The organism is Streptomyces sp. NPDC049040, from assembly GCF_043197715.1.
Lineage (GTDB): Bacteria > Actinomycetota > Actinomycetes > Streptomycetales > Streptomycetaceae > Actinacidiphila.
Genome location: NZ_JBICTO010000004.1, coordinates 63954 through 121005, shown reverse-complemented (window position 1 = coordinate 121005; position 57052 = coordinate 63954). Strand labels below are relative to the sequence as shown.

Genomic DNA, 57052 nt, shown 5'->3' with positions numbered 1-57052 from the left:
CTCCCGAAGTGCTCGCGGAGCGGGTGATCTCCACGGCGACGCGGCGTGTCGCGGAGAGCGGTTCCACGGTGGAGGTGTCCACCCTGAAGGTGTCAGGAGACCCGGTCCAGGCACTCCGCCACGAGGGTGAATCCGCGTTCGCGATCGTCGTCGGGACCAGGGGCCGGGGCGGCGTCACCGGAATGCTGCTCGGGTCGACCAGCCTGGGTGTCACCGCACATGCGAAGTGCCCGGTCATCGTGGTCCGCGGCGGAGCGCAGAACATCCGCGGCGAGTTCTCGCGGGTCACGCTGGGGGTCGGCGTGGGCGGCGAGTCCTCGGCGGCGACCGCGTTCGCCCTGCGCGAGGCCGACGTCCGCGGGGCCGAGCTGTACGCCCTCCACGCCTGGCACCGTCCGGCACGTGACCTTCCCGGCGTCCAGCGCATGAACGGGGACTCCTCCGACCCCGAAGAGCAGTCCGCCGAGCGGACGCTCGGCGACGCACTGGCCGGCGCCTCCCGGAATCATCCAGGAGTCCTGGTACGGCAGGAGACCGCGGAAGGGCACACGCGCAGCGCCCTGCTCGACGCGTCCGCCGCGAGCGACCTGCTCGTGGTCGGCGCCCACCGACGCCACGGGGCCGTGGGACTGCAGCTCGGGCTTGTCAGCCATGCTCTCGTGCACCACTCCACGTGCCCTGTCGCGGTCGTTCCCGAGGGCTGACGCCGTGCGTGGTCCTGTGTGCCGGCGTCTCGGCCAGGCCGGTTGCCGTCGCCGGGATTCGCGGCGGTACCGGTCCGCCGTACGCCTGTCGGCTGGATTTCAATAACAGGCCCCGAGCACATCGGTTCGCGAGGAAGGGCGAACCATGCAGCAGCGGCGGGACAGGATCCGGCGCAGCTTGTCCACCGACGAGTCTCCTCCGACCTCGGATCGACGTCGCCGGGTGAAGCCTGTGCTCCGCGGGCCCGGACCGGTGTGGCCCGGGCCTGCCGGATCGGCTCAGCGGCGGCGCGTCAGGACCAGCGGTACGGAATCGTCCGCGCCGACCGGCACGCTGCCTCCGACCAGGGTGATCGTGCCCGGCGCGGCGGACAGCCCCACCACGTACGCCGAGGAGTCGGACGGCTGCGGCAGCTCCAGGTCGCGCCAGCGGGTACCGGTGAGCCGCAGTACCGCGGATGTGTCGTCGTCCGGGGCTGTGGCGCCCACCACGGTGACCCCCTGCGGGGTGACGGCCAGTGCGCTCAGCCGCCCGGTGCCCTCCGGCGCGGCGGCCTGCTGCCAGGCGCCGCCGGGTGCGGCGCGCAGGACGAGGGCATGGCCGCGGTCCTTCTCGTCCAGCAGGGTTCGGCCGACTGCCCACAAGGTGCCGTCGGGCGCTGCGGCGATCTGGTTCACCTCGCCGTACAGGCCGGTGGTCGGCAGCGGGGCCGTCTTCCAGGTCCGGCCGTCGAAGTGCCGCAGCTCGGGCTGGTCCTGGTCGGTGTAGCCGCCTGCCCAGACGTCGTGCGGGCCGCGGGCAAGCACAGTGTTCGGATCGAAGGCGGCGGGGTCCGCAAGCGGCACCTTGTGCCAGGCACGCCCGTCCCAGTGCTCGATCAGCCCCTCGAAGCGTGTGTCGGTGACGGTGCCGCCGCCGGGCTGCTGCACCGTCGTGTCGACCTGGTACCAGCCCGCGGCCCATACGTCGCGCGGCGAGTCCTCTGACACCGACAGCAGCCCGCCGTCCACCGCGTCGCCGGGCAGGGGGACGGTGACCAGGTGCCAGGCCGTGCCGTCCCAGTGCTCGGTGAGCACTCCGCCCAGGGACGCGTCGTGGTCGCCGACCAGCCAGGCGTCCCGCACGTCGCCGTGAGCGGCGGGTGCCGCCGCGGCCGCGTTGATCCGGCTGCTGCCGGCGAAGGCCGCCAGCGGGACCTGACGCCACGAACCCGGCACGGAATCGTCCCTGCTGAACAGCAGCGGGGTGATGGTCGGGCCCTGTCCCGGGGGAGCGAAATGCATTCCGAAAGCCCAGGTCGTGTGCCCGTCGGGCCGTATCGAGCCGATCAGGGATCCGTTGCCGGGCGGCAGCGGATCGGCGGTGAAGCCGCTGTCCGCGGCTCCCGCGGCCCCGCCCGTCAGGCCGGTCAGCAGCAGCGCGCAGGCGGCCGCCGTCACGGTGGTCGATACCCGCATGAGTCCTCCGTCGCGTCGAAAGTCCCCGCCGCCAGGCACTCCGGCGGCAGTCTCGCAGCGGAACCGAGTCCCCCCCGGCCCATGAGGTCATCCTTCTCGACCGGCGCGGACGTGTCGTGAGTACCCGTACTCAGACGGCGAGTTGCCCGACAGAAGGCCTCGGCGCCGATCGCGGCGGCCGCGCGGCGCCGGCAGCCGGATCCGGCGGCCGTGAGGGAGAAGGCCGGCCAAGCCGCCGACCGGGCCGCGGACCGGAGGAGGGTGGGCCGCCGCGGTGGACGGCCGGTCTCTCATGAGTCCTAGAGCGCCAGCTTGAACCCTTCGTGGCTGCACGCGAAGCCCAGCGCGGCATAGAAGCGGTGCGCCGCCTCACGCTGCTTGTTGCTGGTCAGCTGCACCAGCGCGCAGCCACGCGCGCGTGCCCTCGTGATCGCGTGCGCCATCAGGGTCCGGCCGAGCCCATCGCCACGCCGGTCCGCGCGGATCCGTACCGCCTCGATCAGGGCACGCTCGGCACCGCCCTTGCCGAGTCCCGGAATGTACGTCGCCTGCAGGCACCCCAGCACCGTGCCGTCGCCGTCCACCAGAATCAGGATCTCGTTTCGCGGGTCGGTGTCGATCGCCGCGAAGGCGCGCTCGTACGCCGGCGTCACCACGACGGTCGCCGGGTCCACCACCTGATCCTCGTCGGCGAGCAGGGCCAGTACCGCGGGCAGGTCGGCACGGGACGCGGGACGCAGGGTATGAGCGGGCGAAGGATCAGTGACGGTAGACATGACACAGACCCTAACCGGCCCCTCTCGGGTGGTCCGCCAGCGCCGGCCACCGGTTCTTCCGCGGGAGGGCAGTTCGATCAGGCGCCCGGGACGGCCAGGGTGAGGGCGTGGTCGCGGGCCGGGCCCTGACGCCCAAGGGTCCCGCGGCCGGTGGACGCGCCGGCTTGCGGGCGGTGGTCAGAGGGGCCGGGGGCGGTAGGCGTCGACGAGCCTGTCCATGAGCGCGTCCATGCGTGCGTCGACGACCTTGTACTCGGGGTGCGCGTCGTACCAGGCCACGATTTCCCGGGCGCCGCGTTCGAAGGGGATGAAGGTGTCGAAGTCCGGGACGAGGCGGCGGATCTTCGCGTTGTCGAAGACCATGGAATGGGCCTTGTCGCCGAGGAGTCCTGACCCCCAGTCCTCGTCCAGGGCCATGACGGCGTCGGACGGGACGTGGACGAGGTCGGCGGTCACCCCGGCGGCCTGGGCCATGGCGGTGTAGATGCGGTTCCAGGTCGGGGACTCGTCGGAGGTGATGTGGTACGCCTCCCCGATCGCCTCGTGCCTGCCCAGAAGGCCGACGAAGCCGCGGGCGAAGTCCTCGTGGTGCGTGATCGTCCACAGCGAGGTGCCGTCGCCGTGCACGACGACGCCCTTGCCCTCGATCATCCGGTTCATGACGGTCCAGCCGCCGTCGAAGGGCACCGTCGCCGGGTCGTAGGTGTGCGAGGGGCGCACGATGGTGACAGGGAAGTCGCTGTCCCGGTAGGCCGCGAGCAGCAGGTTTTCACAGGCGATCTTGTGCCGTGAGTAGGACCAGTAGGGGTTGCGCAGCGGCGTCGACTCGGTGACCGGCAGGTGGCTCGGCGGGGTCTGGTAGGCGGATGCGGAGCTGATGAACACGTACTGGCCGGTGCGGCCGGCGAACAGGTCCACGTCGGTCGACACGTGCTCGCGGGTGAAGGCGACCCAGTCCACGACCGCGTCGAATTCTAGGTCCCCCAGGGCTTCGCGCACTGTCTCGGGCCTGCGGATGTCGGCGAGGTGGCGCGTCACCCCCGGTGGGAGGGGCCGGATCGAGGAATCGGTGCGCGTCAGCGCGTGCAGGTCGAGACCGCGCTCCAGCGCCAGTCGCGAACATGCCGAACTGATGATGCCGGTTCCGCCGATGAACAGTACTTTGAGGCCGCCCATGAACTTCACCCCTTCCGCGGTCGGACCCGCTGACGATGCGTCGCTGGAAGATCAGGACCAGGACGATCAATGGTAGAGAGACGGTGAGGCCTGCCGCCGTCCGGGTGCCGTAGGGCTGGTCGCCAGCACGTCGGCCGCCGGCCCGAGCCCGCTCCGCGGCTGAACCAGCCGGTGTGGGTGGGGACGTTCGGGACTCCCTGGTTCACCTCAGCTCCAGGTAGGTGGACTCACCGTCGGCTCGGGCTTGCATGACGGCGTCCCACGCGGGTCGTAGAGGTGCCGGGATGTCCTCCACGGGGAGCTCGGCAATGAACCGGTATTCGGCCAACTCCTCCTCCTGCAGCACGATCGACCCCTGCTGCTCGGAGGTGAGCGCGCCACCCTCGAAGACGTAGTAGACGTGCGAGCGCCCGTGACCCGCCATGAAGGCGTGCACCAGCAGGCGACCGGGCTCCACGTCGAGTGCCAGCTCCTCCCGCAGCTCACGCCGGCATGCGTCGCGTGGCGTCTCCCCCTCGTCGACGTGTCCTCCGGGTAGGTTCCACCCCGATTTGTAGGTCGGCTTCACCACCAGCAGCCGGCCCTCGCCGTCGGTGAGCAGGGCGGCGGCCGACGCCGTCAGCTTTTCAGGGGTGTTCATCGTGCTGGACTCCTCAGGAGGTCAGGACGCGACGGATCCGGTGTGCCCCGCGCCGGGCGAGCCGAAGATCTCATTCTCGGGCCTCGCACCGGACAGGGAATGCTGCTTCCGGCTCGGCTGAACTGCCTAGGGTGCCGCCGAGGAGGTGATCCGGCAGGGGTGCCGGGAGCCGCGGTCTCGCGCGGTTCCGGTGCCGCCTGCCGGATCACCCCGCCCGGGGCGATGACGTCCATGGGTCGAAGGGGGCGTCACCAGTCCGAGTTGGTCGCTCCCAGACTCATCAGGACCTGGTCGAAGGAATTGCCGTCGTTGTCGTCGGTGTACGACATCGCGAGGGTGCCGAAGGGGGAGGAAGCCACCGAGAGCTGCTCCTGCCGGCCGGTCGTGACCTGGCTGACGGACTGGGCGGGCAGTCGGCCGGTGAAGGTGCCGTCGGGGTTGAGGCCGCGGGCCCAGACCGCCGGATCGGTGCCGGTGACGCTCCAGCCGACCACGGCGTCGCGCTGGTCGTCGATGCCGACGGTGGGGTTGCCGGCACCGGCTCCGCCGGAGACCTCGACCTCGGCTGAGCCTGCGGTGCCGGTCGCGGTGAACGACCGGGCCCAGACGCCGCGGGTGCCGGTGTGGTCGGACTCCCATGCCACGGCGAAGTCGCCGTTGAAGTCGGCGGCCACGGCAGGGTGTTGCTGCTGTCCGCCGCTGATGCTGTTGGCGCTGCGGCGGGTGAGCGTCACGGCCCCGTTCGCCTTGGCCAGCTTCACCAGACCGACCTGGTAGAGGCCGTTGTCGTCGGTGTCCTCGTCCCACACGACGACGGCGTCACCCGAGGCGGAGGTCGCGATGTCGGGGTTGTGGTGCGCGCCGCCGGCCGCGTTGACCGTCACCTCGTAGGCCTTGGTGGTGGTTCCGGTGAACCCGGCAGCCTTCACCGTCGCCGCCGCGGTGCCCTGGATGTCCTCCCACACCACGGAGAACGCGACCGCGGTGGTGCTGTTGGGCGCGCCGTCCGGGTCGACCGCGACCCGCGGATGGATCTGCTGGCCGTCGGCGCTCGCGTTCGCCTGGCCTGAGCCCAGGATCGCACCTGCCGGGGAGAGCACACGGTAGGTGATGTTGTAGAACCCGTTGCCGTCCGGGTCCTCGGCCCACACCACGACGGTGTTGCCCCGGTCGTCGAGTCCCACGTCGGGCTGGAGGTGCCGCCAGGACGTGCCCGACGTCCCGCCCGCCGAGAGCTTCTTCTCGTAGGCGGAGGTGCCGTTGCGGTACATCCGCACCCACACGTCGCTGTGCGCGTCGTCGCCCGGGTCGGTCGCGTCGCGGTCGTCCTCCCAGACCACCGCTACGTCGCCGAGGCGGTTGGCGGCGACCGAGGCGGAGTCCTGGTCGCCGGTGGCGGTGCTGTTCGCGGTCACCCAGGACGAGGGTCCGGCCGCAGAGGCCGGTGAGATCATGGCGAGGACCGCGGCGAAGCCCGCGATCGTCGCGCCGAGTACTGAGATTTTACGCATCGGCCAACCCCGGCTGTCCGTCGTGGATGACAAAGGTCCTGGCGGTGGTCGCTGCCGCCCCGTGCTCGGTCACCGTCGCCACCGACCGGAAGTCGGCGGTGAGTTGGGACGGTGTTATGTGCGTGCGGACGTAGCCGCGCCGGTTGGAGTAGAAGCGCAGATGCGGGTTGAGCGATCCGTCGGGGATCGTCGTGGTGGCGCTTCCGTTGCCGCCGCTGGTGACGGAGGTGCAGACGAGCTCGGAGCCGATCGTCGCCGATGACGGGTTGGCGTAGTCGGCCTTGAGGTTGCTGCCCCACGAGGCGTGCACGTCACCGGTGAGGACGACGGGATTGCGTACGGCCCGGTCGATGATGCCCTGCTGGATCCGCGCCCTGCTGGCCCGGTACCCGTCCCAGGCATCCATGTTCATCGCGCCGGACGCGTTCACGTCGCGGGCGAAGAAGACCTGCTGGCCGATGAGGTCCCAGGTGCCCAGGTGCTGGCCGAGTCCGTCGAGCAGCCATGCCTCCTGCGCCGCGCCGGTGATCGAACGGGTCGCCAGATCGGCGTCCGCACAGACCTTCATGCCGTCGCCGCAGGCCTGGTCGTCGCGGAACTGGCGGGTGTCGAGCATGTGGAAGGTGGCGAGGGTGCCCCAGCGGACCCGGCGGTAGAGCGGGATGCTGTTGCCCGAGGGCGTGGCGGCGGCCCGCAGCGGCATGTTCTCGAAGTAGGCCTGGTACGCGGCGGTGCGTCGCGCGGTCCACTGTGCCGTGGTCAACACGGGGCTGCTGTCGGCGCGGACCATGTCGGCGTAGTTGTTCTCCACCTCGTGGTCGTCCGGCACCACCAGCCACGGCGCGATCGCGTGCGCGGCCTGCAGGTCCGGGTCGCTGCGGTAGAGCGCGTAGCGGCGGCGGTAGTCGGCAAGGGACACGATCTCGCTGCCGAGGTGCTGGCGCAGCGCGCCGGCGGTGGCGGCGCCCTCGTAGATGTAGTCGCCCAGGTGCAGGATCAGGTCGGGGCGGTCGTCGGCCATGCGGCGGTAGGCGGTGAAGTAGCCCTGTTCGTAGTGGGCGCACGAGGCGAAGGCCATCGTGAAGTCACGCCCGACCGTGTTCGGCGCCGGTGCGGTGCGGGTCCTGCCCACAGGGGAGATGAACCCCTGGGCCCGGAAGCGGTAGTAGTACTCCGAGTCCGGGGTGAGTCCTCCGGCCAGCGCGTGCACCGAGTGGGCCTGTGCGTAGCGGGCGGTGACCGTACCGGAACTGACGAGGGACGTGAAGTTCTGGTTGGCCGACACCTGCCAGTCGACGGCGACGTCGGCGTTGGGCATGCCGCCCTGACCGTCCGCGTTGGTCGGTGCGGGCGCGAGACGCGTCCAGAGGACCACGCTGCTGTCGTCCGGTTCCCCGGAAGCGACGCCGAGCGTGAACGGGAAGGGAGTGGTGGCGGCGGCCGACGGCTGCGCCATCGCCCCGATTTGGAGGGCAGCGGAGCCCGCGGTGGTGAGCCCGCCAAGGATGAAGATGCGGCGACTGAGGTTGCTCATGGCCGCCGATGGTCGCGGACGCAGATGAACTTCCCTCCCTGCGCCGGGGGCCGTCAAATGACGCTGTAGCGGCGCGAGTTGGTGGGTGTCCGTAGGGCGACCGCCCCCCGTCCCGGTGGCGTCGGGAAGGTCGACGGGAGACGGTGGAAGCCTGCCCGCTGCCCGCTGCCCGCTGCCCGCTGCCCGCTGCCCGCCAGCCCGGCACCGCCCCCCCCGCGATGCCCCCGGCTCCGCACCCCGTGGACGGCCGCGCAACCGGGCCGTGCGCGGGTGCCGTACTCCATGGCGCCCGCACCCGGCCCGCGCGGGCTACCTGCGGGTGCGGACCAGCAGGTGGAGGAAGTACGGCGCTCCGACCACCGCGGTCATCAGCCCGGCGCCGAGCTGGGCGGGGGCGATGACGGAACGGCCCAGCAGGTCCGCCGCGCACACCAGGATCGCCCCGAGCATGATCGCGACCGGAATGACCCGTACGTGCCGCCGGCCGACGAGCGCGCGTGCCGCGTGCGGTGCGACGAGCCCGACGAAGCCGATGGTGCCGGCGGCGGCGACCGCCGTCGCGCTGAGCAGCACGCTCGTCGCCAGCAGGCCCAGGCATGCAGGGGCCAGGCGCAGGCCGAGCAGCCGCGGGGTGTCGTCGTCGAGGGAGAGCAGGTCCAGCTCCCGCCGCCGTACGACCGCCACGACGATGCCGAAGGCGAGCACCGCCGCGACCGGCAGCACATCGGGCAGGCTGCGCCCGTACGTCGAACCCGACAGCCAGGTCAGCGCCTTGGTCGCGTTGAACGGGTCGGTCAGCACGATCAGCAGGCTGATCAGCGCCGTCGTGCCGGCCGCCGCGCCGACGCCGACGAGGACCAGCCGGTTCTGCCGGAAGCCGCCCCGCGCGGCGAGCCCGAAGACCAGGGCCGCGGTGGCCGCGGCGCCGCCGAGCGCCGCGCCTGCCACGCTCCACGAACCCGCCGCGGGCACGGTGGTGACGAGCAGGACGGCGCCCAGTCCCGCACCACCGGAGACGCCGAGGATGCCCGGGTCGGCGAGCGGATTGCGGGTGACCGCCTGCACCAGCGTGCCCGACAGTGCGAGCGCCGCCCCCGCGAGCAGCGCGGCCAGCACCCGCGGCACCCGGGTGTCCAGGACGAACGTGACGATGTGGTCGCCCCGCCCCTGCGCCCAGTTCACGACGTCGCCGAGCAGCAGCCGGGTGTCCCCGAGGAGCACCCCTGCGACGACCACGCCGACGAGCACCACCGCCAGCACCGCCACGGTGACGGCGAACGCCGCCCGGCTCGGGATACGCAGCCGGTCGGGTGCGGCGGCTGCGCCGCCGTCCTGCGTGCGCAGGGCCATCAGGATGAGGAACACCGCGCCGACCGCACTGGTGATCACCCCGGTGGGCACCGCGACCGCGGAATCGGGCCCCACCGACGCGCGCAGCGCCACATCGGAGCCGAGCACGAGCACCGCCCCCACCAGGCCGGCGACGGGCATCGCCGCGCGTGCCCGCGTGAACACCCGGAACCTGCCCGCCAGCGGCCGCACCAGCGCCGGTGAGCACAGGCCCACGAAGCCGATCGGGCCGGCCAGCGTCACCGCGGTCGCCGAGAGCAGCGCGGCCAGCACGACGACCGTGACCCGGGTGCGCCGGACCGGGACGCCGAGGCCGCGTGCCGCGTCGTCGCCGAGGGACAGCGCGTCGATGCGGCGGCCTGCCAGCAGCAGCGCGGCCAGTGCGGCAAGGGCGATCGGCGCCATCCGGACGACACCGCCGAACCCGTTCTGGCTGACGCTGCCCTGGCTCCACTGGTAGAGGCCGTTGGTCTGCTCGGGGAAGAGCAGCAGCAGCGCGTCGGCGACAGAGCCGAGTCCGAGCGCGAGTGCGCTGCCGGCCAGGACCAGCCTGACCGTGCCCGCGCCCAGCCCCGACAGCCCGAGCACGACGGCCGCCGCCGCCAGGGCGCCGGCGAAGGCGACACCTGAGGAGGCGACCAGCGGGATCGAGGCGCCGGTCACGGTGAGCACGCCGAGCGCCAGATACGAACCGGCGTTCACCGCAAGGGTGTCAGGGGCGGCCAGGACGTTCCGGCTCACCGCCTGCAGTGCGGCGCCCGCCGCGCCGAGGGCGACGCCGACCAGGACGGCGGCGACGGCCCTCGGCAGCCGCGAGGCGACCACGACGGAGGCGTCGCCGGGGTCGGCGTCGCCGGTGATCGCCTTCCACACCTGGCTCGCACCGACGGCGGCCGTTCCCTGGGTGATGTCGACCACGGCGAGTACGGCGACCAGCAGGACGAGCGCCGCCGTCACCGCGGTCGCGCCCGTCGTGGACGTGGCCGGGCGCGGCGCCGCGGCCGCGACCGGTGTGCTGACGGCCATGGCGCTACGTCGTCAGCGCGGCGACGACGGCGTCGGCGTACGCCTCCATCGAGGCGGGACCGCCGAACATCCACACGCCGTCGGGCAGCCGGTCGACATGGCCCGCCTTGACGAAGGGCAGCGACTTCCACACGGCGTTCTTCGACAGGGTGTCGGCGAACGGGTCGCCGTCGACGGCGTTGGCGAGGTAGGTGAACCTGGCGTCACCGAGGCCGGTGAGGCCCTCCACGTCGGTGGTCGCGAGGCCGTAGTCCTTGTCGCCCTTGACCGTCCAGGCGTTCTCGAGACCGAGCCGCTCGTTGACGGCGCCGATCAGCGAGCCGCCGGTGTAGGGGCGGATCGACACCTGGTTGGACTGGACGTAGGCGTCGGCGAAGGCGTACCTGGCCCCGGCGAGGCCCGCGGCCTTCAGGGCGTCCCGGCCGGCGGCCATCTTCGTGTCGAAGGCCCGCTCGGCGGCGGCCGCCCTCTGCTCCGTCCCGGTGGCCCTGGCGATCAGGTCCAGGTTCCTGGTCATGAGGCCGATCTGGTCGGCGGCGTCGGCCGACCGCACTTCGAGCACCGGCGCGATCTTGCGCAGCTGCGCCACCGCCGACTGCGTCAGGTCGGTGGTCGCGACGATGAGATCGGGGTCGAGTGTCGCGATGGTGTCCATGCTGGGCTCGCCGCGGGTGCCGATGTCCCTGGGGGAGTTCTTCAACGGGACGGCGGAGTCCCACGCCTGGTAGCCCTTCACATCGGCGACGCCCACCGGGTCCACGCCGAGGGTGACGAGGTCCTCCACGACGTTCCACTCGGTGCCCACGACCTTGGTGGCGGGAGCGTCGAGCTTCACCGTGGTACCCGTCGCGTCGGTGAGGGTGATCGGGCCCGCCGCGGTGGCCGGGGCGGGCCCGGCGGCGGAGGTGGGCGCGGCGTCGGCGGCCGGGTGGGTCGTACCGCAGCCGGTCAGGGCGAGCGCGGCAACGACGGCCGCCGCGGCGGCGGTCGGGGTGAGGCGGGGGCGTCTCATGAGGAGGGGCGGAGCCTTTCGTTCCGTGTGTGGTGGCGGCCGACGGCGCGGGTGCGCAGCCTGCCGGTGGAGGGGTCGGTGTCGACGTCGATCCGGATTCCGTAGACCTCCGACAGCCGCTCGGGCGTCAGTACGTCCTCGGGCCGGCCGTCGGCGATGATCCGTCCGGCGTCGAGCAGTGCCACCCGGTCGGCGACGGCGGCCGCCTGGTCCAGGTCGTGCAGGACGACTCCGACGGCGATGGAGTGCTCGTCGGCGAGATCGCGGATCAGGTCGAGGAGTTCGATCTGGTACCGCAGGTCGAGATAGGTGGTGGGCTCGTCGAGCAGCAGCACGCCGGTCTCCTGCGCGAGGCAGCCGGCCAGCCACACCCGCTGCAGCTGTCCGCCGGACAGGTGCTCGACACCGCGGGCGGACAGGTGCTCCACGCCGGTCAGGCCGAGCGCGCGCTCCACCGCTGCGGAGCCCCCGGGGTCCGGCCGGCCCCAGCGGCCGCGGTGCGGGTAGCGGCCGAACTCGACCACGTCCCGGACGCTGAGCCCGCCGGGCGTGGGCCGTCCCTGCGTCAGCAGGGCGACCCGCTGGGCGAACTCGCGCGGGTCGAGGCCGAAGCCGTCGGTGGTGTCGTCGGCGCCTGCCCGCAGCGTGAGCGTGCCGCTGCGGGCACGCTGGAGACGGGCGAGCGTGCGCAGCAGCGTCGACTTCCCGCTGCCGTTCGGACCCACGAGCGCGGTCACCTCGCCGGGCCGGATCGCGATCGCGGCGCCATGTACGACGTCGACGCGGTCGTACGCCACCGTCATTCCCGTGGCCGACAGTTCCTGGGCACGCGGACGCGCCCGGCTGTCGGCTCCCTCACCAGCCGTCATGCAGATTAGGTTAGCCTAACCTTAGTGATGCGTTCTGTTGGGCCCCACGCGCCGCGGGGGGAGCCGCCGCGCGGGTTTCAGGGGAAGTCGTCGGGCCTCCTGGAGGGTGCCGGACAGCCGAGCGGCCATGAGCGGGGCGGCCGCCGGTAGGTTGAGGGCGTCAGGGACCGGGGGAGACGAGGGTGAACGCGTGAACAGCGGTCTGCGGCGTGCGGCGGTCGAGGCGCTCGCGGAGCTCGGGCGGAGCGACGACCACCGTGACCGGGCGGACGCCGGTCAAGGTCTCGCGGGATTCGCCGACATGGAGGCGGCGCTCGCACCGCTGCTGGACCTCGTGCTCGACCCGCGCGACACCTTCGTCACCCGCAGGACCGCCGAGGCCCTGCTCCGGCGCAAGGACAGGAGCGGGCTGGCGGCAGTGGCGTCCGCGCTGGCGGTCGCCGGCGGGAATCACGGCGACTGGATCCACACCGCGATCCTCGATGTGTTCGGCGTCTTCTCCGACGAGCGTGACATCGCGGTGCTGCTGTGCGAGGACATGTCGCGGGACACCGACCGCAGGGTCGCTCACGGCGCACGTCTGATGCTGGAGATCCTGGCGGAGATCGATCCCGCCCTGCGGACCCTTTAGGGCCTGGCCCGCGAACCCTGCCGGGCCCGCCCCCGGGCAGGCCTCGGCCGCCGTCTTCCCTGTTGCCGACGCCTGGTGGCGGGTGGTCAGGCGGTCCAGTCCGGTGGCCGTTTCTGGCAGAAGGCGAGGGCGCCTTCCGCTGCCGCGGTGGAGTGCGCGAGCGGTTCGCTGAGGGGGTCCTGGACGGCGAATGCGGCGTGGTCGTCGAGACCGCGGGTCGCCTCGACGATCCGCCGGGTGACTCGGACGGCGTCAGGGGAGTTGGCGCGGACGCGGTCGGCGAGCGCGAGGGCTGCCCGCACGGCTTTGCCTTCGCCGGTGAGCTGGTTGACCAGGCCGTGCCGGGCAGCGTCGGCGGCGGACAGCGGGGCTCCGGTGAGGAGCATCTCCATGGCCAGGTGATGGGGCAGCCGGGACGGGAGCCGGATCGCGCCCCCTTCGGAGGCGATGAGTCCGCGGCTCACCTCGGGCAGGGCGAAGAAAGCGGTGTCGGCCGCCGTGATCAGGTCGCAGGCGAGGGCGAGTTCGAGTCCGCCGGCGACCGCGGCTCCTTCGACGGCGGCGATCAGCGGCTTGGCGCGGCGGACGCGGGTCAGCCCCGCGAGTCCGCGGTCCGCGACGGTGGGCACGCCGTCGGTGGGAAAGGCCTTGAGGTCCATGCCGGAGCAGAAGTGGCCGCCGGCGCCCGTCAGGAGGCCGACGTGCAGCTCCGGGTCGGTTTCCAGCCGGGTGAGGGCCGCATCCAGGGCATCGGCCAGGGACCGGTCGAGGGCGTTGCGCACGCCGGGCCGGTTGAGGGTGATGACCAGCGTGCCGTCGTGGCGCGCGGTCAGTACCACCGGTTCGGGGACCTGGGAGGTCACGAGGTCCTCTTCCTGCGGTGTGTGGTGGTGGTGCGGGAGCCGGGTTGTCACTGCCGTACGAGAGGCAGCGCGGTGAGCCCGCGCATCACCCGGGCCGGGCGCCAGGGCAGTTCGTCGAGGGGTTTGGCCAGGGCCACGGTGCCGAGGCGTTCCAGAAGCAGCGGGAAGGCGATGGCACCTTCGAGGCGGGCCAGGGCAGCGCCGATGCAGAAGTGGGGGCCGTACCCGAAGGCGAGGTGCTCGTTCGGGGTGCGGGCCAGGTCCAGGGTGTCGGGTTCCGCGAAGCGCCGCCGGTCCCGGTTGGCGGACCCGATGAGGAGGCTGACGATCTCCCCCTCGCCGATGGTCCGCCCGTGCAGTGGGACCGGCTCGGCCGCGCAGCGGAAGGTCGCGTCCCGCACGGGGGAGTCGTAGCGCAGCAACTCCTCGACCGCCGTGCCCAGGAGCCGGGGTCCGGCGTCGCGGCCGGTCAGGCGGGCGGCCTGGTCGGGGTGGCGGAGCAGGGCGAGCATGCCGTTGCCGATGAGGTTCATGCTGGTGTCATGGCCCACCAGCAGGAGCAGGTAGGCGGTGGAGCGCAGTTCCTCCTCGCTCATGGCCCCGCTCTCGTCGCCGGCCCTGACGAGTGCGCCCAGCAGGTCGGTTCCGTCCTCGACCCGGCCGGACCGCTTTCCTGCGATCAGGACGTCCAGCAGCGCGTGCAGGTCCTTCTCGGACTGCCGGGTGTCCACGGCGGGGTCAGGGGCGATGGTGGACATGAGCGTGTCGCGGGTGGCGGGGGTGTCGAGCGCTTCCGGTACTCCCAGGACCGCGCAGATCATCCGGAACGTCAGCGGCGCTGCGAAGTCCGCGATGACGTCGATGTGTGCGTGTTGCTCGACCCGGTCCAGCAGGCGGTTCGCCACGTCGCGGATGACCGGTTCCAGCAGCGCGATGCGGCGGGGGACGAACGCCGAATTGACCAGGGTGCGCAGCCGGGTGTGGTCCGGCGGGTCGGCGTGGACCAGGTGGCGGTTGAGCCCTGCAGGGCCCGGCACGTAACCCGGGACTCTGCCCGGTTCCTTGCTCAGGCGCGGGTCGCTGAGCAGTGCGCGGACATCCTCGTGGCGGGAGATCTGCCACACCGCCGGCCTGCCGGGCCGGTGTTCCACCCGGGCGGGATCGTGCTCACGGAGCCAGGCGAAGTACGGGTAGGGATCCCGCACCCGGGCTGCCACGAGTTCGGCGGGCGGGCACACAACAGCATCAGCTGGCACGGCTTCTCCGGCTCGGCGTCGATCGTCGGACACCACGCCAACGACGACCTGCCCCGGGGGATACGCCGGCGTGAGCCGGACGGGGTGTCGGCGCCCACCACCGTCGACGGCAGGTCGTGACCGCGGTCAGCTCCGGCCGTAGCAGCTCTTGAGCTCGTCGAGATCGTAGAAGTTGCTGCCCCTGGCGATCGGCTTGCAGGAGGGCTTGAACGCCGTCTCCTTCTCGTTGCGGAGCATCCGCACCAGGTACTTCGTGCCCTTGCCGTTGTGCGGGGTGCCGGCGTAGAGGTCCCACTGGATGTTCGCCGCCATGGGGGCGACGTCGGCGCCGCGCCACGGGTTGTTCCGGTACGTGTACGGGTGGTCGGGGTCCGCGTCGGCGGCCTCGGCACTGCCGGGCAGCCGGAGCAGTACGGCGAGCGGCTCGACCTCCTCCGCGTGGGTGAATCGCAGGACTGCGCCCTTGTCGCTGCTGCCGTCGGCCTTCGCCTCGGCCTGCGCGAACAGGTCGTCGAGCAGCACGCCTGCCATGTCGTAGGTGATGGTCCGGCCGCTGAAGGCGGGGCCCTTCTGGTAGAACTCCTCGGCGTCGTCGAGGTAGGCGAACCAGCGGGCGTCGGCCGCAGGCAGGAAGGAGTCGAGGTCCACGGCCGGAGCCTCGGCCCGCAGGTCGGCCGCGGCGCTGTAGAGCTCGTAGAGCGAGCGGGAGAAGGAGATCTTGTCGTCGTCGGAGATCGTGGCGGCGAAGTGCTCGGCGAACAGCCCGGAGACCACGTGCCCGGCGGCCTTGGCGGTGTTCGGCCGGCCGTCGATCCTCGCGATCACCGCGGCCAGGTCGGGGTCGTCGGCGAGGTACGCCTGATAGTCGGCGTTCTGCGGCTGCTTGTGGAAGTACAGCAGGTCCTTGTCGGTGACCGGGGACTGGATCAGCGGGGCCAGGGCGGGGTCGCCGGCCTTCAGTCCGTCGGTGAACGCGTCGGCGCTGGCCACGGCACGTGCCACGCCGGAGGTCTCGACCTCGATGGGCTCGCCCTTCGCCTTCACGGCGGCGAACAGGGAGGGAAGGCGCCGCTCCATGCGCAGGGCGGTGTCCCGCTGCTCCTGCACGCCACGGCCGGCGAGGCTGCCGTAGCCGATGCTCTCGGCTCCGGCCAGCAGGGCCTGCACCTGCGGCGCCAGCCGGGCACCGAGGCGGGTGAGTCCGCCCTGCGCACCGGCGCTTGCCAGCACCGCGAGGACGGCGTCACCGTCGCTGCTGTCGGTCATGGCCCGCGAGCCGTGCCGGGCGACGTTCTCGGTGAAGACCGGGGCGAAGCCCTTCGGCGCCGCCTCGTAGTCCCGGAGCCGTTCCTGCGGCGTGTACGGGGTCTTCGTCGTGTAGTAGTGCGGCGCGCCGTGCGGGAGTTCCCTTGCGGAGGCGCTGGGAATCGTGACGGCGGCAGCGGTCAGCACGGCGACCAGTGCGGCGCCGGCGGCAGCACTACGCTTCATGGAGGTGCCCTTTCAGGGACGGAGCTCTCGCGCCCGGCGGGCCCGACGCCCGCACCATCACCCTCCGGGTGAACGTCCCACCGACGGCCGGACGTCCGGCAGATGTGCCGCGGACGAACGTCCGGGAGCGAGCGGGCCCTCACGCGGTCATCGAAGGTTCGGCCGCCCCGGAGACGGGCACCCGGCGCGTCACTTCCGCGGCCAAGGCGGAAGGGGGTGTCCCGCGGATGCCCCGGTCCTTCCATGCTAAGGAAATGCGTTGACGTCGGCGACAGGCGGCCGCAGGGTGGACGGGTGAGCACCGACGACGAAGCCCGGCAGACGGCGCACGGCGTGACCGATCTGTTCTCACGCGGGCGGCTGACCGCCATCCCGCGTCGCCCCGCCCGTCGCGAGCAACTGCTCGGTTATCTGGCCGCCCGCCTGTTCACCGGCGGCCGCGTCTACACCGAGCGCGAGGTGAACGAGGCCCTCTCCACCGTGCACGAGGACACCTCCGCGCTGCGGCGCTACCTGATCGAGGAGGGCTTCCTCGGGCGCACCAGGGACGGCGCGGTCTACCAGCGCCTGCGCTGAGCCGGCCGCGGTGGCGGCCTCCGCCTCATCGCTGCCGATCCTCCGCCCGTCAGGCGTCCAGGGCGTCGGCGAGGGTGGTGAGCGTCGGTCCGAGCGGCAGGTCGAGCCGTAGCGCCGCGAAGCTGTCCCCGCGGGTGGGGCCCTGGTTGACTATCGCCACCGGCGTGCCCAGGCGCGCCGCCCGCCGGACGAAGCGCAGCCCGGACATCACGGTGAGGGACGAACCGAGGACCAGCAGGGCGAACGACGCGTCCACCAGGTCGTAGCACCGGTGGACACGCTCGGCCGGCACGTTCTCCCCGAAGAAGACCACGTCGGGCTTGAGCGTCCCGGTGCCGCAGGCCTCGCAGGCCACGACGCGGAATTCCGCGGCACGGGCCGCCGGGAGCTCGGCGTCGCCGTCCGCGTTGGCCTCGGCGGCGACGGCCCGGAAGCCGGGGTTGACCAGGGCCAGGCGTTCGTCCAGGCGCTCGCGGTCGCTGCGGTCGCCGCAGTCGAGACACACGACGCGGTCGAGCCTTCCGTGCAGGTCGATCGCCTCAGCGGTACCGGCGGCCGCGTGCAGGCCGTCGACGTTCTGGGTGACCACCCCTGAGACGAGCCCCGACCGCACCAGACGCGTCACGGCCAGGTGACCGGCGTTGGGCCGGGCACGTGCGATGGCCTGCCATCCCAGGTGGCTGCGGGCCCAGTACCTGCGCCGGCCGGCCTCGTCCGCGATGAACTCCTGGAAGGTCATCGGTGCCGATCGCCGCCGGCGGCCGGTGACCCCGCGGTAGTCCGGGATACCCGATTCCGTGGACAGGCCCGCCCCGCTGAGGACGACCACGGAGCGCCGCCCGGCCAGGAACCGGACCAGTGCCCCGGCGCCCTCTCCCGGCGCGTCCCCGGTCCTGCCGGCGCCGCCTGCCGCCGCCGGACCGGCCACGGTACGGATCTCCATGACAGCAGCCTACGCGCGCCGGCCCCGGCCGCGCGGACCGCCCATGCCCACCGGCCGGTGCCGGCACCGGCTCCACGTCGACGCACAGCACGCTGCTGTACGACACGCTGACGATGGCCAAGCCGTATCTGGTCAACCCGGGGCGGTTCCCCAGCACCGTCATGAACAGCACCTCGGGGCAGATCGCGATCCGCAACGGGCTGCGCGGCCGGGCGTCCTGCGACCGGCACCGGCCGCCGCCGGGTGCCTCGGCGGCGCGCGCGCCGGCAGGTCAGGCGGCAGCGCCGGCGGAGGCCCCGGAGATCACGGCCTCGGCGATCGACCGGGCGGTGAGTCCGGCCTCGGCCAGCAGCTCTGCCCGGGTGCCCTGCTCGGGAAAACCGTCGGACACTCCGAGCACGTGGACGTCGGCGGTGCTGCCCGCGTCGCTCAGCTCCTGGAGGAGACAGGTCCCGACACCTCCGGTGCGCAGCCCGTCCTCGACGGTCACGACGCGCCGGTGGCGGGCCGCCATCCGCAGCAGCTCCCGCGGCAGGGGCTTGACCCACCGGGGATCCACGACCGTGGTCTCCACACCCTGCGCGGCGCACAGGTCCGCCGCTTCGAGCGCCGCGCGCGCCATGGTGCCCACGGCGACCACCAGGACTCCGGTGTGCGACTCCCGCAGCACGTCGACACCGCCCGAGCGGCGTACCGCGGGCAGGGCAGGGCCCACGGCGCCGCGCGGGAAGCGGATGGCCGTGGGCGCGTCCCCGATCCGCAGCGACTCGCCCAACTCCTCGTGCAGCGAGGGGAGGTCGCGGGGCGCCGCCATGCGCAGGCCCGGTACGGCCTGGAGCAGCGCCAGGTCCCACATGCCGTTGTGGCTCGGGCCGTCGTCCCCGGTCACGCCGGCCCGGTCGATCGCGATCGTGACCCCGAGCCGGTGCAGCGCGAGGTCCATCAGCACCTGGTCGATGGCCCGGTTGAGGAAGGTCCCGTAGAGCGCCACCACCGGATGCAGGCCGCTCATGGCCAGTCCCGCGGCCGAGCCCACCGCGTGCTGCTCGGCGATGCCGACGTCGAAGAAGCGCGAGGGGTACTTTTCCGCGAAGCCGGTCAGGCCGACCGATCCCGGCATGGCCGCGGTGATCGCGACCACGTCCTCGCGCCCGGCGGCGGCCGCGACCAGCTCCTGTCCGAACGCGGCGGACCAGGTCAGCCCGCTGGGCCGCAACTGCGTGCCCGTGGCCGGGTCGATGGTCCCGATGCCGTGGAAGTGGTCCGCCTGGTCCTCCTCCGCGGGCCGGTATCCCTCTCCCTTGCGGGTGACGCAGTGGACGATCACCGGGGCCCGGCACGCCTTGGCGCGTTCCAGCGCCTCCTCCAGGGCGGCGATGTCGTGGCCGTCGACCGGGCCGAGGTACTTCAGGCCGAGGTCCTCGAAGAGGGCCTGCGGCGCGAGCGCGTCCTTGATCCCCTTCTTGGCGGCGTGCAGCGCGCGGTAGACGGTGTGTCCCGTCGGGCCGGCGCCGTCAAGAGCCTGCTTGCCCCAGCCCAGCAGGCGTTCGTACCCCGCGTGGGTGCGGAGCGCCGACAGGTTGCGGGCCAGTCCGCCGACCGTCGGCGCGTACGACCGGCCGTTGTCGTTCACGACGATCACCACCGGGCGTTCCGGCGCTGCCGCGATGTTGTTGAGGGCTTCCCAGGCGGCCCCGCCGGTCAGGGCGCCGTCACCGACGACGGCCACGATGTGGCGGCCGGGATCGCCCTTCAGCCCGCGGGCCTTGGCCATGCCGTCGGCGTAGGACAGTGCCATGGAGGCGTGCGAGTGCTCGATGTGGTCGTGGACGGACTCGCCTCTGCTGGGGTAGCCGGACAGGCCGCCGCGGCGGCGGAGGCCGGAGAAGTCCGCCGCCCTGCCGGTGACCAGCTTGTGGACGTAGGCCTGGTGGCCGACGTCCCACAGCAGCGTGTCGCGGGGCGAGTCGAAGGTGCGGTGCAGGGCAAGGGTCAGCTCGACGACGCCCAGGTTCGGTCCGAGGTGGCCGCCGGTCTCCGCCACATGCCGCACGAGGAAGTCGCGGATCTCCCGGGCGAGGGTGTCGAGTTGCGCGGGGCCCAGGTCGCGCAGGTCCGCGGGCTCGGTGATGTCTTCCAGCAGGGGCATTCGGTTCTTCTCCTTGCCGGGATGGTGTCCCGCGGGCCTTCGGTGTCCGCCGGCGCCGGAGGGCGCAGCCCTCGTCCCGCACCGGCGGGAGAATACTCATTCTCACTGCCGGCTGTAGTCTAGAGAACGGTCATTCTCGCCAGCAAGAGGGGTCCCGTGGCATCGACGACAGCCGCCCATGAGGTCTTGCGCAGCCGGCTGCTCGACGCTGCCGAGCAGGTCTTCTACGCGCGCGGCATCCAGGCGGTGACCATGGGGGACGTCCGCGCCGCCGCGGACCTCCCGATGCGGCGCGTCTACCAGCTGTTCCCGAGCAAGGACGACCTGGTCGTCGCCTTCCTCCGGCGACGCCACGACCGCATGATGGCGGCCATCGAGGACTACGTCTCGGACGTCGAAGCGCCGCGGCGGCGGGTGCTGGCGATCTTCGACTACCTCGACGAGTGGTTTCGCCAGCCCGACTTCCGCGGCTGTCCGTGGATGAACGTGTACGGGGAGCTCGGGCCCACCAACCCTGCCGTGGCGGCCGAGGTGCACCACCACCAGCGGGCGTTCCGCGCCCTGGTCACCGGCATCGTCGCCGCGTCGGGCTACACCCCCGCGGTGGCGAACGCCGTCTACCTCCTGGTGGAGGGCTCGGTGGCGACGGCGGCCGTGCAGCACGCCGCCGATCCGGCCGGTGAGGCCCGCAGCGGCGCGGAGATGCTGCTGGTGCACGAGGGGTCCCGCGCCCTCGCCAGGTGAGCGGCGGGTCCGCCGGTCACCGCCCGGCGGACCCGCCGGGAGCCGCGGCGTGACGCTCCCCTTGCGCGCGGTCGCGTGCCCGCAGCGCCTTGAGGAAGGCGACGTCCTCGCGGTGCGACGGTGTCTCGACCAGCATCGGTATTCCCTCCAGGGCCGGTGCGAGGAACAGCCCGGCGAAGGCGTCCGCTCCCAACCGCCCCTTCCCCAGGGACTCGTGCCGATCGCGGTGGGAGCCGGCGGCGTCCCGGCTGTCGTTGACGTGGACCAGCCCGACGCGCCCCGCGCCGAGGCCCGCCGCGACCCTGCCCACCGTGCGGACGACCTCCGCCGGGGTGGTCATGGGTTCACCGGCCGCGTGCAGGTGGCAGGTGTCCAGGCACACCCCCACGCGGTCGTCGTCCAGCGCCGCGAAGTACTCGATCGTGCTGTCAGCGGTCGAGGCGAGGGCCTCCCCGCCGCCCGCGGTCGGCTCGATCAGCAGCCGGACGCCGTGCCGCTCCTGGTCGAGGAGGCTCCCCACCAGCGCGTGCAGTCCGGCCAGCGCCGCCTGACGGTGCCCGCGGACGACCGATGTGCCGGCGTGGACGACGACACCGCGGGCGCCGAGCGCCGCCGCTCGCCCCAGCGTGTGCCGGAGCAGGGCGACGGAGTTGTCCCGCGTCCCGGCGGAAGGCGATCCCAGGTTGATGAGGTGCGAGGCGTGGACGAAGACCGGGATCGAGAGCTCCGAGCAGCGCTCGCGGAAGGCTTCGTCCGCGCCGGGGTCGGCCGCGGACGTCCGCCACGAGCGAGGGCTCCCGGTGAAGATCTGGATGACCTCGGCCGCCACCTCCACCGCCTCGCGCAGCCCCACACGAAGGAGGCCGCCGCCCACGGCCACATGCGAGCCGATCCGCGGCCCGGCGGGGCCGGCCGTTGCCGAAGGGTTCGCCGTGCTCACTCGCGTACTCCGATCGTGTGCCCGATCCGCGATATGGCCGCGGGCGGGGCCGGGTGCGCCGGCGGCCGCCGACCGGAGGAGCCGGCCGGGGCGGCTGTGCGGTGCGCCGGCGATCGAGCGTACGCGACCGCGGGCCACGGACCAGGGGCGCCCTCCCGCCGCCCCACCTGCACGCGGTCCGCCCGGCAGCCGGCGGGTGGCCCCACCGGCTGCCGGGACGGCGTCAGCCGTCCGTGGGCCAGTCGACCAGCGGCGAGCGGTGGAAGTCGATGCCCAGCGCCGTCATCCTCGGCCCCTGGGCCGCCAGACGCACCCGGTAGGTGTCCCAGTCGTGCGTGGCCTCGGGCGACCAGCCGAGCTCCGCTATGCCCGGCAGCCGGGGGAAGGCCATGGCCTCGATGTCGTCGTTCGTGACGATCGTCTCCGTCCACAGCGGCGCCTCGACACCCAGCACCGCACTCGACGGCACCCCGGCGTCCGCGAGATACGTACCCGGGTCCCAGTCGTAGGAGCGGTCCACCTCCACCGTGCCCGCCCAGTCCTGGCCCAGCACCGTGTCCTCGTCGTACTTCATGTCCAGATACGAGCGGTCGGCCGGCGCGAGCACGATCCTGGTGCCGTTCTTCGCCGCCGCGGCGACCTGGGCGCGCTCCGCCGCGCCGGTGTCGTCGTAGCCCCAGTACTCGGCCACCCTTCCGTCGACCGGCGCCGCCGAGGTGATCTGGTGCCAGCCCATGACCGTCTTGCCGTACTTCTGCACGACGGCCTCCGCGCGGTTCATGAACGACACGTAGTCCGCCTGGCTGGTGGAGTGCGCCTCGTCGCCGCCGATGTGCAGGTAGCGGCCGGGCGTGATCGCGGCGAGTTCACGGATGACGTCGTCCACGAAGGTGTACGTCACGTCCTTGGGCACGCACAGCGAGCTGAAGCCGACCTCCGTGCCGGTGTAGAGGGGCGGCGCCACACCGTCGCAGTTGAGCTGCGGGTACGAGGCGAGCGCCGCGTTGGTGTGGGAGGGCATGTCGATCTCCGGCACGACCTCCAGATGGCGGGAAGCGGCGTAGGCGACGATCTGCTCGTACTGCGCCTTGGTGTAGGAGCCGCCGGTGCCGCCGCCCACCGCGGTGGACCCTCCGTAAGCGGCCAGCCGGGGCCACGACGTGATGGCGATGCGCCAGCCCTGGTCGTCGGAGAGATGCAGATGCAGCTCGTTGATCTTGTAGAGCGCCAGCTGGTCGATGTACTTCTCGACCTGGGGGACGGTGAAGAAGTGCCGCGACACGTCGAGCATCGCACCGCGGTAGGCGTAGCGCGGCACATCCGTGATGATGCCGCCCGCGACCTGCCACGGACCGTGCTGCGTGGTGCGTTCCTCGACCGAGGCCGGCAGCAGCTGGCGCAGCGTCTGGACCCCGTGGAAGAGGCCAGCCGAGGTGCGGGCGGTGACGGTGACGCCGTCCCGGCCCGAGTCGAGGCGGTAGCCCTCGGCGCCGAGGCCCGCGCTTCCCGAGGTGAGGGAGAGCCGGATGTCGTGCCCGCCCGGCGAGCCTCGGCCGCTGTCGTCGACCACCGGCAGGGCGTAGCCGGTGGACGGCCGCAGCAGGCCGGCGAGGTAGGTGCCGACCTGGTGTACGTCGCCTGCGTGTCCCTCGACGCGGATGCGCGCGGAAGGCGTCAGCGTGTACGGCGCGCCTGCCGGGTGCACCTGGGCGGGCGCGGGCACGATCTGGCCGAGCGGCCGCACCTGCGCGGCCGGGGACCCCGGCCGCGCCTGGGCGGAACCGGCGACCCCGAGAGCGGAGGCGCCGGCCGCGAGGACCAGCAGCAGCGATCCGGCGAGCCGGGGAACCGTACCGGACAGGGCGCGGCTGCGGGGCGAGTGGGGAGAGGCGGCGGCGTACGGAGCGGATCTGTGCTGTCTCACAGATGTCCCTTCGACGTGAGAGATGGAACCCGTGGCACCGAGAGGTCGAACTCTGCCCTCCCATGGGACTCGTAGGTCCCACGCGCGTCAAGGTGTAGACCAATTTTCCCGTCGTACCCGTCGCCTGGGCCTGCCGGGTGGTCGGGTGTTGCGGGCCAGGCCGCGCCTGGCAGGCATTTGTGACCTTTTGTGTTTCAGTGTCGTCCAGGTGGCATTCGTGAAGGCCGGCCGTGCCGAGGCGGCCCGAGCCCGTCGGCCGGCGGGCGCTGTCTGTGATCGTGCCGGGGTGGGTCGTGTTCCATCGGTGAAAGGGATGTGCGGGATGTCGAATCACTTCACGGGTTTGAGCCTGGGCCCGCCGCTGGGAGACCAGCGGCTGGACCTCTGTGATCTGTACGCGTTTCAGGCGCCTGCCGACCCGGCGCGGACGGTGATCATCCTCAATGCCAACCCGAACGCGGACGCCCTGCACCCGGACGCGATCTACCGGGTGAACATCGACAACGACGGGGACGGCCTCACCGATATCGCGGTGAGCTACGTCTTCGCCCCTCCGCAGGGCGACCGGCAGACGTTCAGCGTGTTCCTTGCCAGGGGCGAGGAGGCCCGTTCGCCCGAGGCCGTCGGCGAGAAGGTCGTCTCTGATGAGGAGGTGTCGTTCGGGACCCGGGCCCGGATGGTGCGTGCGGGTGACATCACGTTCTTCGCCGGCAGTCGCAGTGACGCCTTCTTCTTCGACTTCGACGGTGTGGAGAAGCTGTTCGACACCAGTGGCGGCCGGAACTTCACCGCGCCGCACCTGGGCGGCAAGTCGCCGTGGACCGGCGTGGACTCCAACGCGTCGGCGAACGTGTTCTCGACGGTGATGGAATTGCCGACCGCGGACTTGGGCGCCGACCCCGACATCCGCATCTGGGGCCGCTGCAGCCTGCGCAAGGACGGCCGCCTGGAGCACGTCGACCGCGCCGGTCACCCCTCCGTCAGCAGTTTCTTCAACACCGACGAGACGAAGGTGGAGTACAACGCCGCCGAGCCGGTGAACGACCGTGCCCGGTGGACCGACCAGTTCGTCCACCTCATGGGGCACACCGGCAACTACTCGCGGGAAGAGGCCATCGCGGCGATCGACGCGGAAGGCCTGCTGCCGGACATGCTGACGTACGACCCCTCGAAGCCGGCCCGCTATCCGAACGGCCGGATCTTCACCGACGACGTCATCAACCACCGCCTGGCGTTCCTGTCCAAGGGCGACATCCCGCCCACCGGACTCTCGCCCCACACCGACGTCCTCGACGAGTTCCCCTACCTGGGCAACCCCCACCCGGCGGCGGGCTGACCGCGGTTTCCGCTTCCACGTCCTCTGACGCGAACGCGGTCGTACCGCCGGGAATCGGTCTGGTCCTCATCCGGCCATGACCGTTGACACGGTTCGGCGCCGACGTATATCCCCTTCCTGCTCCCCGTCCCCTCCGGGACTCCCCCCACAGCAGGAGGCGCCGTCGTGCCGACATCCCCCACCCGGCCCCGCCGGATTCCCCGCATACCTGCGGCGGCCATCGCCGCCGCATCCGCGTCCGTCCTCGCGGCCGTCTCGTGCCTCGCGGTCCTGCCGGGCGCCGCGTCCGCCGACAGCGCCCCCGGCCTGCTGGCGAACGGGGGCTTCGAGAGCGGCACCACCGGCAACTGGGTCTGCGCCGGCCGCTCGGCGGTCAGCACCGCGGCCCCGCACTCCGGTGCGTACGCGCTGCTGTCCTCGCCCGGCAGCAGCGACACCGCTCCGTGCTCCCAGACCGTCCCCGTCCAGCCGGGCGGCCGGTACGCGCTCAGCGCGTGGGTGAAGGGCGCGTACGTACGACTCGCGGCATCAGGTGACGCGGTCCAGCAGTCCTCCTGGACGGGATCCTCGGCCTGGACCCAGCTCACCGTGAACGTCGTGGCGGGGCCGGCCACGACCGCGCTCACCGTCACCGTCAGCGGCTGGTACGCCTCGGGTGACGTGTCCGCCGACGACATCGCGCTCACCGGACCGGCGGCCGGCGCGACCCCCACCACCACCGCGACCCTCACCACCACCGCGACGCCCACGCCCACGTCCTCGGCCACGGCCACAGCCACATCCACGCCCACCGCTCCGGGTGGCGGCCAGGTCGTCGACGTCGCCGACAGCAAGGGGCTCAAGGCGGCGCTGGCCGCGGCCGCCCCGGGGCAGACCATCCAGCTGGCCGACGGCACCTACACCGGCAACTTCAAGATCACCGCCGCCGGCACCGCGGCAGCGCCCATCACCCTGACCGGCTCGGCGAAGGCGGTGCTGACCACGTCCAGCGGGGGCGGAAACGTCATCCAGCTCACCGGTTCGCCCTACTGGACGATCAAAGGCCTGACGCTGACGGGCGCCCAGAAGGGCATCATGATCGACGCCTCCGACCATGTCGCCGTCGATTCGGTCGAGGTGCACCACATGACGATGGAGGGCATCCACTTCCGCACCTCAAGCAGCTACGGCGTGGTCCGGAACTCGTACATCCACGACACCGGCACCTCGCGCAACGGCATGGGCGAGGGCATCTACGTCGGAAGCGCCAACACCCTCGGCGACACCAGCGACCACGTCCTGATCACCGGCAACACCATCGGCCCCGACGTCGGAGGGGAGAACATCGACATCAAGGAGGGGACCACCGGTGGCGTGATCTCCGGCAACACCTTCGACGGCAGCGGGCTGACCGGCGCCAACTACGACGACTCATGGGTCGACATCAAGGGCAACGGCTACACCGTCTCCGGCAACCGCGGCACCCGCACCACCGATGACGGATTCCAGACCCACAGCCAGTACCCGGGCTGGGGATGCGGCACGGTCTTCCGCGCGAACTCCTCCGACCTCACCGGCGCCACGGGACCGGACCGCTACGCCGTCCACGTCACCAACTACGACCCCGCCACCTGCCCGGTCACCGTCGCCGCGGACAACACCGTCACGGGCGGCAACGGCCTGGTCAACCCCGGTATCCCCGTGAGCTGACCGGCCGGGTCCCGGCGTAGGCGCCAGGACCCGCCCCCGCACGGCGCCGCGCACGCCGCCTTCCGCGTGGTGCCGTGCACCCGGGCAGGACCGTCCCGGTATCACGCGCGGCAAGGCCGCCGTCGACGTGGTCCGCACCGGCTGAAGGCCCCGCCGCCTCCGGGCGGGACGGGGCGAGGGCACCGAGCGGTGCCACCTCCTCGCCGCGCCGTGCGACTTGTAGTCTGATCCGCATGACGGACCCCCGCGCCGGCCGCCGCTGCCACACTCCCCTCAACGCACTGCACTCCACCGTGTACTTCTCGCCGGAGTTCGACGCGGAAATGGAGACCCTCGGTCTCGCGGGGGCCCCCGGCGCCTACTTCAGCGCCGGGGGTTACTTCGCGGCACGTTCCGCCGCGATGGGCGCGGTCGGCCCCGGCGCGGTGACGGCGACCTTCTTCAACTTCAGTCACACGCTGATCGCCCAGCACCTTCCCGGCGCCTGGACCGTCGCCACCCCCGGGCAACTGCTGGCCGCGCGCCTGCGCGTTGTCGACAGGCTGCTGCGGCGGTTGCTGGGCGACGAGGCGCTGGCTTCCAAGGAGATGGCCGAGGCTGCCGAACTGGCCCTGCGCGCGGCCGGCGGCTGCCACCGTGCGGGCCGCCCGCTGTCCGCCGCCGAGGCGGACCAGCCCGTGGCGCAGGAGCCGCACGTGGCGTTCTGGCAGGCGGCGACCGTCCTGCGGGAGCACCGCGGCGACGGCCACATCGCCTTGCTGACGCATGCGGGCCTGGACGGGCTGGAAGCCCTTGTCTCCCATACGTCCTCCGGCCGCGGCTTCACCCCCGCCTTCGCCCGCTCGACCCGCGGCTGGAGCGAGGAGGAGTGGTCAGCGGCCGAGGAGCGCCTGCGGGGCAAGGGCCTCCTGGACGCGGACGGCGAACTGACCGAGGCGGGGACGACCCTGCGGGTGGATCTGGAACACGAGACGGACCGCTTGGCCGCCGCCCCCTACGACCACCTGGGAGCAGCCGGGGTCGAACGCCTCACGGAGCTCGCGGGCGGCTTCGCCGCGATGGCACTGGGCAACGGGGCGTACCCGAACGGCATCTTCGGCAGGAAGTGAGCCGGCATAGACGGCCCCGGGGCTCGGGGCAGACCCACCCCGGCCCGGGTGGGCGGGGCACACCGCGTACCGAACATCCCACGAACCCGGACCGCGGGCCGTCTCACAGGCCGCGGGGTGCCGTGGGGAGTTCAGGCCGCAGGGGCGGAACGGCGCGCCTTCGCCCACCGGGTGAACGCGGTCGCCCGGACCCGCGCGAACTCCATGCGGGGGTCGGGGCGGTAGGTCCACGGGACGGCACCGGCGTAGCCGCCTATCGCGCGGAACTGCTCGGTCGCCTCCGCGTACCGGTCCGTCTGCGTCAGCGCGTACGCCAGCACGTGACGGGCGACGGGAAGCCGGTGGTGGGTGGCCGGCGCCGCGGCGACGGCGTCCAGGGCGGCGCCGATCGCGGCCGCCACGTCGGGGCGGACCCAGACGTCCTCGGCACCCATGGATTCCTCCTCGCAGCGGGCGAGCAGAGGCAGTACGGGCAGCAGACTGCCGCGCGGGGCCGACGCGGCGGCCTCGTCGGCGAAGCCGGTCATCAACCGGTGCGAACCGCGCCACTTGGCGGACCAGTACTGAAGTGCCCGGTCGTGTGCGCCGTAGTGGTGCGGATCGCGTGCGGTGATCTCGGACCACAGCTCGGCGAACCGGTCGTGTGGCCAGCCAAGGCCGTAGGCGACGGAGATCCGGGCGACCCAGGGGGTGGGATCGTCGGCCGCCAGCCGGGCGGCCTCCGTGCAAGCGGGCAACGCCCGTTCGAGCCCCCGCCGGAAGCCTGCCAGCCGGTCGCCCGAGGTACTGTCCGCGAATCGGCCGCCCCGGACGATGAAGGCGTGCCGCACCATCCCGGCGCCGTACACCAGCGCCGCGCCGGGATCGTCAGGGCGCGCTGCGCGCCATGCGGCGAGCCACGAGGCGTCGCGTGCGGCGGTGTCACCCAGCCGCTGCGCGCGGTACCAGCGCACATCCCAGTCCTCTGCGCCGGTCTGCGCGAGGTAGTCTGCGGCGCGCTGCCAGTCGCCGCCGGCTGCGGCGTCCAGCACCGCGTCGGCCTCGGGGTCGGGTCCCGGGCGCCGGATGTCGAGCCGCGACGGCGGGACGAGTCCGTGGGCGGCGGCCAGCCGACGCCCCGTCAGGGACCGCCGGATGGAACGCCCCAGGATGGTACCGACGGCGACGGGGACGGGAATCACGACAGGGACCGCGGCCTTCCGGGCGGGAAGCGGGCGATGGGAACACCCGCTCGAAGAAGCTGCATCATACCGACGGCCGGCCGGGGCGCCGCACCGGCCGTCGCCCGGCCCGGGAGCCGGTTCAGGCGTGCCGGCCGCCTGGCGTGGCAGGGTGGGAGGTATGTGCGGTCGATATGTCTCCACCCGTAGCCCGGCCGAGCTCGCCGGGCTGTTCGATGTCACCTCGGAGCCGGAACCTGACCAGCTGCTCGAGCCGAGCTGGAACGTGGCGCCGACCGATGGGGTGTGGGCGGTGCTGGAGCGCGCCGACCGCGACACCGGTGAGGTGTCGCGGCAGCTGAGGGCGCTGCGGTGGGGGCTCGTGCCGTCCTGGGCGAAGAGCCTCGACATCGGCGCGAAGATGATCAACGCCAGGGTGGAGACGGTGCACGAGAAACCCGCCTACCGGCGCGCCTTCGCCAAACGGCGGTGCCTCCTGCCGGCGGACGGGTTCTACGAGTGGCAGACCGTGCCCGCCTCGGGGGGCCGCAAGGCCCGCAAGCAGCCGTACTTCATCGCACCCGAGGACGGCGGCGTGATGGCGCTGGCCGGGCTGTACGAGTTCTGGCACGACCCCAAGGCCGCCGAGGACGACCCGGGCGCCTGGTGGGTGACCTGCACGATCATCACCACCGACGCCACCGACGCCGCGGGCCGCGTCCACCCCCGGATGCCCTTGGCCGTCAAGGCGCACGACTACGAGGCGTGGCTCGATCCCGCACACCAGGACACCGACGACCTGCGGGCCCTCCTGACCTCTCCCGCCGAAGGGCACCTGGACGCCCGCGCGGTGAACACCGCGGTCAACAGCGTCCGCAACAACGGCCCCCACCTCCTGGACGACGGGGAGTAGCGGCACGGGCCGGCCTGCGCACGCGGACCCTCCGCCTCCTCCGGCGCGCAGTGGGCCTGCTTGTACTGTGCAAACCTGAACATTCGAAAGGGAAAACCTTCGTGAAGACCTTCACCATGCCCGGCACCGACATCCTCGCCCCGAATGTCGTGCTCGGCCTGATGCGTATCGCCGACAAGTCCGACGACGACGTCCGCGAACTCGTCCGCACCGCTCGCGACGCGGGCATCGACTTCGTCGACCACGCCGACATCTACGGCGGCGAGCTGCACGCCTGTGAACGCCGTTTCGCCGAGGCGATGGAGCTCAGCCCGTCGCAGCGCGACGAGATCACGATCCAGACCAAGGCGGGGATCGTCACCGACGGGCCGTACTACGACTTCTCCTACGAGCACATCGTCAAGTCGGTGGAGGGTTCGCTCGCGGCCCTGCGGACCGACCGCATCGACATCCTGCTGCTGCACCGCCCCGACGCGCTTGTCGAGCCGGAAGAGGTGGCCCGCGCCTTCGACGAGCTCGAGTCCTCCGGCAAGGTGCGCGCCTTCGGTGTCTCGAACCAGACCCCGGGCCAGATCGATCTGCTGCGCAAATACGTGCGTCAGCCCATCGTGGCCAACCAGCTTCAGCTCTCGATCACGCACGCGCCGATCATCGCCCAGGGGGTGGCAGCGAACATGCTCGGGGAGCAGCAGGCGGCCACTCTCGACGGCGGCGGGATCGTCGACTACTGCCGCCTGAACGACATCACCATCCAGGCGTGGTCGCCCTTCCAGGCCGGCTTCTTCACCGGTGTCTTCCTCGGCTCGCCGGAATACCCCGAGCTCAACGCCGTCATCGACCGCCTGGCCGGCCAGTACGGTGTTCCCCCCATCGCGATCGCGACCGCCTGGATCACCCGCCACCCCGCCCGGATGCAGGTCGTACTGGGCACCACAAGCCCGGAGCGCGTCGCGGGCGCCGCGCAGGGTTCCGACCTTCGGCTCACCCGGGCGGAGTGGTACGAGCTGTTCCGCGCCGCCGGCCACCGCGTCCCCTGAGCCCGGGTGCGGGGCACCACCTGCTCCTGCGGAACCGCCGGAAGCGTCGGGTCCCGGAGGCAGCGTGGCGCCCCTCGCCGGGCGTGACCGCGGGCCGCACCCGTCGCACCGGCGGCGGGTGCGGCGGCTCCGCGGCGCCGATCAACCGTCCTGCCCGGTCAGGGCCTGGTGCCGGGAGTGGAGGCCGCTGCCATGTGCAGGAGTTCCTGGAGGCGCAGGCCCCGTGCCGCGTCGATGGGTGAGGGGACGCCCGTGCGGACCGCTTCCGCGAACTCGCGGCGGAGCACCGGCCAGCACTCCTCGTGGTCGAGTTCCGCGGTGTCGTAGACGACTTCCTCGCCGGGCCCGTACAGCTCGATCCGGGTACGGGCCCGGGGGAGCAGGACCGAGCCGGACAGGGACGCCTGGCTGACGGCGCCGTTGGTGTGCTCGCACGTCAGCTCGATCCAGCGCGTGGAGTCCCCCGTGCTCCGGATGGCGGCGATGGGGCCGACGGCAAGGTCGAGGAGGTCCAGCAGATGCGGGCCCAGGTCGTGGAGGGCCCCCTGGGCCAGCCGCCAGGGCGTCGCGAACTCCCCGCCGAGGAAGGCGCCGTGCAGGTAGCACGAGCGCGCGCCGCTCACCTGCGTGTTCTCCGCCTGCCGCAGGAAGGCGCGGGTCGCGGGGTGGTAGCGCTTGGTCAGGACGAGCTGCGAGACCACGCCGTGTTCTGCCACGGCCTCGGCGACGCGGCGGGCCGAGGCCAGATCGGCGCCCAGGGGCTTCTCCAGCAGCAAGGGCTTGCCCGCCCGGGCCGCGCGGACGGCCAGTTCGGCCTGGACAGCCGGGGGCACGGCGAAGGCGATCGCGTCGCTGCGGTCGAGCAGTTCGTCGAAGGAGGCCGCGACGGCGGCGCCGTAGGGCGCCGCCGTCTCTCGGGCGGCTTCGGACCGCCGGGCCCAGACCGCGGTCAGGACGGTCTCGGGTCCGGCGGCCAGCATGCGGGCGTGCATCGTCCGCGCCCAGGGACCCGCGCCTGCCAGGCCCACCCTCAGCGGGGGCGGGGGCGCCTCGGCGGACCCGGGGTTCCCCGGGGAGGGGGCAGGTCCTGAGGGACGGGTGTCGGACGGGTGGACGTGGGGCACGGGAACTCCGGCGTGGGCAAGGGGGGACAGGGGGAAGCGGGATCAGCCGCCGTTGAGCGCGGCCAGCCGGATGTCGGCTGTGGCGGGCGCGAAGAGGTGCTCGACCACCATGGCTGCCGCGCCCACGAGCGCGGCCTGGTCGCCGAGCCGTGAGGTCACCACGTTGAGGTGAGCGGTCGTGCGGGGCATGGCCCGCTGGTAGAGCAACTCGCGCACCCCGGTCAGGAACGGGGTGCCTGCCAGGTCGCCGGCGAGCACGAGCACTCCCGGGTTGAGTAGGGTGACGACCGTGACGAGGACCTCCCCGACCCGGCGGCCGGCCTCGCGCGCCATCCGCACCGCGTCCGGGTGGCCGGCCGCGAGATACTCCCGTACGTCGGAGCCTGACGTCGTGGGGATCCCCGCCGCGGCCAGCTGTTCTGCGATCGCCCGCCCGCTGGCCACGGCGGCGAGGCAGCCGTAGGACCCGCACATGCACAACGCCTCGGTCCTGTCGTGCAGGCGGATGTGCCCGATGTCGCCGGCCCCGCCGTCGATGCCGCGGTAGGGCTCGCCGTCGACGACGACGCCCGCCCCGATGCCGGTCGAGACCTTCACCAGTACGAAGGCCGAGCAGTCGGGGTAGTACCGCCGCTGCTCCGCGTACGCCATCAAGTTGGCGTCGTTGTCGACCAGTACGGGAACGGGCGGGCCCGCCGGGTCGACATGCCGGGCGTAGGCCTCCTGCATCCGGCTCGGGATGGGGTACTCGTCCCAGCCCGGCATGATCGGCGGCTGGACGACCTGGCCGATCGCCCAGTCCACGGGGCCCGGTACGGACAGCCCGATCCCGCAGACGCCGGAGGCCTCGACGCCCGCCTTCTCCAGGAGCCCGGGGAACCAGCCCGCGAGGGTGTCGAGCACCCGGTCAGGACCGTCCGCGATGAGCAGTTCCTCGGTGTGCTCGGCGAGGACGGCGCCGTCGAGGTCGAGCACGGCGGCCCTGCTGTGCCGGGTCTCCAGGTCGACGGCGAGCACGACGGCGTGCGAGGTGTCGAACTCCAGCCTGGTGGAGGGCCGTCCGCCCGTGGAGGCGCCGGCCGAGGTGTCCCGCAGCCACCCGGCGCCGAAGAGCTGGTCCAGCCGGTGGCCGATGGTGGAGCGGGAGAGCCCGGTCGCGTGCTGGAGCTCGCCGCGGGTGGTGGCCTGCCCGCTGCGGATCAGCAGCAGCAGATGGCCCGCGCTCGCCTGGTTGGCCGGCATGGTCGTGTGCACTCCCGCTCTCATGGGTCAGCTCTTGTCGGCGCCGCTGGTCAGACCCTCGGTCAGCAGTCGCTCCGCAGCGTAGAACAGCACAATGACAGGAATCGTCAGTACCACGGAACCGGCCATCAGCACGGTCTTGGGAACCTCGATGCCGTTGGAGAGCTGCTGAAGGCCCAGCGAGACGGTCCATTTGTCGGGATCCGCGGCGAGGAAGAGCAGCGCGAAGAGGAATTCGTTCCAGGCGATCATGAAGACGTACAGCCCGGTGGCCATCAGGGACGGCATCGCGAGCGGGAGCACCACCCTGCGTACGGTCTGCCAGCGGGTGGCGCCGTCGAGGGCGGCCGCCTCCTCGATGCTCAGCGGGATCGTGATGAAGTAGTTCTTCAGCATGTAGATCGACACCGGCACGGTCTGGGCGACGTAGACGATCGCCAGGCCGACGAGATTCCCCGACAGCCCGAGCTTGGCGAACATCACGAACAGCGGTACCGCGAGAAGGGTGGAGGGGAAGAGGTAGACCGCCAGGAACAGGGCGCTCACCTGTCGGCCGCCGAAGAACCTCAGCCGGCTGATCGCGTAGGCGCCGGGCACCGAGGCTGCGAGGGTCAGGACGACCGTAGCCAGCGACACCAGCGCCGAGTTGAGCATCATGCGGAGGAAGCCCTGGCCGCCGTCGGCACTGGACTTCAGGACTTGTCGATACGTGTCGAGGGTGAAGTCCTTGCCGGAGACCCAGAGCGATCCCGGGTCGAGCAGCAGGGAGTCGATCGGCTTCACCGACAGCAGCAGCATGTAGTAGAAGGGCAGGATCGTGATCACTGCCAGGAAGGCGATGGTGACCCACCGCAGCACGCCGAACAGGCGCTCCTCGAACTGTGTGCGGGTCATCACGCCTCCTCCTGCACCTTCTTGGCGAAGAACTTGAAATAGACACCGAGCAGGACCATCAGTACGGCGGCCAGGACGAGGGCCTGCGCGGCCGCGGCGCCGACGTCGAAGTTGGCGGTGAGGAAGTCGTACACCCGCACGGCGACGACGTCGGTGCCCGAGCCGCCTCCGGTCAGCAGGTAGACGTCGTCGAACTTGTTGAAGGTCAGGATGAAGCGGAGGACGCTGAGCAGGGCGATGACGGGCATCAGCTGCGGCAGCAGGATGTAGCGGAACCGCTGGGTGGGGGTGGCGCCGTCGACCCTGGCGGCCTCCTCCAGCCCGTCCGGAACCGCCTGGAGCCGGGCCAGCAGGAAGAGGAAGGCGAACGGGAAGTAGCGCCACGTCTCGAAGGCGATGACCGTCAGCAGCGCCAGCGGCACTCCGAAGTGGGCGCCGAACACGTCGACCTGGTAGTCGCGGGTCGACAGGAAGGCGATGGGGTTGTCCCAGCCGAAGACCTTGCCGCCCCACTGGTTGACGATGCCGTACTGCGGGCTGAGGGCGACCTGCCAGACGAACGCGACCGCGACCACGGGCGCCACGTACGGCAGCAGCATGCTGCTGCGCAGCAGCCCGCGTCCGCGGAAGGGCTTGCGCAGGGCGAGCGCGGCTATCAGGCCGAGCAGCACCGAGCCGGCGGTGCCGCCGACGGTGTAGGCGAGGGTGGTGAACAGGCTCGGCCAGAAGCCGGGCGAGGTGAAGACCTGGGTGAAGTTGTGCAGCGACCAGTTGCCGAACACCCCCATGCCCTGGATGTCGACCAGCTTGGCGTTCTGGAAGGCCAGCAGGATGGTCCAGAGGATCGGGATGATCACCACGACCAGGACCACCACGAGGGTGGGGGTGACGAAGGCCAGTCCCGCGCGGTTCTCCCGCTGGGCGGTGGTGAGTTGGCGGCGCTTCTTCGTGACGCCGGGATGTGCGCTCATGTGTCTTCCTGACGGGGGCGGCCTGCGCGTGGGCGGCAGAGGGACTTTCGGGGCCGACGGCCCGCTACTGGAGGGACTTCTGGAGGGCGGCGACATCGGCGCCGGACTCCTCGGCGGCCTTGCCCGGTGAGATCTGGCCCCCGGTCATCGCGCTGATGGCCTTGGGTACCGGGAGCTGGCCGTTGGTGGCGCCGACCAGGGCACCCTGGCCCTGCTTGAAGCCCCACCGCTGCATGTTGCCGACGCCTGCGACGAGCTGGTCGAGCAGCGCCTTGGGATAGACCTCGTCCAGCGGCTTGCGGGTGTCCACGCCGATCTCGCTGTGGCGCCACGCGTCGAGGTATTTGTCCGGCTCCGCGGGCGTGCCGTGGCGCACCGGGATCTGGCCCTCGGGGGCCATGCCCAGCCAGTCCTGGAAGCCGGCGTCCATCATGTAGCCGATGAACCGCTTGGAGGCAGCGGTCTCGCCGGTCTTGGTCACCACCCAGGAGGCCACCTCGCCGAACTGCGCCGGCTTGGCGCCGTCCGCGCCGGCCATCGCCGTGACGACGCCGCTGTTCTTGGCGAGGAACTGCTTGTCGTCCTTGCACTGGGGGCAGCTCGGCAGCGCGTCGTCGCGCAGTCCCGCGAGCTCGTCCAGCAGGAAGGTCGACCACAGCACCATGCCGGACTTGCCGGCGAAGTAGGTGGCGCGGGTCGAGTCGACGGTCTGGGTGCCGGGGGAGCCGTAGGTCTTGCCGAGCTTGTCGTACACCTCGAAGGACGTCCGGCAGGCGGGGGAGTCGAGGGTCACCTTGCCCTGGTCGTTCACCAGCTGGCAGTTGTTGGCGAGCGCGATGTCCTCGAAGCTCTGCTGGGTGAAGACGTCACTGGGGTCGGTGGCGACGGATATGCCGTCCTGGCCCGGCGTGTTCAGCCGGTCCGCCGCGGCGAGCAGCTTCTTGTACGTGTCCGGCGCCGGCAGCCCGGCCTTGGCCAGCAGGTCCTTGCGGTAGACCAGGAGCTGGAGCCAGGCGTCGGCGGGGACCGCGAGCTGCCGGGTGCCGTCGCTGGTCAGCCGCAGCGCGTTGGCGTCGAACGTCTTGGTGTCGAGGCTGCGCACGATCTCGCCGCTGACCTTCGTGTCGAGCAGCCCGTTGGTGTACATCTGCCAGACCTGCCCGATGGGCACCCCGCCGATGACGTCGGGCAGGGTGCCGGCCGCGGCGGCGGACATGATCAGCTGCGGGAGCTGGTTCTCGTCCACGCCGACGAGCTTGACCTTGATGCCGGTCTCCTTCTGGAACCGGTCGACGATCTTCCTGGACGCGGCCATCTGCGGTGGAAGGTTCGCCTGTGACCACACCGTGATCCGGTTGTCCGGCTTCGCCGGTCCGGTCCGGCTCGCGCAGCCGGCCAGCAGGCCGACGCACAGGGCCAGAGCCAGCCCACCCGCCGCGGTCTTCGCTGACCGACGGTTCCACATACGCATGCCTTGTCCTCACGCCGCTTACGCTGGATGTCCACGCATCTCAGCACTACTTTTGCGTATTGACAAGACATAAGTGTGAGATATCTTCGACCTATGCCGGGAGGTCAAGGCCGCCCGGCCACCCACAGCGTCAACCTCCGGAGTCCCACGTGGAACGCGTCGTCCAGTTCACCGGCCCGCGGCAGGTCGAAGTCGCCGAGCACGACAGTGCCTCGCTGCCACCCGGTCATCTCCGGGTCCGCACGCGGTACTCGGGGGTCTCGGCCGGTACCGAACTCACGGCGTACCGGGGGACCAACCCGTACCTGACCCGCACCTGGGACCCCGAGGCGCGCATCTTCCGCGAAGGCGCGGCCGGCATCGAATACCCCGTCGCCGGATGGGGCTACTCGGAGGTCGGCGAGGTGACGGAGATCTCTCCCGAACTCGCCGGAACACCCGGCCTGCCCGCCGTCGGGGATCTCGTCTGGGGCATCTGGGGGCACCGCAGCGAGGGCATCGTCCCCGTCGAGCGCATGATCGGCCACAGCCTGCCGGCGGGTCTCGCACCCCTGGCCGCCACCTTCGCCCGGGTCGGCGCCATCGCCTACAACGCGGTGCTCGCCTCGGACATCCACGTGGGCGAGGACGTCGCCGTGTTCGGCCAGGGCGTCATCGGCCTGCTCACCACCCGCCTCGCCGAGCTCAACGGCGGCCGGGTCACCGCGGTCGATGCGCTCGACGGACGCCTCGGCACCGCCCGCGCCTACGGGGCGACCGCCACACTCAACGCCCTGGCCGGCGGTGTCGCGGAAGCGATCCGAGGGGCCACGCAGGGCCGCGGCGCTGACGTGGCGATCGAGATCAGCGGCGTCTACCCCGCGCTCCACGAAGCGCTCCGCTCGGTCACCGTCGGCGGCCGCGTCGTCGCCTCCGGCTTCTACCAGGGCGATGGCGTCGGACTGCGGCTCGGCGACGAATTCCACCACAACCGCGTCCAGTTGATCTGCTCGCAGATCGGCGGGGTGCCCCCGCAGCTCGCCGGACGCTGGACCGTGGAACGCCTCCAGCGGACCTTCCTCACCCTCGTCGCCGAGGGCCGGGTCGACGTGACGTCCCTCGTCAGCCACGTGATCCCCGCCGCCGACGCGTCCGAAGCCTACGTACTGCTGGACGAGCGTCCCTCCGACGCCCTCCAGGTCGTCCTGGAATTCTGAAAGGCCGCTGATCCCTGATGCTCAAGACCGCCTGCCAGGAACAGCTGTTGCCGGGGGACACCCTCCAGGAGAAGTGGGAGTTCGCCCAGAGCGCCGGCTTCGACGGCATCGAACTGCGCGCCAAGGGCGACCTGCACTTCGCCGGCCGGCTGCCCGAACTGAGGACCGCCCTCGCGGACGGCGTCGTCATGCCCACCGTCTGCGTCGACATGCTGCACTTCTTCGGCGCCTTCGACGCCGACCTGCGCCGCGACGCCATCGACCAGATGAAGTCCCAGCTCACGGTGATCGGTGAGCTGGGCGGGCTCGGAGCGCAGACCCCGGCCTCGTACGGCATGTTCTCCCGCCGGCTGCCCCCCTTCGAACCGCCGCGCGGCGAGGAGGAGGACCGCACCGTCCTGCTGGATGGGCTCACCGAACTGGGCGAGCACGCACGGGCCGAGGGCGTCACCCTCTTCCTCGAACCGCTCAACAGGTACGAGGACCACATGGTCAACCGGCTCGAGCAGGCCGTGGACCTGATCAGGGAGGTAGGGCTCGATTCGGTCAGGATCGGCATCGACAGCTACCACATGAACATCGAGGAGGCCGATCCCGCGGCCGCGATCCTCGCCGCTGCGCCCTACATCGGCCACGCCCAGGTCAGCGACTCCAACCGCTTCCAGCCCGGCGCGGGACACCTCGACTGGCCCGCCTGGATCGGCGCGCTGCACGCCATCGGATACGAGGGCCACCTCGCCGCCGAGTGCCGGCTGACCGGTGACCCGGTCGCCGCCGTCCGCTCCATCCCCGGCTTCCTGCGCAGGTCGGGCGCGTGACGACGACCACACTCGGCCGTCCGATGACGCCCCCGACCGCCCCCGCGAGTGCCGCCCTGCGCCACCTGCGCGATGCATCGGTCCGCGTACTCCTCACCAACTGGACCGGCGGTTCGACCGTCCCCTCGGGGAACCTCTACCCGCACCAGTGGAGCTGGGACTCCGCCTTCATCGCCATCGGGCTGCGCCACCTCTCACCGCGCAGAGCGCAGCGGGAACTGGAGACCCTCTTCGGCGCCCAGTGGGACGACGGCCGGGTGCCGCACATCGTCTTCAACCCCGCGATACCCCTCGACGCCTACTTCCCCAGCCCTGACTTCTGGCGGTCCGGCACGGCGGGGCGGGAAGCCGGCGCCCCGCGCGGCATCGAGACCTCAGGACTCGTGCAACCGCCCGTGCACGCGCTGGCCGCCTGGCTCGTCCACGAATACGACCCGCAGACCTCCTCCCGCCGGGGATTCCTGCGCCGGCTGTACCCGCGGCTGACCGCCTGGCACGACTACCTCGCGGTCCACCGGGACCTCGCGGGGCACGGCCTGGCCGCCGTGGTGCACCCGTGGGAGCCGGGCATGGACAACAGCCCGTGCTGGGACACCCCGCTGTCCCGGATCGTGCCCGCCCCCGCCTCGTCGTTCCGGCGCGCGGACCTCGCCCACGGTGCCGCCGCGGACCGGCCCACGGATCTCGACTACGGGCGCTACGTACGCCTCGCCGCCGGCTACCGCGACCGCCGCTACCGGGACGGCGGAGCCCCGCATCCGTTCGCCGTCGAGGACCCGGGCTTCAACGCCCTGTACATCGTCTCCGAGCACGCCCTCGCCTCCATCGCCGAGGCACTCGGCGAGGATCCCCGCCCCCACCGGGCCAGGGCCCGCGCCCTCACCACGGCCCTGGTGGAGCGGCTGTGGGACCCGCAAGCCGGGATGTTCCTCTGCCACGACATCGGGACCGGCACGCTGATCCCGGAGCGGAGCGTCACGGGGCTGCTGCCCCTGCTCGTGCCGGGTCTGCCGACCGGAATCGCCGAGGCCCTGCTGCGCACCGTCACCGGCGACCACTTCGGCCTCGGCTCGACCACCGCGCTCGTCCCCAGCTACGACCTGCGCGGCCCCGCCTACGACTCGGCCCGCTACTGGCGCGGCCCCGCCTGGTTCAACGTGAACTGGGCCATCGAACGAGGCCTGCGCCAGTACGGCGCGGTGCCCGAAGCCGACGCGCTGAAGCGGGCGGTCCTCGTCTCGGCCGGCGCCTCAGGCTTCGCGGAGTACGTCGACCCGCGCACCGGCCGGGCCCGCGGCACGACCGACTTCAGCTGGACGGCGGCGGCCGTCCTCGATCTGCTGGCCACCACACCGGAGGGAACGGCATGAAGCAGCAGGGCCGGCTGCTCGTCCACGCCGGCACGTTCGCGATCCTCGGACCCGACGGTGACGTGCGCGGCACGGGCGGCAGCACACCGGACGGCCTTTTCGTCCGCGACGCCAGGCACCTGAGCCGCTGGCGCCTCACGGTCGACGGCGCGGAGCCCACCGTGCTGGTGGCCGCGGCGCAGGATGACGGCGCGATCGTCCTCACCCCGGCCGGCACCCGGGACGAGCCGCCCGGCTGCACCCTCTTCCGCCGGCAGGCGCTGTTCGAAGGAAGGCTGACCGAGCGGATCACGGTCGTCAGCAACGAGGCCCGCCCCACCCGGGTGTCCATCGCCTTCCACGCCGACGCCGACTTCGCCGACCAGTTCGAGCTGCGTTCCGACCGCCGGGTGTACGGCAAGCCGGGCGCCGTCCGTACGGCGAGCACCGGCACCGACGGCGTCACCTTCGACTACCGGCGGGACGCCTGGCGGTCCTCCACCACGGTCGCCGCACGACCCGCGCCCGAGGTGACGCAGCCCTCGCCCGACCGCACCGAGCGGACGCTGACCTGGCACCTCGACCTCCCCGCCCACGGCAGCGCGGAAGTGACCGTGACCGTCGCGGGCAGGGCGCACGGAGCCCCGCGGTTCGACGGTCCCCTCCCCGACGACCTGGGCGGCGTCGAGGAACTCGCCGCCCGGGCGACGCGCGACTTCACCCGTGATGCGGTCCCTGCCGGAACAGCGGCAGGCGCGGGCTCGGACCTGGCCCGTGCCTGCGCGCGAGGGCTGGACGACCTGGCCCGGCTGCAGGTCCCCGCGACCGGGCCCGACGGGGAGGACCTGCGCGTCCCCGGTGCCGGGGTGCCGTGGTTCCTCACCCTGTTCGGCAGGGACTCCCTGCTGACGTCCTACTTCGCCCTTCCCTACCGGCCGGGGCTCGCCCACGCCACGCTGCGCGCGCTCGCCGCCACCCAGGCACGCGCGCACGACTCCACCCGCGGCGCCGCGCCCGGGAAGATCGTCCACGAGATCCGGCACGGCGAGCTCGCCCACTTCGGCCAGGTGCCCTACGGCCGCTACTACGGCTCGGTCGACAGCACCCCCCTCTTCCTGGTCCTGCTGCACGCCCACGCCGAACGGACCGGCGACCCCTCGCTGGCCCGGCGCCTGGAACCGCACGCCCGGGCGGCAGTGGACTGGATGTTCCGCGACGGCGGCCTGGACGCGCACGGCTATCTCGTCTACGAGGCCGACGCGAGCGGACTGCTCAACCAGAACTGGAAGGACTCGGCCGGCGCCGTCTGCTTCCGCGACGGCACCCAGGCCACCGGCGCCATCGCCGTCTCCGAGGTGCAGGGGTACGCCTACGACGCGCTGCGCAGGACCGCCGCGCTCGCCCGTGACCTCTGGCACGACAGCGCCTGGGCACGCCACCTGGACGGCGCCGCCGACGCGCTGCGGGACCGCTTCCGCGCCGACTTCTGGATGCCCGACGTGGACTTCCCCGCCCTCGCCCTCGACGGTGACGGCCGCCGGGCCGATGTTCTCGCCTCGGACGCCGGGCACCTGCTGTGGTCCGGCCTGCTCGGGCCCGAGGACGCCGGAACGGTGGGGCAGCGGCTGCTCGAACCCGACTTCTTCTCCGGCTGGGGCATCAGGACCCTGGCGTCCGGCCAGGCGCCTTACCATCCGCTGTCCTACCACCGGGGAAGCATCTGGCCGCACGACAACGCGCTCATCGTGCTCGGGCTGGCCGCCAACGGCATGCACGAGGCCGCCGCGGCGGTCGCCTCGGGACTGCTCGACGTCGCGGCGGGCTCGGGCTACCGGCTGCCCGAGGTCATCTCCGGCTACCCGCGCGAGGGCAACCAGAGCGCGGTTCCCTACCCGCACGCCAACTCCCCCCAGGCATGGGCCGCGGCAAGCCCGCTCGCCCTGCTCACGGCCGCGACCGCGGCGCGATGACGGGGCCTGCTGTGAGCGGGGCGGCGAGGAATCCTCCCCGACCCGCTCACCGAGTGCCGGTTCATCCGGCGGGGTCGGCCCGGGCGACGGCAAGGATGGCCATGTCGTCCTGCTGCCCGCCCTCCACCCAGCGGTGGACATCCGCGGTCAGGGCGCTGACCAGGGATTCGGGGCTGGAGAAACGCCGTCCGACCAGTCGGGACGCGACGGGGTCGTAGAAGACTCCCTCCTGGTTGCGCGCCTCGGTGACACCGTCGGTGATGAGGAGCAGCAGGGCCCCGACCGGGAAGGAGAGGACGTCGGACGGGGGAGCGCCGGTGCCGGACCGGGGCGCGATCCCGGACAGCCCCATGCCCAGCGGCAATTGGGCGACGCTCGGGTCGAGCCGCTTCAGCCGCCCTTCATGGACCAGGTACGGCGCCGGATGCCCGCGGTTGACCAGCCGCAGCGTGTCACCTCCGCCGGACACCTCCGCCAGCACGGCCGTGGTGAAGTCCTCGGTGGAACCGCCGCTCGAAAGGCCGTGTCCCGCGCCCCTGGACAGCGCTTCGTCCATCCGCGTCGCCAGGGTGGGCAGGTCATCGGCGTACTCCGCTTCCTGGCGGAAGGCGCCGATCGCCACCGACACCGAGGCGATGGCCTGGAGCCCCTTCCCGCGCACGTCCCCGATGATCATGCGGACGCCGAACGGGGTGTCGTGCACCGCGAACAGGTCGCCGCCGATCCGGGCCTCGGCCTGGGCGGCGACGTAGCCGGCGGCGACGACCAGCGGTCCTACACGAGTGGAGGGTTGCGGCAGGACTGCCATCTGGACGGCCTCCGCGATGTCCCTGGACCGCGCGAGATCCCGTCCCTGGCGCGCCATCAGCACATTCACCGCCAGGGCCAGGACCCCGATCAGGGCGATGAGCGCCAGGTCGACGAAGAGCGCTGACGCCGGCCGCTCCCGGTAGGAGTCCAGGGCCACGGAAACCAGGGTGGACGCGCACACGAAGCCCGCCGTGACGCGGAACGACAGCATCGCCCCGGCGATCAGCGGGGAAGCCGCCAGCAGGGGCAGCCCGATGTACGGCTGGGGCGCGAACGTGGTCAGCAGCGCGCCGGTGGCGAGGACGAGGGCGGCCAGCGTCCCGAAAGTCTTCGCCGGCGTGCGGCGGATTCCCTCCACCGATGCGTCCTCCTGGTGTCCATGTCCCGTGTCGGCAAACTATCGCATACTGGCCGAAATACCCTTTTCCGAACCTGCGGCACGGCGCCTGAGACGACTGTGCGACCTCCCCGGACGAGCCCACCCGATCGGAGGTCCTCAGGCGTCGCCCATGTCGGATCGACTGCCCCGCGGCACAATGGACCCATGGCAGGCCCCCCGGGACGGATCATCGCCTTCTACGGCTACCTGCGCGGGGTGGGCCGCTCGCTCGCGCTCGTGAACCTCGCCTCGCTGCTGGCCGCGAACGGGCTGCGGGTCCTGATGGTGGACTGGGACCTGGAGGCGCCAGGCCTGCACCGCTTCTTCCACCCCTTCCTGGAGACCGCAGAACTGCGTACGGCTCCTGGGGTGATCGACATGATCACCGATCATCAGAGCCGTACGGTCGTGGGCGCCCCGCCGGTCCGTGTCACCGTGGCGCCGTACGCGGTGCCGCTCCGGTGGCCGCTGGCCGCCCGCGGCGGAGGCCTCGACCTGCTCCACGCGGGAGCGCAGGACGGGGACTACATCGACCGTGTCGCAGCGCTGGACTGGGATGCGTTCTTCCGGTGGCAGAACGGCGGGGCGTTCCTGCGCGAACTGCGTGCCGACATGGCCGAGCGCTACGACTACGTCCTCATCGACACCGGCCCCGGCATGGGTCCCTCGGCATTCGTCTGCGCCCTGCAGATGCCGGACGACCTGATCTTCTGCCTCGGCCTGCACCCCCCGAGCATCGTGGCGGGCGGCGCGATCGCCCGGCGGGTCGCCGAGGGGCCGCTGGGGCACCGGATACGCATCCTCCCCGTGCTGACCCGGGTGGACAGCGGGGAGAAGGAACTGGTCGACGAGATGCGCAGCCTGGCGCAGCGGGCGTTCGAGGGCCTTCCGCCGGGGATGACCCACGAGGAGCGGGTGCACTACTGGGGCTGCGCCGAGTTGCCCGAATCCCCCTTCTACTCCTACCAGGAGATGCCGGCGCTCTTCGCTGAGCAGGCGGGGGTTTCCCACAGCATGCTCAGCGCCGTCGAGCGGATCGCGGACCTGCTGACGGACGGTCGGGTAAGGTCCGCACCGGCCATCGAGGAGGAGACGCGGCTACGCGTCCACGACCTGTTCGGCCGCGGTCGGCGGGCGGCCCAACTGGACGACACCACACCACTGCTGCCATGACCGGCGCGGGCGCTCATTCCGAGCGCCACCACCACGGGTCGGGCACCCCGGGAGCGCTGTCCACGGGTGCGTGCCCGGATCCGCCGATCTCCGGCGGGGCGGCGGCCCGCAGCAGCCCCGGGTGCCACTGGCCTACCCGGTCGATGGTGGCACGGGCGTGCCGGACCTGCTCGGCGCTCAGTTGCGGACTGCGCAGCACGTGAGCGATCAGACTCCCCTCGCTGTCGGTGTGCGCCACGGCGATCAGTTCGGCCCCCAGGACGTCGGGGCCCATCGCGCCCCACCGGGCGCCGTCGGGGGAGGGATACAGGTCGGTGAGCGCGAGCTCGAGCCGAAGCGAGCGTTCGGCGTCAAGCGGCTCGGGGGCGGGGTGGTCCCGGGTGTGGACGGCCATGGCCGTGGTGATCACTCCCAGGGCCTCGCGTCGGGTGGCGGCGCCGGCCAGCCGTTGCACGGCGACCAGCAGCCGGAGCAGTTCGGGTTGTCCGGCGACCATCATCTCCAGTCCGTACGTGCGCATCACGCGGTTCCAGTAGCGCTGTTCGTGCGCGAGCAGTACCTCGACAGGGCGCCCCCCGTTGCCGGAGGCCTCGGGTGCCTCACGCAACGCCCGTGCCAGCGCGGCCATGTGGACGCCGAGCAGGTCGTGTTCCTGGCCGGAAGCCGGCTCCGGTGCTTGCGGCTCGGCCGCCGCGCCCGGTCCCGCTGTCAGTGCGACCGGGGCGCGCAGCCGGTGGACGCGTTGCCGGAAGGCGGCGAGGGCGCCGGCGAAGTCCGCTTCCGCCGGGCCGAGTTCGACCGAGAGTCCGCGGCCCATCAGCGTCGTCCCCTGATGCGCCGACCGTAGTCCCGGCCACCAGCCGCGGAGCGATCGGGCCAGCAGCAGGACACGCACACGCTGGTCGGGAGGGCGCATCGTGCGCAGTCCGTCCAGGATCCGGTCCACCTGATCGGGCCGGGTCTCTGCGTAGTCGACCACCAGGAGCAGCGGGCGCATGTTCGCGGCGAGCATCGCGTAGTCGGGCGGTTGCTGCACCGGGCGGTCGGAGACGAAACCCGCCGTCCAGGGTGCGCCGAAGGGCCGGGCGGGGCCGCCTGAGGGATCACTGGCCAGCCGCCGGGCGATCTCGGTGGCCAGGCGGGTCTTCCCCGTGCCGCCCGGGCCGTGCACGACCGCGACATCGACGGTCCTGTCCGCGTGGCACCAGTCGGTCAGGAGCGCGACCTCCCGCTCGCGGCCGGTGAAGGGGACCACCTCGGCACGGGGGGAGAGCAGGTAGGAGGGCGAGAGCCGCGGCTCGGGCGTGTCGTCGAAGACCACGCCCTGGTCGGCGGAGACCAGAGCGGGCCTGCTGCCCGTGACGTCGGCCAACGCCGTCGCGAAACCGGGCGCGCGCAGCAGCCGGCGGGCCGGCAGCACCTGCAGGACGTCCCCCTGCCAGCCGGCCGGGACGGCGCGCACCATCCCGATGAGGCCGCGGTGGCAGAAGACTGCCGCGCCGGACATTCCGCTCCAGGGCGATGTCGCCGACACCTGCGCGGGGACGGGGTTGAGCAATTCCAGCAGAAGGTGGTCCCCCAGCAGCCCGGTGGCGGGATCGACGTGCCCGACCACCTGCTCCGAATCCCGTACGCGGTCGCGCACGAGGACGCGGGGAAACCCCACGGCCCGGCAGCGCGGCATGGTTGTCGGGCGGTCGCAGGTGAGTTCACCCCAGGACACGGGCGCGAAACCCTGCCCCAGCACCCTCGGATCGCAGCGCAGCAGCACCGCGTCCAGTCCTGGACCGCCGTCCCACGCGATCTCGGCCGGCGCCGGGCCGTCGCCGTCGATGAGACGTACGGACACCTGGGCGGGCCTGTCGCCGCCCGGCCGCACGACGACATGGCGCGCCGTCAGGACAAGTCCGGGCGCCACCGCGCATCCCGACCCGACCCTGCCCCCGTCGCCGCCCACCACCACCGCGCGGGTCCACGCGGCGGACGTCATCGGCGGTGCCCGGTCACGCCAGGGGGAGGTCGGCGCCGGGCGGATCGGCGTCCGCGAGATCGTCGCCGATGAGGATGTCACCGCCGGATCCGGTGCCGGCGACCGCCAGGGTGACGGTCAGCCGGCTGGTGCGAGCCGAGGACCGCTCGCCCTTCGCGTCGGCCGACAGGACGAACGCTCTCACCCCGCCGCCGGTGGTGGTGGCGTCGCGCACCTCGATCGCGAGGTCCAACGTCACGTCGCGCACGGTGAACCGGAGCGCGGAGGCCTCGCCTTCGTGCTGGGCCGCCAGCAAGCCGTCGCGGACCGCTCGTATCGCTCGCGACAATTCCACGCCGTCCTGGTCCATGGCCCCCCGCCTCCCGCCGCTGTGCCCATGGTGCTCCACCAGCCGTACGGTCGAGCGCGGTTCGGCGGATCCGGATCCGCCGACACGTGCCCATGGGGGCCGCCCCACAGGTGACGGCAGCCGGATCGGACGCGTGACGGGTCCCATGGCTGAGTCACTTCTTCGCGAACCGTGGTTCTGGTGAGGCCTGGTTCGCACACTGGTGTGCAGGCACCCCAACGCCGGATATGACTGGATTCGGCTTGGGCGGGGTAGAAAGCCTGGCAAAGTGGACCGGCTCGCGCGAGTGCATCCGGGCCTGTCCGCACCTCACTTCCTGCCCCAGGGAGGGCATTGTGCGAATCAGGGCCGGGATCGGCCTCGTTGCCGCCAGTCTGTGCGCCGGATGGCTCCTTTCACCCGGCGCGGTCGTCGCCCAGGCGGCGACGTACCCCAGTGGCCCGTTCGACGCGCCCTACGGCGCCACTTACACAAAGGGCACGGCGACCTTCTACAACCGGGCGGTGGGCCTGGTCGGGGAGCAGAAGGCCGTGGCTTCCAGCGGATGTCGTGCGACAGTGGCGGACACCTACGACTCACACGACAACCCGCTGGGGACGTCCGGGACTCCGTTTGTCTGCGGTGCGTCAGAGAAGTTCACCCTCACCGTGGGGGCCGAGGTGGCAGGCGGCGCGGCCTGGGTCGGTGTCTGCCTCGTCGACGAGGACTTCAAGCCCCTCAAGTGCGACGCCGTCCTCAGGTGACGGCCTGTACGAGGTGCTCCCCGGATTCGGCGATCGACCGGGTGGCGGCTCGCGCGTGCCCGGCGCGTCCGGCGCCGGCATCCTCGAAGTAACAGTACTTATGTAAGCACTGTTACGATTCTTGTCATGGCCGACCCCCACACACCCGACCCGACGCGGCAGAGCCTCTGGCGCCCCCTGCGCCTGCTCCAGGCAGCAATGGACGCCGAGATCGCCGAGGTCCACCGCGAGCAGCAGATCGACGGGCTCAAGCCCAGCTTCGCCATGGAGCTGCTCCGACTCCACGCCTGCGGCCCCATGACCATCGCGGAACTGGCCGAGTCGGTCCAGCGCACGCACTCGGCGCTCAGCCAGAAGGTCGCCGCGATGCGCAAGGCCGGCTGGGTCCTGACCGTCGTGGGCGACGACGCCCGGACCAAGAAGGTGACACTCACCGACAAGGCGCGTGACGTCGTCGACCGCCTCGCGGCTGAATGGCGGGCCACCGAGGCCGCCTTGGCCGAGCTGGAGGCCGAGATCCCCTACCCGCTCTCCCAGGCCGTCACCGACATCGAACAGGCTCTGGAGCGCAGGAGTTTCCACGCCCGGATCGCCGAGAAGCTGGCAGAGGACCCCGCATGGGGCTGAGGCCCACGCTGATCGACGTGTCTCCACTACGGTCCTCACCTCGATTCCGGCGCTTGTGGCTCGGCCAGACCCTCTCCGGATTCGGCGCCCAGATGACGCTCGTCGCCGTCATGTTCCAGGTCTGGCAGACGACGAAGAGCGCCACGTGGACAGGCGCCGTCGGGCTGGCACAGGCGATTCCCCTGGTCGTCCTGGGCCTGTTCGCCGGTTCGCTCGTCGACCGCGTGGACCGCAGGAGGCTCTATCTGCTCGCGACCGCAGGACAGGCCCTGTGCTCACTTCTCCTCGCACTCCAGGGCTTGCCCGGGCACGCTTCCGCTGCCGGCGTACTGGTGCTGGTCGCACTCCAGTCCTGCTTCGGCGCGGGCGGCGGCCCCGCCTCGCGCACCTTCGTGCCGCACCTTCTGCCCGGGCACCAGCTGGCCGCAGGTCTGGCACTGAGACGCATCGCCTTCCAGGGCGCCATGCTGCTCGGCCCCGTCCTGGGCGGACTGATCGTGGGCGCGCTGGGAGTCGGCGCCTGCTACCTGATCGACGCGGCGACCTTCGCCGCCGCGCTCCACGGTGCGCTCGGCCTGCCGCGGATGGGCCCAGGGGACGAGCCCGCGCGGCCCGGCCTGCGCGGAGTACTGGACGGTCTTGCCTTCCTGGGCCGCACCCCCGCCGTTCGCGGGGCACTGCTCACGGACCTGGCCACGACCGTGCTGTCGATGCCCATCAGCCTGTTCCCCCTGATCAACGCCGAGCGATTCGGCGGCACCCCCCGCACCCTGGGACTGTTCCTCACCGCCATCGCCGTCGGCGGCGTCGCCGCGTCGATCTTCTCCGGGACCTTCACCCGTTTCCCCCGCCCCGGTCTGGCCATGCTCGGCGGATCCGCCACCTGGGGCGCGGCGCTGACGCTTTTCGGCTTCTCGACCAACCCGTGGGCCGGTTTGGCCTTCCTGACCGTGGCCGGCGCCGCCGACACCGTCTCCGTGATCTCCCGGAGCACCGTCGTCCAGATGCACACCCCGAACGACCTGCTCGGCCGGGTCAGCGCGGCGGAACAGATCGTCGGGCAGGCGGGCCCCGACATCGGCAACATGCGCGGCGGCCTGGTCGCAGGCGCCACATCGGGTGCGGCAGCCCTCGTCAGCGGCGGCCTGCTGTGCCTCGGCGCCGTCGCTGCCGTGGGCGTCACCACGGCAGCACTGCGCGACACCTCCACGCCGACCGGCCCCCGCACAGCCGCGGCCGGCACATGAGCCCTGCACTCCCGCGCGACGGCGCGGGCCGCCAGCGGGCGCGGTGACGCGCGGGGCGCCCCGCCGCCCGTGGAGCCCGACGGATCCGTCCGTCCCCGGCGCCCGCCGTAAGGGCGAGCGCCCGGGGACGGCGCGGCGTTCACCGCCAGCCGAGCTCCGGCGCCACGTGGGTGAGGATGCTCTCCAGCACATGGACGTTGTAGTCGACCCCGAGCTGGTTGGGGACCGTCAGCAGCAGGGTGTCCGCGGCCTGGATCGCCTCGTCCTCACGCAAGAGCTCCACCAGCGCGTCCGGCTCGGCGGCGTAGGAGCGTCCGAAGATCGCCCTGGTGTTGTCGTCGATCATGCCGACCTGGTCGCGCGAGTCGCGGTCGCGGCCGAAGTAGGCCCGGTCCGTGTCATCGGTGAGGGCGAAGATGCTCCGGCTGACCGACACGCGCGGCTCGCGGGTGTGGCCCGCCTCCTTGTACGCCTCGCGGTAGGCCTCGATCTGCTTGCGCTGCTGGACGTGGAGCGGCTCGCCTGTCTCGTCGTCCTTCAGCGTGGAGCTCTGCAAATTCATGCCCTGCCGCGCGGCCCAGACCGCCGTCGCGTTCGAGCCCGAGCCCCACCAGATCCGCTCGCGCAGCCCCGCGGAGTGCGGCTCGACGCGCAGCAGCCCCGGCGGGTTGGGGAACATCGGCCTGGGGTTCGGCTGTGCGAAGCCCTCGCCCTTGAGCACCTCGAGGAAGGCCTCCGCGTGCCGGCGGGCCATGTCGGCGTCCGTCTCGCCCTCGGCGGGCGCGTAGCCGAAATAGCGCCAGCCGTCGACCACCTGCTCCGGTGATCCGCGGCTGATGCCGAGCTGCAGCCTGCCGCCGGAGATGAGGTCGGCGGCGCCCGCCTCCTCACTCATGTACAGCGGGTTCTCGTAGCGCATGTCGATCACGCCGGTGCCGATCTCGATCCTCGATGTCCTGGCGCCGATGGCCGAGAGCAGCGGGAACGGGCTGCCCGCCTGCCGCGCGAAATGGTGCACGCGGAAGTACGCCCCGTCCACTCCGATCTCCTCCGCGGCGACGGCGAGGTCGATGGACTGGTGCAGGAAGTCGGCGGCGGACCGGGTCTCCGAGTGCGCATTCGGCGACCAGTGCCCGAACGAGAGGAATCCAATCTTCTTCACGCCACCCCACAGCGTCCGGCGGCCGGGTTTGATTCCCGGCGCAGGTGACTGCCTGCACGGACGCGCCGGGCGCTTCCCGCAGGTGGCCGGGCATCCGCGGGGACGGGCCGAGTCCGGGCAGAGCTCACCCGTCGCCGCGAGGATCGAAGCCCTGTCCCCTCGGAGCCGAGAGGTGTGGCAGCCGGACCGGTCATCGCCTGATGCGTGTGCGCAGGGCGAGCGCGCCGGCGAGCGCGAGTGCGCCCGATCCGAGCAGCGCGACCGTGCCGCGCGAGCTGATCAGGCGGTACGGGCCGACGGCCATCACCGAGCGGCGGCCCTGGATGGACAGCGCGCTTGCCGTGCTCTGAATGGACCCCAGCGACACCAGGGACATGGCGGAGCCGATCGAGCCGACGGACATCGAGGAGCCGATGGACCCGATGGACAGGGCGCTGCCGACCGAACCGATGGACAGCACGGACCCCACGGAGCCGATGGACAGGAACGAGTCCTTCGACCACAGCGAGAGCGAGGAACCCCCGACCGCACGGGAGGGAATATGCACCATCGGGCCATTGTGCCGCGAGCCGATCCTCGTGCAGCGGACCAGGAGGATGACCTGGGCGAGTCGCGGGTGGCCTGGAAGGGTGTGATGATCCAGGCCCGGCGGCCGGGTGCCCGCGGGATCCAGCGCCCTGGAGCCCCCGGCCGGCAGCCCACGACTGTTGTGACGCCACAGGAGATGATCGACAGGTGCAGTACCTGATTTCCGTGATCCACGACCAGGCCGGCCTCGCCACTCCGGAAGAGGACGCAGCCATCGACGTGTTCAACGAGCAGCTGCGGGACAAGGGCCACTGGGTCTTCGCGGGCGGCCTCGCCGCTCCCGACACGGCCACCGTCATCGACAACCGGGGCGGGGAAGCGCTGTTCACCGACGGGCCCTTCGTGGAGTCCAAGGAGTACCTCGCCGGCTTCTGGATCATCGAGGCCGCGGACCTCGACGTGGCGCTCGAACTCGCCGCCGGCGGATCGAAGGCCTGCAATCGCAAGGTCGAGGTGCGGTCGTTCCAGTGAAGACGGTCGACGTCCGTGAGGCGGTCACCCGCGCCCACCACGAGGAGTGGGCACGGGTGGTCGCCGCCCTGACCAGGCGCTTCGGTGACCTCGACATCGCCGAGGAGGCGGCAGCCGAGGCTTTCGCGACCGCCGTCGAGCGGTGGCCGGCCGACGGCGTGCCCCCCAGCCCAGGGGCCTGGCTGACCGTCACCGCCAACCGCAAGGCCATCGACCGGATCCGCCGCGAGAACAAGCGCGACGCCAAGCACAAGGAGGCTCGGATGGTGCACGACGACACCCCGCCCGAGCCTCTCGGCGCCATCGGGGACGACCGGCTCCGGCTCATCTTCACCTGCTGTCACCCGGCGCTCGCGAGGGAAGCCCGCCTGGCATTGACGCTGCGGCTGGTCGGCGGTCTGACCGTGCCCGAGATCGCCCGCGCCTTCCTGGTGGCCGAGAGCGCCATGGGGCAGCGGATCACCCGGGCGAAGGCCAAGATCAAAGCCGCGCGCGTCCCGTATCGCGTACCGTCCGCCGAGGATCTCCCGGCCCGGGTCGCCGGCGTGCTCACCGTCTTGTATCTCGTCTTCAACGAGGGCTATCTGGCCACCGGTCCCGACACCGCTCCCGTACGCCACGACCTGACCGTCGAGGCGATCCGGCTGACCCGCCTGGTCCGCGCCCTCCTGCCGCAGGACGGCGAGGTGGCCGGACTGCTGGCGCTGATGCTGCTCATCGAGGCCCGCCGCCCCGCCCGGGTCTCGGCCGACGGCGAGCTGGTGGCCCTCGACGAGCAGGACCGCGGGGCCTGGGACGCGACGCTGATCGCCGAGGGCCACCGGCTGGTGCGCGAGCGCCTGGCCGCTGCCGCCGCCGGGGTGCCACCGGGCCGCTACCAGATCCTCGCCGCCATCAACGCGGTGCACACCTCCGCCCGGGACATCCGCGACACCGACTGGTCACAGATCCTCGCCCTCTACGACCAGCTCGTCCGCCTCGACCCCTCGCCGATCATCGCCCTCAACCGTGCCGTCGCCCTCGCCGAACTCGACGGCCCGCAGGTGGCCCTCGCGGTCGTCGACCGCCTCGCGGACAGGCTGGCCGGCTATCACGCCTACCACGCCACCCGCGCCGACCTGCTGCGCCGGCTGGGCCGCAGCCGGCAGTCCCGTGCGGCCTACGACCAGGCCATCGAGCTGGCGGGCAACACCGCTGAGACGGCCCACCTGAGCCGCCGCCGGGACCGGTTGCCGTAGCCGGGATCCCCACCGCAGCGGCGTGCGCGCCGGACCGTCGGCTCGTCCATGCCGCCGTGCGTGCCGGGCGAACCCGTGCCGAGGTCAGGAAAAAAGATTCCGAGGACGGTGTCGGATCCGGCGGGAGGCGTTCGTAGTACGGGTGAGAGGCCGCCCGGGAGGGGCGCCTGCGACGGACCGAGGAGGCCGTTCCCCGTGACTACCTTGACCGAGCCGGGCACGCTCACCACACCACGCTCCAGCCGCCTGATGTGGGCGATCCTGGCGCTGGTACTGCTTGCCGACGCTCTCGACGTGATCGACGGAACAGTCACCAACATCGCCGCCCCCACCATCGCCGGTGAGCTCCACGGCGGTGAGAGCCTGATCAAGTGGCTGGGACCGGCGTACATGCTCGCCATGGGTGTCCTGCTGGTGGTCGGCGGACGGCTGGGTGACAAGTTCGGCCAGCGCAGGCTCTTCCTGATCGGCATGGGCGGGTTCACCGCGGCCTCGGCATGCGCCGGATTCTCACCGGACCCGGTCCTGCTCATCGCCGCCCGGGTCACCCAGGGAGCATTCGGGGCGCTGCTCATCCCGCAGGGCATGGCGATCATGACCAAAGCATTCGACAGGGAGATGCTCGGCAGGGCCTTCGGGCTGTTCGGCCCGGTTCTCGGTCTGTCCAGCGTCGGCGGCCCGGTCCTGGCCGGCTTCCTCATCAGCGCCGACCTCTTCGGTCTGTCCTGGCGCCCGATCTTCCTCATCAACGTCGTCATCGGCGGCATCGGGCTGGCCGTGGCCGCCAGGATCCTGCCGCGGGACGACGACGGCGGCCGGTCCACCGTCGTGGACGGCTGGGGTTCCGGCCTGCTCGCGGTTGGCATGCTCGGGCTGCTCCACGGGCTGATCGAGGGTTCAGGCAACGGCTGGGGCGCCATCGCATTCGTCTCGATCGCCCTCGGCGTCCTTTTCCTCGCCGCCTTCGCCCGCCGGCAGCGCACCGCGGCCCACCCGCTCGTCAAGCCCTCGCTCATGAGGAACCGGGGTTTCACTTCCGGAATGCTCGTGTCCCTGGTCGCCGTCGCCGCCGGGACGGGACTGCTCTTCGTGCTGTCCCTTTTCCTCCAGGAGGGGTTGCGTGTCAGCCCGCGGAACACCTCGCTCGGGCTGCTGCCGGTCACCCTCGGGATCGTTGCCGCCGGGTTCGCCGCCATGGGCGGCCTGGTCGCCAAGCTCGGTCGCCGGCTCGTCTTCATCGGCCTGACCGTCGACCTCGCCGGTTGCGGTTGGGTACTGGTCCTCGTCGTCCACTCCGGGACGGATGCCGGGCTCTGGGCGCTTGCCCCGGCCTTCTTCCTCATCGGCGCGGGCATCGGCCTCAGCTTCGCCACGATCCCCGTCGTCGCACTCGGTGACGCGAAGCCTGACGAAGCAGGCAGCGCCAGCGGCTCGTTCAGCTCGATCCAGCAACTCGCTTCGGCGATGGGCTCGGCCATGGTCACGTCGATCTTCTTCCAGGCCGCGGACTCAGGACTGGGCCACGCCATGGAGGTCTGCCTCGTCGTCATTCTGGCCGTCACCGCCCTCAGCCTCCCGGTCGTCGCGCTGATGCCCCGCAAGGCACCGTCAGAAGCGCACCAGTGAGCGGGCCAGGCCCTGGGCGTCACAGCCAGGCGGCGAGCACACCAGTCAGAACTGATGTGGCGGGGTCACGGCGAAACCAGAGGAGCTTGCACCTGGTGCCGTCATGACGCTTCACGAGCAAGCGGTCAGTGGACATGCCGCGCCGTAGATCGACGGCTGCGATGTCCTCGAACCTGATGACCCTGTCGTGCAGCTTCGTGTCAGCAGACGAGCCGGTTCGGTCACCACGACACCTCAAGGTCTCACCACACCGCGGAAGGCAACCGGGCGGTGCGGTGGACCTCATGGGCCTGCTTGCGGCAGCACCAGTGCCCACGACGTCGGATCCGGGCCTTCGCCGTGGGCAGGAAGATGTTGTCCTGCACCCGAAGACCATGCCCTGAAGCCCACCGACTCACCCGTCGTGACCCATGGACACATGGACTTCGGGCCCACCGCATCACGTGAGTAGTCCACCTGAGTCGGTTGTTCCGATCCTGAGTCGGCCGAACGGGTGGCTACGTGATCAGGTGAGCGGTTGTCTCTGGCAGCATCGGCTCGTGGACATCGCGAGCGACCGGACCGGCAGGCTCCGACAGCGCCGAATACACCGGTGAGCATCCCGTTCGATTCCCCGAGGGGCCGCGTGCGTAAGCTTTCTGCCGACATGCTTGTCCTGGGGGGATACATGCGTTCAGCAGGTTCATGCCGGGTGATGGGCGGTGCGACGCTCCGCGTCGCCGGCCATGACCCCGAAAACGGTGTGGCGACCGGTCGGTGCACCATCGAAAGCCGTGCCCGCGCGGCCTGGCCATGCGGGCCCTCAGCGTCCCGGCGGCCGGCTCGATCATGACCGCATCCCCGGCCCAGCCGACCGCCGGCCTCGCGTAGCGACCACCTGAGGAACGAAACATACGCGCCCGCCGCGCATCGCTGCGGAGTCGCGATTGCACCCGGCCGTCCGCGAGCGGAACACCACGAGGACCCCCGCGGCCGCAGGCCTGTGACACACCGACCGCTCCTGCCGTAGAGCGGCGGCACCACCCGGACTCAGCGTACGAGAAGAGAGCAAAGTGAAACGAAGTGGCCCCTGGACGCCGTGGTGGTCGCGACGCAGGACGCGCCCGTTGACCGCAGCGGTCGCGGTCACCCTCGCCTACGGACTGGCTGCCGGGACACTGGCCACGGTCGCCGGCGCGACCGCGGCCCAAAGCGGTTGCAGCGCCTTCCCGACCCCGCTCACGGCCACCACGAGACCCAGCCCGCCGACGTCGGACTGGACCGGCAGTTGGGGAACCGCTTTCGGCTCGGCCGGTGTTCCCGCCAAGTCCGAGGTGACCGGGAAGCAGACGCTGCGCATGGTCATCCACAGCAGCATCGGCGGCAGCAGCGCCCGCATCCACCTGGCGAACACCTTCAGTTCTGCTCCTGTCGTCATCGGCCACGCGACGATCGCCGCGCAGCGGGTCAACGGGAACGGGAAACGGGACGCAGGCGCGGCCGACGTCCCCGTCTCGCTGACCTTCGGCGGTGGCAGGCAGACCACGATCCCCGCCGGCGGGGGGGTCTACAGCGACGCGGCCCCGTTCGCGGTGTCGGCCGGCGAGAACCTGCTGATCAGCATCTATCTGCCCGATGCCGTCGCCGCGGCGCCCTACCACAGCATCGCCCTGACCACGTCGTACGCCTCCGCGGCGGGCGACACCGCGGACCGCACCGCGGAAACCGGCGACGCCGACTTTCCCAGAACCTTCCCGCACTGGGCCTACGTCAACGGACTCGACGTCACCGCGGCCGGCAGCGGGGGCACGGTCGTCGCCATCGGCGACTCGCAGACCGACAGCGGCCACACCACCGCGAACACCAACCGCCGCTGGACCGACGACTACGGCAGAGCCCTGCAGCGCACAACCCCCGCCATGGGTGTGCTGAACGAGGGGATCTCGGGGAACCGCCTGCTCACCGATGCCCCTTCGGAGAGCGCCGCGCAAGGGCTGAGCGCGGTCCACCGCTTCGACCGTGACGTGCTGTCCCATCCGAACGTCCGGAGCGTGATCCTCTACGAGGGCATCAACGACCTCGGGCTGGACGGAACGGACGACAGGAGTCTGGAGGAGGGCATCCAGGAACTGGCCTCCCGGGCGCACGCGGCAGGACTGAGCCTCACGGTGGCCACCATCCCGCCGTTCGGGGGCTACAGGTCCTACACGGCGGCCCGTGAAGAGGTACGGCAGTGTCTCAACAGCTACATCCGTACGACCTCTGACATCGACCGCTACGTCGACTTCGACCTGGCCACGCGCGACCCGCTGGCACCCACCCACCTCTTCGCCGGGTATTTCGCCACCGGCGACGACGGCCTGCACCTCAACGATGCCGGCAGCCTGGCAGTGGCGGACGCGGTCCTCGCTCCGCTGCCACCGCCGACCGTCAGGCTGGTCCACTCGCAGACCGTGTCCGGCGACTTCACCGGGACGGGCCGCACCGACCTGGTCGCGGCGGACGCGAGGGGGAACCTGTACCGGTGGGCGGGCGAGGGGAACGGTCGGTTCGCCGGCCGTCAACTGCTCACCCCCGGCTGGAACTTCACGCAGACCGCTGCGGGTGACTTCACCGGTGACGGTGTCGCCGACCTGGTCGCCGTTGACGCGGGCGGGAATCTGTACCGGTGGAACGGCAACGGGTACGGGGGCTTCGGCGGGGCGACGCTGCTCAGCCTCGACTGGAACTTCACGCAGACCGCTGCGGGTGACTTCACCGGTGACGGTGTCGCCGACCTGGTCGCCGTTGACGCGGGCGGGAATCTGTACCGGTGGAA

At 71.9% G+C, this 57052-nt stretch carries 49 protein-coding genes and 1 pseudogene (1 of these 50 running past the window's edge); 23 read left to right on the top strand and 27 right to left on the bottom strand.

From position 1 onward, the window contains the following. On the top strand, positions 1-704 hold the 3' portion of the coding sequence (locus ACGFMP_RS13125; RefSeq protein WP_393672276.1) for a universal stress protein. 163 nt of this gene lie to the left of the window's left edge; the window shows 704 of its 867 coding nt (coding positions 164-867); the start codon falls outside the window, past its left edge; its stop codon occupies positions 702-704. A 279-nt stretch (positions 705-983) separates the two neighbouring features. On the opposite strand, the gene ACGFMP_RS13120 is transcribed toward ACGFMP_RS13125, so the two are convergent. From ACGFMP_RS13120 to ACGFMP_RS13080, 9 genes are all read right to left on the bottom strand, one after another. Further along, the gene (locus ACGFMP_RS13120) at positions 984-2162 is read right to left on the bottom strand and encodes a hypothetical protein (protein WP_393672275.1); all 1179 of its coding nucleotides are present in this window, start codon (positions 2160-2162) and stop codon (positions 984-986) included. 299 nt (positions 2163-2461) lie between these two features. Further along, on the bottom strand, positions 2462-2938 hold the full coding sequence (locus ACGFMP_RS13115; protein WP_393672274.1) for a GNAT family N-acetyltransferase: 477 nt from the start codon (positions 2936-2938) through the stop codon (positions 2462-2464). Positions 2939-3115: 177 nt separating this feature from the next. Then, positions 3116-4114 carry an NAD-dependent epimerase/dehydratase family protein gene (locus ACGFMP_RS13110; protein ID WP_393672273.1) on the bottom strand — a complete coding sequence of 333 codons (999 nt, stop codon included), beginning with the start codon at positions 4112-4114 and terminating at the stop codon, positions 3116-3118. 202 nt (positions 4115-4316) lie between these two features. Beyond that, complete coding sequence (locus tag ACGFMP_RS13105) at positions 4317-4754, bottom strand: NUDIX domain-containing protein (RefSeq protein WP_393672272.1); 438 nt, start codon at positions 4752-4754, stop codon at positions 4317-4319. A 248-nt stretch (positions 4755-5002) separates the two neighbouring features. Beyond that, complete coding sequence (locus ACGFMP_RS13100) at positions 5003-6265, bottom strand: hypothetical protein (RefSeq protein ID WP_393672271.1); 1263 nt, start codon at positions 6263-6265, stop codon at positions 5003-5005. Beyond that, positions 6258-7799, bottom strand: a complete 1542-nt coding sequence (locus tag ACGFMP_RS13095) for an alkaline phosphatase D family protein (protein WP_393672270.1) — start codon at positions 7797-7799, stop codon at positions 6258-6260. Before ACGFMP_RS13095 ends, ACGFMP_RS13100 begins: the two co-directional genes overlap by 8 nt. 309 nt (positions 7800-8108) lie before the next feature. Continuing rightward, complete coding sequence (locus ACGFMP_RS13090; RefSeq protein ID WP_393672269.1) at positions 8109-10175, bottom strand: iron ABC transporter permease; 2067 nt, start codon at positions 10173-10175, stop codon at positions 8109-8111. A 4-nt stretch (positions 10176-10179) separates the two neighbouring features. After that, a complete protein-coding gene (locus ACGFMP_RS13085) occupies positions 10180-11187 on the bottom strand; it encodes an iron-siderophore ABC transporter substrate-binding protein (RefSeq protein ID WP_393672268.1) in 1008 nt (335 codons plus the stop codon). Next, positions 11184-12056 carry an ABC transporter ATP-binding protein gene (locus ACGFMP_RS13080; RefSeq protein ID WP_393672267.1) on the bottom strand — a complete coding sequence of 291 codons (873 nt, stop codon included), beginning with the start codon at positions 12054-12056 and terminating at the stop codon, positions 11184-11186. The genes ACGFMP_RS13085 and ACGFMP_RS13080 overlap by 4 nt, the downstream gene beginning before the upstream one ends. Before the next feature lie 190 nt (positions 12057-12246). Here ACGFMP_RS13080 and ACGFMP_RS13075 point away from each other — a divergent pair, with 190 nt between their 5' ends. Further along, a complete protein-coding gene (locus ACGFMP_RS13075; RefSeq protein WP_393672265.1) occupies positions 12247-12687 on the top strand; it encodes a hypothetical protein in 441 nt (146 codons plus the stop codon). Positions 12688-12773: 86 nt separating this feature from the next. Here ACGFMP_RS13075 and ACGFMP_RS13070 read toward each other — a convergent pair whose 3' ends face one another. Together ACGFMP_RS13070 and ACGFMP_RS13065 are read right to left on the bottom strand one after the other, a co-directional pair. Further along, on the bottom strand, positions 12774-13601 hold the full coding sequence (locus ACGFMP_RS13070) for a crotonase/enoyl-CoA hydratase family protein (RefSeq protein WP_393672264.1): 828 nt from the start codon (positions 13599-13601) through the stop codon (positions 12774-12776). Beyond that, positions 13598-14701 carry a cytochrome P450 gene (locus ACGFMP_RS13065; RefSeq protein WP_393672263.1) on the bottom strand — a complete coding sequence of 368 codons (1104 nt, stop codon included), beginning with the start codon at positions 14699-14701 and terminating at the stop codon, positions 13598-13600. Before ACGFMP_RS13065 ends, ACGFMP_RS13070 begins: the two co-directional genes overlap by 4 nt. 12 nt (positions 14702-14713) lie before the next feature. Between ACGFMP_RS13065 and ACGFMP_RS13060 the strand changes: the two genes are divergently transcribed. Then, a complete protein-coding gene (locus ACGFMP_RS13060; protein ID WP_393672261.1) occupies positions 14714-14926 on the top strand; it encodes a hypothetical protein in 213 nt (70 codons plus the stop codon). A gap of 6 nt (positions 14927-14932) precedes the next feature. Here the strand turns inward: ACGFMP_RS13060 and ACGFMP_RS13055 are convergent, their stop codons facing one another. After that, positions 14933-16297, bottom strand: coding sequence for a histidine-type phosphatase (locus tag ACGFMP_RS13055; protein WP_393672259.1), 1365 nt, complete (start codon positions 16295-16297; stop codon positions 14933-14935). 294 nt (positions 16298-16591) lie between these two features. Between ACGFMP_RS13055 and ACGFMP_RS13050 the strand changes: the two genes are divergently transcribed. Next, complete coding sequence (locus ACGFMP_RS13050) at positions 16592-16873, top strand: DUF2087 domain-containing protein (RefSeq protein ID WP_393672258.1); 282 nt, start codon at positions 16592-16594, stop codon at positions 16871-16873. Between the two features lie 49 nt (positions 16874-16922). Here ACGFMP_RS13050 and ACGFMP_RS13045 read toward each other — a convergent pair whose 3' ends face one another. Both ACGFMP_RS13045 and dxs read right to left on the bottom strand, forming a co-directional pair. Continuing rightward, positions 16923-17816: an NAD-dependent protein deacetylase gene (locus ACGFMP_RS13045; RefSeq protein WP_393672257.1), complete on the bottom strand. Its 894-nt coding sequence runs from the start codon at positions 17814-17816 to the stop codon at positions 16923-16925. Between the two features lie 271 nt (positions 17817-18087). Continuing rightward, entirely contained in the window at positions 18088-19965 is a 1878-nt protein-coding gene (dxs, locus tag ACGFMP_RS13040; protein ID WP_393672256.1) for a 1-deoxy-D-xylulose-5-phosphate synthase, read from the bottom strand. 156 nt (positions 19966-20121) lie between these two features. On the opposite strand from dxs, the gene ACGFMP_RS13035 reads away from it, so the two are divergent. Further along, positions 20122-20709, top strand: coding sequence for a TetR/AcrR family transcriptional regulator (locus ACGFMP_RS13035; RefSeq protein WP_393672255.1), 588 nt, complete (start codon positions 20122-20124; stop codon positions 20707-20709). Between the two features lie 16 nt (positions 20710-20725). On the opposite strand, the gene ACGFMP_RS13030 is transcribed toward ACGFMP_RS13035, so the two are convergent. Together ACGFMP_RS13030 and ACGFMP_RS13025 are read right to left on the bottom strand one after the other, a co-directional pair. Next, positions 20726-21649: a deoxyribonuclease IV gene (locus ACGFMP_RS13030; RefSeq protein WP_393672254.1), complete on the bottom strand. Its 924-nt coding sequence runs from the start codon at positions 21647-21649 to the stop codon at positions 20726-20728. A gap of 223 nt (positions 21650-21872) precedes the next feature. Continuing rightward, a complete protein-coding gene (locus ACGFMP_RS13025; protein WP_393672253.1) occupies positions 21873-23573 on the bottom strand; it encodes a beta-N-acetylhexosaminidase in 1701 nt (566 codons plus the stop codon). A gap of 322 nt (positions 23574-23895) precedes the next feature. Here ACGFMP_RS13025 and ACGFMP_RS13020 point away from each other — a divergent pair, with 322 nt between their 5' ends. The 4 genes and pseudogenes from ACGFMP_RS13020 (at position 23896) to ACGFMP_RS13005 (ending at position 27707) form a co-directional block, all read left to right on the top strand. Then, positions 23896-24909 (top strand): DUF4331 family protein, encoded by a 1014-nt coding sequence (locus tag ACGFMP_RS13020; protein WP_393672251.1) that lies wholly within the window; start codon positions 23896-23898, stop codon positions 24907-24909. A 165-nt stretch (positions 24910-25074) separates the two neighbouring features. Then, positions 25075-25539, top strand: a pseudogene (locus tag ACGFMP_RS13015) (carbohydrate binding domain-containing protein); the annotation flags it as partial. A gap of 45 nt (positions 25540-25584) precedes the next feature. Beyond that, positions 25585-26598, top strand: a complete 1014-nt coding sequence (locus ACGFMP_RS13010) for a right-handed parallel beta-helix repeat-containing protein (RefSeq protein ID WP_393672801.1) — start codon at positions 25585-25587, stop codon at positions 26596-26598. A gap of 233 nt (positions 26599-26831) precedes the next feature. Further along, positions 26832-27707 carry a hypothetical protein gene (locus ACGFMP_RS13005; protein WP_393672250.1) on the top strand — a complete coding sequence of 292 codons (876 nt, stop codon included), beginning with the start codon at positions 26832-26834 and terminating at the stop codon, positions 27705-27707. Between the two features lie 131 nt (positions 27708-27838). Here ACGFMP_RS13005 and ACGFMP_RS13000 read toward each other — a convergent pair whose 3' ends face one another. Beyond that, a complete protein-coding gene (locus ACGFMP_RS13000) occupies positions 27839-28888 on the bottom strand; it encodes a hypothetical protein (protein WP_393672249.1) in 1050 nt (349 codons plus the stop codon). Between the two features lie 160 nt (positions 28889-29048). Here ACGFMP_RS13000 and ACGFMP_RS12995 point away from each other — a divergent pair, with 160 nt between their 5' ends. Together ACGFMP_RS12995 and ACGFMP_RS12990 are read left to right on the top strand one after the other, a co-directional pair. After that, positions 29049-29780: an SOS response-associated peptidase gene (locus ACGFMP_RS12995; RefSeq protein WP_393672248.1), complete on the top strand. Its 732-nt coding sequence runs from the start codon at positions 29049-29051 to the stop codon at positions 29778-29780. A gap of 101 nt (positions 29781-29881) precedes the next feature. Continuing rightward, complete coding sequence (locus ACGFMP_RS12990; protein WP_393672247.1) at positions 29882-30817, top strand: aldo/keto reductase family oxidoreductase; 936 nt, start codon at positions 29882-29884, stop codon at positions 30815-30817. 158 nt (positions 30818-30975) lie between these two features. Here the strand turns inward: ACGFMP_RS12990 and ACGFMP_RS12985 are convergent, their stop codons facing one another. From ACGFMP_RS12985 to ACGFMP_RS12965, 5 genes are all read right to left on the bottom strand, one after another. After that, positions 30976-31851 (bottom strand): Gfo/Idh/MocA family protein, encoded by an 876-nt coding sequence (locus ACGFMP_RS12985; protein WP_393672800.1) that lies wholly within the window; start codon positions 31849-31851, stop codon positions 30976-30978. A 132-nt stretch (positions 31852-31983) separates the two neighbouring features. Next, positions 31984-33183, bottom strand: a complete 1200-nt coding sequence (locus ACGFMP_RS12980; RefSeq protein ID WP_393672798.1) for an ROK family protein — start codon at positions 33181-33183, stop codon at positions 31984-31986. 27 nt (positions 33184-33210) lie between these two features. Further along, complete coding sequence (locus ACGFMP_RS12975) at positions 33211-34077, bottom strand: carbohydrate ABC transporter permease (RefSeq protein WP_393672246.1); 867 nt, start codon at positions 34075-34077, stop codon at positions 33211-33213. After that, the gene (locus tag ACGFMP_RS12970; RefSeq protein WP_393672245.1) at positions 34077-35048 is read right to left on the bottom strand and encodes a carbohydrate ABC transporter permease; all 972 of its coding nucleotides are present in this window, start codon (positions 35046-35048) and stop codon (positions 34077-34079) included. Before ACGFMP_RS12970 ends, ACGFMP_RS12975 begins: the two co-directional genes overlap by 1 nt. 64 nt (positions 35049-35112) lie before the next feature. Next, entirely contained in the window at positions 35113-36519 is a 1407-nt protein-coding gene (locus ACGFMP_RS12965) for an ABC transporter substrate-binding protein (RefSeq protein ID WP_393672244.1), read from the bottom strand. A gap of 149 nt (positions 36520-36668) precedes the next feature. Here ACGFMP_RS12965 and ACGFMP_RS12960 point away from each other — a divergent pair, with 149 nt between their 5' ends. From ACGFMP_RS12960 to ACGFMP_RS12945, 4 genes are read left to right on the top strand one after another with little or no spacing between them, the layout of a single operon-like run. Continuing rightward, positions 36669-37715 (top strand): zinc-binding alcohol dehydrogenase, encoded by a 1047-nt coding sequence (locus ACGFMP_RS12960; protein ID WP_393672242.1) that lies wholly within the window; start codon positions 36669-36671, stop codon positions 37713-37715. Positions 37716-37732: 17 nt separating this feature from the next. Then, positions 37733-38533: a sugar phosphate isomerase/epimerase family protein gene (locus ACGFMP_RS12955; RefSeq protein WP_393672240.1), complete on the top strand. Its 801-nt coding sequence runs from the start codon at positions 37733-37735 to the stop codon at positions 38531-38533. A 23-nt stretch (positions 38534-38556) separates the two neighbouring features. After that, positions 38557-39903: a hypothetical protein gene (locus tag ACGFMP_RS12950; RefSeq protein WP_393672797.1), complete on the top strand. Its 1347-nt coding sequence runs from the start codon at positions 38557-38559 to the stop codon at positions 39901-39903. Beyond that, the gene (locus ACGFMP_RS12945) at positions 39900-41852 is read left to right on the top strand and encodes a glycogen debranching N-terminal domain-containing protein (protein WP_393672238.1); all 1953 of its coding nucleotides are present in this window, start codon (positions 39900-39902) and stop codon (positions 41850-41852) included. The genes ACGFMP_RS12950 and ACGFMP_RS12945 overlap by 4 nt, the downstream gene beginning before the upstream one ends. 61 nt (positions 41853-41913) lie before the next feature. On the opposite strand, the gene ACGFMP_RS12940 is transcribed toward ACGFMP_RS12945, so the two are convergent. Further along, positions 41914-43020 carry a PP2C family protein-serine/threonine phosphatase gene (locus ACGFMP_RS12940; protein ID WP_393672237.1) on the bottom strand — a complete coding sequence of 369 codons (1107 nt, stop codon included), beginning with the start codon at positions 43018-43020 and terminating at the stop codon, positions 41914-41916. 186 nt (positions 43021-43206) lie between these two features. Here ACGFMP_RS12940 and ACGFMP_RS12935 point away from each other — a divergent pair, with 186 nt between their 5' ends. Next, a complete protein-coding gene (locus ACGFMP_RS12935; protein ID WP_393672236.1) occupies positions 43207-44214 on the top strand; it encodes a MinD/ParA family protein in 1008 nt (335 codons plus the stop codon). Positions 44215-44227: 13 nt separating this feature from the next. Here ACGFMP_RS12935 and ACGFMP_RS12930 read toward each other — a convergent pair whose 3' ends face one another. Both ACGFMP_RS12930 and ACGFMP_RS12925 read right to left on the bottom strand, forming a co-directional pair. Next, the gene (locus tag ACGFMP_RS12930) at positions 44228-46204 is read right to left on the bottom strand and encodes a trypsin-like peptidase domain-containing protein (protein WP_393672235.1); all 1977 of its coding nucleotides are present in this window, start codon (positions 46202-46204) and stop codon (positions 44228-44230) included. Positions 46205-46217: 13 nt separating this feature from the next. Beyond that, positions 46218-46553, bottom strand: a complete 336-nt coding sequence (locus ACGFMP_RS12925; protein ID WP_393672234.1) for a trypco2 family protein — start codon at positions 46551-46553, stop codon at positions 46218-46220. A gap of 335 nt (positions 46554-46888) precedes the next feature. Here ACGFMP_RS12925 and ACGFMP_RS12920 point away from each other — a divergent pair, with 335 nt between their 5' ends. From ACGFMP_RS12920 to ACGFMP_RS12910, 3 genes are all read left to right on the top strand, one after another. Next, on the top strand, positions 46889-47296 hold the full coding sequence (locus ACGFMP_RS12920; RefSeq protein ID WP_393672233.1) for a hypothetical protein: 408 nt from the start codon (positions 46889-46891) through the stop codon (positions 47294-47296). A gap of 126 nt (positions 47297-47422) precedes the next feature. Continuing rightward, positions 47423-47923 (top strand): MarR family winged helix-turn-helix transcriptional regulator, encoded by a 501-nt coding sequence (locus tag ACGFMP_RS12915; RefSeq protein ID WP_393672231.1) that lies wholly within the window; start codon positions 47423-47425, stop codon positions 47921-47923. Next, entirely contained in the window at positions 47914-49170 is a 1257-nt protein-coding gene (locus tag ACGFMP_RS12910; RefSeq protein WP_393672230.1) for an MFS transporter, read from the top strand. The genes ACGFMP_RS12915 and ACGFMP_RS12910 overlap by 10 nt, the downstream gene beginning before the upstream one ends. 139 nt (positions 49171-49309) lie before the next feature. On the opposite strand, the gene ACGFMP_RS12905 is transcribed toward ACGFMP_RS12910, so the two are convergent. Further along, the gene (locus ACGFMP_RS12905) at positions 49310-50332 is read right to left on the bottom strand and encodes an LLM class flavin-dependent oxidoreductase (protein WP_393672229.1); all 1023 of its coding nucleotides are present in this window, start codon (positions 50330-50332) and stop codon (positions 49310-49312) included. Between the two features lie 190 nt (positions 50333-50522). Next, complete coding sequence (locus tag ACGFMP_RS12900) at positions 50523-50882, bottom strand: hypothetical protein (RefSeq protein WP_393672228.1); 360 nt, start codon at positions 50880-50882, stop codon at positions 50523-50525. Positions 50883-51067: 185 nt separating this feature from the next. On the opposite strand from ACGFMP_RS12900, the gene ACGFMP_RS12895 reads away from it, so the two are divergent. From ACGFMP_RS12895 to ACGFMP_RS12880, 4 genes are all read left to right on the top strand, one after another. Beyond that, complete coding sequence (locus tag ACGFMP_RS12895) at positions 51068-51391, top strand: YciI family protein (RefSeq protein WP_393672226.1); 324 nt, start codon at positions 51068-51070, stop codon at positions 51389-51391. Continuing rightward, positions 51388-52629: an RNA polymerase sigma factor gene (locus ACGFMP_RS12890; RefSeq protein ID WP_393672225.1), complete on the top strand. Its 1242-nt coding sequence runs from the start codon at positions 51388-51390 to the stop codon at positions 52627-52629. The genes ACGFMP_RS12895 and ACGFMP_RS12890 overlap by 4 nt, the downstream gene beginning before the upstream one ends. Positions 52630-52824: 195 nt before the next feature. Continuing rightward, positions 52825-54255 (top strand): MFS transporter, encoded by a 1431-nt coding sequence (locus ACGFMP_RS12885; RefSeq protein ID WP_393672223.1) that lies wholly within the window; start codon positions 52825-52827, stop codon positions 54253-54255. 1106 nt (positions 54256-55361) lie between these two features. After that, the coding region (locus ACGFMP_RS12880; protein WP_393672221.1) for a GDSL-type esterase/lipase family protein at positions 55362-57052 on the top strand (1691 nt) is incomplete at its 3' end.

Excerpts from the sequence above, each read along its gene's own strand:
- ACGFMP_RS13120 (WP_393672275.1), bottom strand. The coding sequence starts at position 2,162 with ATGCGGGTATCGACCACCGTGACGGCGGCCGCCTGCGCGCTGCTGCTG.
- ACGFMP_RS13115 (WP_393672274.1), bottom strand. The coding sequence starts at position 2,938 with ATGTCTACCGTCACTGATCCTTCGCCCGCTCATACCCTGCGTCCCGCG.
- ACGFMP_RS13110 (WP_393672273.1), bottom strand. The coding sequence starts at position 4,114 with ATGGGCGGCCTCAAAGTACTGTTCATCGGCGGAACCGGCATCATCAGT.
- ACGFMP_RS13105 (WP_393672272.1), bottom strand. The coding sequence starts at position 4,754 with ATGAACACCCCTGAAAAGCTGACGGCGTCGGCCGCCGCCCTGCTCACC.
- ACGFMP_RS13100 (WP_393672271.1), bottom strand. The coding sequence starts at position 6,265 with ATGCGTAAAATCTCAGTACTCGGCGCGACGATCGCGGGCTTCGCCGCG.
- ACGFMP_RS13095 (WP_393672270.1), bottom strand. The coding sequence starts at position 7,799 with ATGAGCAACCTCAGTCGCCGCATCTTCATCCTTGGCGGGCTCACCACC.
- ACGFMP_RS13090 (WP_393672269.1), bottom strand. The coding sequence starts at position 10,175 with ATGGCCGTCAGCACACCGGTCGCGGCCGCGGCGCCGCGCCCGGCCACG.
- ACGFMP_RS13085 (WP_393672268.1), bottom strand. The coding sequence starts at position 11,187 with ATGAGACGCCCCCGCCTCACCCCGACCGCCGCCGCGGCGGCCGTCGTT.
- ACGFMP_RS13080 (WP_393672267.1), bottom strand. The coding sequence starts at position 12,056 with ATGACGGCTGGTGAGGGAGCCGACAGCCGGGCGCGTCCGCGTGCCCAG.
- ACGFMP_RS13055 (WP_393672259.1), bottom strand. The coding sequence starts at position 16,297 with ATGAAGCGTAGTGCTGCCGCCGGCGCCGCACTGGTCGCCGTGCTGACC.
- ACGFMP_RS13045 (WP_393672257.1), bottom strand. The coding sequence starts at position 17,816 with ATGGAGATCCGTACCGTGGCCGGTCCGGCGGCGGCAGGCGGCGCCGGC.
- dxs (WP_393672256.1), bottom strand. The coding sequence starts at position 19,965 with ATGCCCCTGCTGGAAGACATCACCGAGCCCGCGGACCTGCGCGACCTG.
- ACGFMP_RS13020 (WP_393672251.1), top strand. The coding sequence starts at position 23,896 with ATGTCGAATCACTTCACGGGTTTGAGCCTGGGCCCGCCGCTGGGAGAC.
- ACGFMP_RS13005 (WP_393672250.1), top strand. The coding sequence starts at position 26,832 with ATGACGGACCCCCGCGCCGGCCGCCGCTGCCACACTCCCCTCAACGCA.
- ACGFMP_RS12995 (WP_393672248.1), top strand. The coding sequence starts at position 29,049 with ATGTGCGGTCGATATGTCTCCACCCGTAGCCCGGCCGAGCTCGCCGGG.
- ACGFMP_RS12980 (WP_393672798.1), bottom strand. The coding sequence starts at position 33,183 with ATGCCGGCCAACCAGGCGAGCGCGGGCCATCTGCTGCTGCTGATCCGC.
- ACGFMP_RS12975 (WP_393672246.1), bottom strand. The coding sequence starts at position 34,077 with ATGACCCGCACACAGTTCGAGGAGCGCCTGTTCGGCGTGCTGCGGTGG.
- ACGFMP_RS12970 (WP_393672245.1), bottom strand. The coding sequence starts at position 35,048 with ATGAGCGCACATCCCGGCGTCACGAAGAAGCGCCGCCAACTCACCACC.
- ACGFMP_RS12965 (WP_393672244.1), bottom strand. The coding sequence starts at position 36,519 with ATGCGTATGTGGAACCGTCGGTCAGCGAAGACCGCGGCGGGTGGGCTG.
- ACGFMP_RS12955 (WP_393672240.1), top strand. The coding sequence starts at position 37,733 with ATGCTCAAGACCGCCTGCCAGGAACAGCTGTTGCCGGGGGACACCCTC.
- ACGFMP_RS12950 (WP_393672797.1), top strand. The coding sequence starts at position 38,557 with ATGACGCCCCCGACCGCCCCCGCGAGTGCCGCCCTGCGCCACCTGCGC.
- ACGFMP_RS12945 (WP_393672238.1), top strand. The coding sequence starts at position 39,900 with ATGAAGCAGCAGGGCCGGCTGCTCGTCCACGCCGGCACGTTCGCGATC.
- ACGFMP_RS12935 (WP_393672236.1), top strand. The coding sequence starts at position 43,207 with ATGGCAGGCCCCCCGGGACGGATCATCGCCTTCTACGGCTACCTGCGC.
- ACGFMP_RS12930 (WP_393672235.1), bottom strand. The coding sequence starts at position 46,204 with ATGACGTCCGCCGCGTGGACCCGCGCGGTGGTGGTGGGCGGCGACGGG.
- ACGFMP_RS12925 (WP_393672234.1), bottom strand. The coding sequence starts at position 46,553 with ATGGACCAGGACGGCGTGGAATTGTCGCGAGCGATACGAGCGGTCCGC.
- ACGFMP_RS12915 (WP_393672231.1), top strand. The coding sequence starts at position 47,423 with ATGGCCGACCCCCACACACCCGACCCGACGCGGCAGAGCCTCTGGCGC.
- ACGFMP_RS12910 (WP_393672230.1), top strand. The coding sequence starts at position 47,914 with ATGGGGCTGAGGCCCACGCTGATCGACGTGTCTCCACTACGGTCCTCA.
- ACGFMP_RS12900 (WP_393672228.1), bottom strand. The coding sequence starts at position 50,882 with ATGGTGCATATTCCCTCCCGTGCGGTCGGGGGTTCCTCGCTCTCGCTG.